This is a genomic window from Paraburkholderia sp. RL17-383-BIF-A, assembly GCF_046028015.1.
Taxonomy (GTDB): domain Bacteria; phylum Pseudomonadota; class Gammaproteobacteria; order Burkholderiales; family Burkholderiaceae; genus Paraburkholderia.
Map to the genome: position 1 here is coordinate 1 of NZ_JARESR010000020.1, position 57,671 is coordinate 57,671.

Annotated in this window: 50 protein-coding genes and 1 pseudogene (1 of these 51 running past the window's edge); 37 read left to right on the forward strand and 14 right to left on the reverse strand. The window is 62.5% G+C overall.

Features of this window, described 5'->3' with window-relative positions; translation table 11 throughout:
- Positions 1–123 precede the first annotated feature (123 nt).
- The 4 genes from P0D71_RS21945 to P0D71_RS21960 all read right to left on the reverse strand — a co-directional run bounded on the left by P0D71_RS21945 (position 124) and on the right by P0D71_RS21960 (position 5,355).
- On the reverse strand, positions 124–1,308 hold the full coding sequence (locus tag P0D71_RS21945) for a lipocalin-like domain-containing protein (protein ID WP_408482063.1): 1,185 nt from the start codon (positions 1,306–1,308) through the stop codon (positions 124–126).
- A gap of 137 nt (positions 1,309–1,445) precedes the next feature.
- Positions 1,446–4,022, reverse strand: a complete 2,577-nt coding sequence (locus tag P0D71_RS21950; RefSeq protein WP_408482200.1) for an FtsX-like permease family protein — start codon at positions 4,020–4,022, stop codon at positions 1,446–1,448.
- On the reverse strand, positions 4,012–4,749 hold the full coding sequence (locus P0D71_RS21955) for an ABC transporter ATP-binding protein (RefSeq protein WP_408482065.1): 738 nt from the start codon (positions 4,747–4,749) through the stop codon (positions 4,012–4,014). The genes P0D71_RS21950 and P0D71_RS21955 overlap by 11 nt, the downstream gene beginning before the upstream one ends.
- Positions 4,750–4,971: 222 nt before the next feature.
- The gene (locus tag P0D71_RS21960) at positions 4,972–5,355 is read right to left on the reverse strand and encodes a hypothetical protein (protein ID WP_408482067.1); all 384 of its coding nucleotides are present in this window, start codon (positions 5,353–5,355) and stop codon (positions 4,972–4,974) included.
- Between the two features lie 79 nt (positions 5,356–5,434).
- On the opposite strand from P0D71_RS21960, the gene P0D71_RS21965 reads away from it, so the two are divergent.
- The 6 genes and pseudogenes from P0D71_RS21965 to cysS all read left to right on the forward strand — a co-directional run bounded on the left by P0D71_RS21965 (position 5,435) and on the right by cysS (position 12,914).
- On the forward strand, positions 5,435–6,991 hold the full coding sequence (locus P0D71_RS21965) for an NADH-quinone oxidoreductase subunit M (RefSeq protein ID WP_408482068.1): 1,557 nt from the start codon (positions 5,435–5,437) through the stop codon (positions 6,989–6,991).
- Between the two features lie 379 nt (positions 6,992–7,370).
- A complete protein-coding gene (cyoA, locus tag P0D71_RS21970; protein WP_091808717.1) occupies positions 7,371–8,270 on the forward strand; it encodes a ubiquinol oxidase subunit II in 900 nt (299 codons plus the stop codon).
- Positions 8,271–8,273: 3 nt separating this feature from the next.
- Entirely contained in the window at positions 8,274–10,262 is a 1,989-nt protein-coding gene (gene cyoB, locus P0D71_RS21975; RefSeq protein WP_408482070.1) for a cytochrome o ubiquinol oxidase subunit I, read from the forward strand.
- On the forward strand, positions 10,262–10,867 hold the full coding sequence (cyoC, locus tag P0D71_RS21980; protein WP_408482072.1) for a cytochrome o ubiquinol oxidase subunit III: 606 nt from the start codon (positions 10,262–10,264) through the stop codon (positions 10,865–10,867). Before cyoB ends, cyoC begins: the two co-directional genes overlap by 1 nt.
- On the forward strand, positions 10,868–11,200 hold the full coding sequence (gene cyoD, locus P0D71_RS21985) for a cytochrome o ubiquinol oxidase subunit IV (protein ID WP_408482074.1): 333 nt from the start codon (positions 10,868–10,870) through the stop codon (positions 11,198–11,200).
- A 325-nt stretch (positions 11,201–11,525) separates the two neighbouring features.
- Positions 11,526–12,914, forward strand: a pseudogene (gene cysS / locus P0D71_RS21990) (cysteine--tRNA ligase).
- A gap of 96 nt (positions 12,915–13,010) precedes the next feature.
- Here the strand turns inward: cysS and P0D71_RS21995 are convergent.
- Entirely contained in the window at positions 13,011–13,259 is a 249-nt protein-coding gene (locus P0D71_RS21995; protein WP_091801618.1) for a hypothetical protein, read from the reverse strand.
- Positions 13,260–13,567: 308 nt separating this feature from the next.
- Here P0D71_RS21995 and P0D71_RS22000 point away from each other — a divergent pair, with 308 nt between their 5' ends.
- The gene (locus tag P0D71_RS22000) at positions 13,568–13,960 is read left to right on the forward strand and encodes a carboxymuconolactone decarboxylase family protein (protein WP_408482076.1); all 393 of its coding nucleotides are present in this window, start codon (positions 13,568–13,570) and stop codon (positions 13,958–13,960) included.
- 9 nt (positions 13,961–13,969) lie between these two features.
- On the opposite strand, the gene P0D71_RS22005 is transcribed toward P0D71_RS22000, so the two are convergent.
- Entirely contained in the window at positions 13,970–14,662 is a 693-nt protein-coding gene (locus P0D71_RS22005) for an HAD family hydrolase (RefSeq protein WP_091801612.1), read from the reverse strand.
- Between the two features lie 295 nt (positions 14,663–14,957).
- Here P0D71_RS22005 and P0D71_RS22010 point away from each other — a divergent pair, with 295 nt between their 5' ends.
- The 6 genes from P0D71_RS22010 to P0D71_RS22035 all read left to right on the forward strand — a co-directional run bounded on the left by P0D71_RS22010 (position 14,958) and on the right by P0D71_RS22035 (position 19,952).
- On the forward strand, positions 14,958–15,278 hold the full coding sequence (locus tag P0D71_RS22010) for a YXWGXW repeat-containing protein (protein WP_408482078.1): 321 nt from the start codon (positions 14,958–14,960) through the stop codon (positions 15,276–15,278).
- 354 nt (positions 15,279–15,632) lie between these two features.
- Positions 15,633–16,193: an RNA polymerase sigma factor gene (locus P0D71_RS22015; protein ID WP_408482080.1), complete on the forward strand. Its 561-nt coding sequence runs from the start codon at positions 15,633–15,635 to the stop codon at positions 16,191–16,193.
- Positions 16,190–16,615 (forward strand): hypothetical protein, encoded by a 426-nt coding sequence (locus P0D71_RS22020; RefSeq protein WP_408482082.1) that lies wholly within the window; start codon positions 16,190–16,192, stop codon positions 16,613–16,615. The genes P0D71_RS22015 and P0D71_RS22020 overlap by 4 nt, the downstream gene beginning before the upstream one ends.
- On the forward strand, positions 16,612–17,130 hold the full coding sequence (locus tag P0D71_RS22025) for a periplasmic heavy metal sensor (RefSeq protein ID WP_408482083.1): 519 nt from the start codon (positions 16,612–16,614) through the stop codon (positions 17,128–17,130). The genes P0D71_RS22020 and P0D71_RS22025 overlap by 4 nt, the downstream gene beginning before the upstream one ends.
- 96 nt (positions 17,131–17,226) lie before the next feature.
- On the forward strand, positions 17,227–18,798 hold the full coding sequence (locus P0D71_RS22030; protein ID WP_408482085.1) for a DUF1800 domain-containing protein: 1,572 nt from the start codon (positions 17,227–17,229) through the stop codon (positions 18,796–18,798).
- 5 nt (positions 18,799–18,803) lie between these two features.
- Positions 18,804–19,952, forward strand: coding sequence for a DUF1501 domain-containing protein (locus P0D71_RS22035; protein ID WP_408482087.1), 1,149 nt, complete (start codon positions 18,804–18,806; stop codon positions 19,950–19,952).
- 187 nt (positions 19,953–20,139) lie between these two features.
- Here P0D71_RS22035 and P0D71_RS22040 read toward each other — a convergent pair whose 3' ends face one another.
- A complete protein-coding gene (locus P0D71_RS22040) occupies positions 20,140–20,499 on the reverse strand; it encodes a BON domain-containing protein (protein WP_091801595.1) in 360 nt (119 codons plus the stop codon).
- Between the two features lie 286 nt (positions 20,500–20,785).
- Entirely contained in the window at positions 20,786–22,591 is a 1,806-nt protein-coding gene (locus tag P0D71_RS22045; protein WP_408298970.1) for an acyl-CoA dehydrogenase, read from the reverse strand.
- Between the two features lie 268 nt (positions 22,592–22,859).
- On the opposite strand from P0D71_RS22045, the gene P0D71_RS22050 reads away from it, so the two are divergent.
- The 3 genes from P0D71_RS22050 to P0D71_RS22060 all read left to right on the forward strand — a co-directional run bounded on the left by P0D71_RS22050 (position 22,860) and on the right by P0D71_RS22060 (position 25,912).
- Positions 22,860–23,633, forward strand: a complete 774-nt coding sequence (locus P0D71_RS22050) for an SDR family oxidoreductase (RefSeq protein WP_408298968.1) — start codon at positions 22,860–22,862, stop codon at positions 23,631–23,633.
- 105 nt (positions 23,634–23,738) lie between these two features.
- Complete coding sequence (locus P0D71_RS22055) at positions 23,739–25,421, forward strand: long-chain fatty acid--CoA ligase (RefSeq protein ID WP_408298966.1); 1,683 nt, start codon at positions 23,739–23,741, stop codon at positions 25,419–25,421.
- Positions 25,422–25,597: 176 nt separating this feature from the next.
- Positions 25,598–25,912 carry a hypothetical protein gene (locus tag P0D71_RS22060; RefSeq protein WP_408187271.1) on the forward strand — a complete coding sequence of 105 codons (315 nt, stop codon included), beginning with the start codon at positions 25,598–25,600 and terminating at the stop codon, positions 25,910–25,912.
- Positions 25,913–26,046: 134 nt separating this feature from the next.
- Here the strand turns inward: P0D71_RS22060 and P0D71_RS22065 are convergent, their stop codons facing one another.
- A complete protein-coding gene (locus P0D71_RS22065; RefSeq protein ID WP_408482088.1) occupies positions 26,047–26,958 on the reverse strand; it encodes a LysR family transcriptional regulator in 912 nt (303 codons plus the stop codon).
- A gap of 115 nt (positions 26,959–27,073) precedes the next feature.
- On the opposite strand from P0D71_RS22065, the gene P0D71_RS22070 reads away from it, so the two are divergent.
- The 11 genes from P0D71_RS22070 to P0D71_RS22120 all read left to right on the forward strand — a co-directional run bounded on the left by P0D71_RS22070 (position 27,074) and on the right by P0D71_RS22120 (position 38,645).
- Complete coding sequence (locus P0D71_RS22070; protein ID WP_091801578.1) at positions 27,074–28,180, forward strand: tartrate dehydrogenase; 1,107 nt, start codon at positions 27,074–27,076, stop codon at positions 28,178–28,180.
- Between the two features lie 95 nt (positions 28,181–28,275).
- Complete coding sequence (locus tag P0D71_RS22075) at positions 28,276–29,571, forward strand: MFS transporter (RefSeq protein ID WP_408482090.1); 1,296 nt, start codon at positions 28,276–28,278, stop codon at positions 29,569–29,571.
- Positions 29,572–29,699: 128 nt separating this feature from the next.
- Positions 29,700–30,830 carry a VIT1/CCC1 transporter family protein gene (locus tag P0D71_RS22080; RefSeq protein ID WP_408482091.1) on the forward strand — a complete coding sequence of 377 codons (1,131 nt, stop codon included), beginning with the start codon at positions 29,700–29,702 and terminating at the stop codon, positions 30,828–30,830.
- Positions 30,831–31,396: 566 nt separating this feature from the next.
- Complete coding sequence (locus tag P0D71_RS22085; RefSeq protein ID WP_091801558.1) at positions 31,397–32,575, forward strand: quaternary amine ABC transporter ATP-binding protein; 1,179 nt, start codon at positions 31,397–31,399, stop codon at positions 32,573–32,575.
- Positions 32,568–33,470 carry a choline ABC transporter permease subunit gene (choW, locus tag P0D71_RS22090; RefSeq protein WP_408179140.1) on the forward strand — a complete coding sequence of 301 codons (903 nt, stop codon included), beginning with the start codon at positions 32,568–32,570 and terminating at the stop codon, positions 33,468–33,470. The genes P0D71_RS22085 and choW overlap by 8 nt, the downstream gene beginning before the upstream one ends.
- Before the next feature lie 7 nt (positions 33,471–33,477).
- Positions 33,478–34,476, forward strand: coding sequence for a GlxA family transcriptional regulator (locus tag P0D71_RS22095; protein ID WP_408482093.1), 999 nt, complete (start codon positions 33,478–33,480; stop codon positions 34,474–34,476).
- A 106-nt stretch (positions 34,477–34,582) separates the two neighbouring features.
- Positions 34,583–35,518, forward strand: coding sequence for a choline ABC transporter substrate-binding protein (locus P0D71_RS22100; RefSeq protein ID WP_408482094.1), 936 nt, complete (start codon positions 34,583–34,585; stop codon positions 35,516–35,518).
- A 494-nt stretch (positions 35,519–36,012) separates the two neighbouring features.
- Positions 36,013–36,528 (forward strand): hypothetical protein, encoded by a 516-nt coding sequence (locus P0D71_RS22105; RefSeq protein WP_408482096.1) that lies wholly within the window; start codon positions 36,013–36,015, stop codon positions 36,526–36,528.
- A gap of 143 nt (positions 36,529–36,671) precedes the next feature.
- Positions 36,672–37,172, forward strand: coding sequence for a hypothetical protein (locus P0D71_RS22110; protein ID WP_408482098.1), 501 nt, complete (start codon positions 36,672–36,674; stop codon positions 37,170–37,172).
- A gap of 233 nt (positions 37,173–37,405) precedes the next feature.
- Complete coding sequence (locus P0D71_RS22115; protein WP_408482099.1) at positions 37,406–37,930, forward strand: hypothetical protein; 525 nt, start codon at positions 37,406–37,408, stop codon at positions 37,928–37,930.
- A 199-nt stretch (positions 37,931–38,129) separates the two neighbouring features.
- Entirely contained in the window at positions 38,130–38,645 is a 516-nt protein-coding gene (locus tag P0D71_RS22120) for a hypothetical protein (RefSeq protein WP_408482101.1), read from the forward strand.
- 140 nt (positions 38,646–38,785) lie between these two features.
- On the opposite strand, the gene P0D71_RS22125 is transcribed toward P0D71_RS22120, so the two are convergent.
- Positions 38,786–39,868: a GlxA family transcriptional regulator gene (locus P0D71_RS22125; RefSeq protein ID WP_408184958.1), complete on the reverse strand. Its 1,083-nt coding sequence runs from the start codon at positions 39,866–39,868 to the stop codon at positions 38,786–38,788.
- 248 nt (positions 39,869–40,116) lie between these two features.
- On the opposite strand from P0D71_RS22125, the gene P0D71_RS22130 reads away from it, so the two are divergent.
- The 7 genes from P0D71_RS22130 (at position 40,117) to P0D71_RS22160 (ending at position 48,696) form a co-directional block, all read left to right on the forward strand.
- Positions 40,117–41,511: an L-serine ammonia-lyase gene (locus tag P0D71_RS22130; protein WP_091801529.1), complete on the forward strand. Its 1,395-nt coding sequence runs from the start codon at positions 40,117–40,119 to the stop codon at positions 41,509–41,511.
- A gap of 44 nt (positions 41,512–41,555) precedes the next feature.
- Positions 41,556–42,800 carry a sarcosine oxidase subunit beta family protein gene (locus P0D71_RS22135; RefSeq protein WP_091801526.1) on the forward strand — a complete coding sequence of 415 codons (1,245 nt, stop codon included), beginning with the start codon at positions 41,556–41,558 and terminating at the stop codon, positions 42,798–42,800.
- Positions 42,801–42,829: 29 nt separating this feature from the next.
- Positions 42,830–43,168 (forward strand): sarcosine oxidase subunit delta, encoded by a 339-nt coding sequence (locus tag P0D71_RS22140; RefSeq protein ID WP_408482103.1) that lies wholly within the window; start codon positions 42,830–42,832, stop codon positions 43,166–43,168.
- Positions 43,165–46,167: a sarcosine oxidase subunit alpha family protein gene (locus tag P0D71_RS22145; RefSeq protein WP_408482105.1), complete on the forward strand. Its 3,003-nt coding sequence runs from the start codon at positions 43,165–43,167 to the stop codon at positions 46,165–46,167. The genes P0D71_RS22140 and P0D71_RS22145 overlap by 4 nt, the downstream gene beginning before the upstream one ends.
- Entirely contained in the window at positions 46,157–46,813 is a 657-nt protein-coding gene (locus tag P0D71_RS22150) for a sarcosine oxidase subunit gamma (protein ID WP_408298948.1), read from the forward strand. Before P0D71_RS22145 ends, P0D71_RS22150 begins: the two co-directional genes overlap by 11 nt.
- Before the next feature lie 58 nt (positions 46,814–46,871).
- Positions 46,872–47,135 carry a hypothetical protein gene (locus P0D71_RS22155; RefSeq protein WP_091801516.1) on the forward strand — a complete coding sequence of 88 codons (264 nt, stop codon included), beginning with the start codon at positions 46,872–46,874 and terminating at the stop codon, positions 47,133–47,135.
- A gap of 142 nt (positions 47,136–47,277) precedes the next feature.
- Positions 47,278–48,696 carry an MFS transporter gene (locus P0D71_RS22160; protein WP_408482107.1) on the forward strand — a complete coding sequence of 473 codons (1,419 nt, stop codon included), beginning with the start codon at positions 47,278–47,280 and terminating at the stop codon, positions 48,694–48,696.
- Between the two features lie 138 nt (positions 48,697–48,834).
- Here the strand turns inward: P0D71_RS22160 and ampC are convergent, their stop codons facing one another.
- The 4 genes from ampC to betI form a co-directional block, all read right to left on the reverse strand.
- Positions 48,835–50,004 (reverse strand): class C beta-lactamase, encoded by a 1,170-nt coding sequence (gene ampC / locus P0D71_RS22165; RefSeq protein WP_408482109.1) that lies wholly within the window; start codon positions 50,002–50,004, stop codon positions 48,835–48,837.
- Positions 50,005–50,126: 122 nt separating this feature from the next.
- The gene (gene betA / locus P0D71_RS22170) at positions 50,127–51,812 is read right to left on the reverse strand and encodes a choline dehydrogenase (RefSeq protein ID WP_408482111.1); all 1,686 of its coding nucleotides are present in this window, start codon (positions 51,810–51,812) and stop codon (positions 50,127–50,129) included.
- Between the two features lie 12 nt (positions 51,813–51,824).
- Positions 51,825–53,294, reverse strand: a complete 1,470-nt coding sequence (gene betB / locus P0D71_RS22175) for a betaine-aldehyde dehydrogenase (RefSeq protein ID WP_408482113.1) — start codon at positions 53,292–53,294, stop codon at positions 51,825–51,827.
- 42 nt (positions 53,295–53,336) lie between these two features.
- Positions 53,337–53,924 carry a transcriptional regulator BetI gene (gene betI, locus P0D71_RS22180; RefSeq protein ID WP_408298940.1) on the reverse strand — a complete coding sequence of 196 codons (588 nt, stop codon included), beginning with the start codon at positions 53,922–53,924 and terminating at the stop codon, positions 53,337–53,339.
- Positions 53,925–54,207: 283 nt separating this feature from the next.
- Here betI and fdhA point away from each other — a divergent pair, with 283 nt between their 5' ends.
- The 3 genes from fdhA to P0D71_RS22195 all read left to right on the forward strand — a co-directional run.
- Positions 54,208–55,407 carry a formaldehyde dehydrogenase, glutathione-independent gene (fdhA, locus tag P0D71_RS22185; RefSeq protein WP_095420742.1) on the forward strand — a complete coding sequence of 400 codons (1,200 nt, stop codon included), beginning with the start codon at positions 54,208–54,210 and terminating at the stop codon, positions 55,405–55,407.
- A 253-nt stretch (positions 55,408–55,660) separates the two neighbouring features.
- Positions 55,661–56,542, forward strand: coding sequence for a DUF5672 family protein (locus P0D71_RS22190; RefSeq protein ID WP_408482116.1), 882 nt, complete (start codon positions 55,661–55,663; stop codon positions 56,540–56,542).
- Positions 56,539–57,671: the 5' portion of a hypothetical protein gene (locus tag P0D71_RS22195; protein ID WP_408482117.1), read on the forward strand. Its footprint extends 283 nt past the window's final position; the window shows 1,133 of its 1,416 coding nt (coding positions 1–1,133); the start codon lies at positions 56,539–56,541; the stop codon falls past the right edge of the window. Before P0D71_RS22190 ends, P0D71_RS22195 begins: the two co-directional genes overlap by 4 nt.

Consider the following 57,671-nt stretch of genomic DNA (forward strand, 5'->3'; position numbering starts at 1 on the left):
TGGCAAACGGCAAACGGCAAACGCCAAACGCCCCGCAGGCGCGGACGAACACGAACAGACACAAACGAACACGTGGAAAACGGCCCGGAATACGCGCGAAACTATCCACGCGAACCCGCGCCTTCACTCCCTGCCCAGCCGCACCGCCTTCGCATAGCCCGTCAGTTCCAGATACGCCCGTCCCACCTCCACGCCTGCGCGACTCACCCGCACCGCACCTTCCCAGTACATCGTGCCCGTCGATTGTCTTGAATCGAGTTCCTGATCGTTCATCAGCGGATCAAGTCGCCACTTCAGCGCGCCGGTTTTGACGGTCATCGACACCGGATAGGATGTGTTCGTGCGCGGCGAGCGCCATGTGCGCAGCGGGGCAAAGTCCACCTCGCGGGCGCCGAACGTCGTCACCTCGCCGTCGGGTTTGCGCAATACGGCGTGCGTCCACACGGCGTGTCCATCGCGACCACGAACCTTGAATGCCATCAGCGCAGAGCCGTCGTCGAGGTTGGCGCCCAGCCAATCCCATCCCACTGCATCTGCGTCGAGCAGGGTGCTCGACCATTCGTGATCGAGCCACGCCATGCCCGTTACGGCAGTCTCTCCATGCGACACATTACCCGCCACAACCGGCCGAACCACGCTGCCAGTCACACGCAATTGCGGCTCACTGTAGTAATAGCTCGCCTGCTCAGGCCGCGGACCTTTGCGTGAATAGCCGCGTTCGCCCTGAATCAAAGGGGCTTGAGTCGGCGTCAACACGAGATGCAACGAGAAGCCGTTTGCATCGACACTGACGTCGTAATGACCGTCTGCGGCGCGAATCATTTTCCATGCGTCGAGTTTGACATCGGTATTGGCTGGCTTCGCGTAAGCGAGGCCGAAGCCCTGACGTGCAATGCGCTGATCATGGGCAAGATGGCCGAGCGCTGGATCGCTCACTGCGGCATGGGCGATGATCAATTGCGCCGGCGCGAAAGCGCTCGGGTCGGCGTCGTCATGGCCGGTTGCCGAGCGGAAGAAGGTGATCTGAAAACCCAGCGGCCGATTATCCGGCGTAGTGAGCCAACCCGTCGCGTACCACCACTCGGTGCGAAAACTCGCATGCGCGCCGCTGTCCTGTGGGAGGGCGATTGCATGGTCAGGTGTTACCGCGGCGAATTCAGGCACGGCGGCGAACGAGCTCGACACGGCCAGCGTCCCGACGGACAGCCATCCGAGAACCCACTTGCCTTTGCGCCGACGGGCCAGCCAGGAGGAGTCAAGGGACGGTTCGCATGACATCTCGCGTGCGATCACGCTGTTGTTGGACATGGCTTCACCGAAAGCTGGAAGTGCGACTCGCGTCGCACGCATCCGCAAGAGCAAGCAAGACCCTCCGCTAACGAGATCCAGGCGCGCTGCCGCCATAAGCCTGATCCGCCGCGCCAATTTGCGCGAGAGAACTTGCATCACCAATCCTCCTTCACGGCGCGCACGGCATCCACCGACACGGCGCCGCGTCCCGCTATCACCGCCGTCGAACACGACGAGGCCAGCATGACCAACGCGACGATCCCCAACACCGTCCACGGCACATGCAGCGACATGCTCCAATGAAACGACTGCGGATTGACGACGAACACCAGGATCAGACTGATCGCGAAGCCCAGAACGAAGCCCATAGCAATGCCGCACGCGGTGAGCATGCCGCCTTCGAGCGCAAGGATGCCGAGCACCTGCGTGCGCGTCACGCCGACATGCCGCAGCATGCCGAACTCGCGGGCCCGTGCGAGCGTTTGCGCGGAAAACGTCGCCGCCACGCCGAACAACCCGATCACGATAGCGACTGCTTCGAGAAGATAAGTGACCGCAAAGCTGCGGTCGAAGATCACCAGCGTGCGCGCACGAATCTCACCCGGCAGCGAGAGGTCCAGCGAAGCGCCGAAGGGCAGTGCGCGCAGCCCCGCGACAACCCGCTCGACGCTCGTCCCCGGTCGAACGGTGACGGCCACATCGGTTGCGTTCGTGTCGCCGGTCAAGCGCCGGTAATCGGCGAGACGTATCTGGATCGCGCCGGTCTGCCGCGCATAATCACGCCATACGCCGGCCACCACGAACACATGCCCACGCTCGCCAAGCGGCAATTGCACACGCTGGCCTGACTTATATCCATACAGATCGACTATTGCTTCGGATACCCAAACAGGTGTTTCTTCCGCGTGAAATTCGGAAGGTGGCAGCGCGGCGCCGGTCATCTGCAGATTCGCGCCGGGATCGGCGGCGTCGATCTCACGTGCGAGCAAGGCGACGTCGGGTCGCGCAGGGTCGAGCGCGAGATGCGAGATACGGGCAAAGGCGGCGGTCTTGATGCCGGGCACGGCTGCCAGCAGGGATTGTTCATCGGGCCGCAGACCGCCGGTATCGCCGTTTGGTGCTACGCGGACATAGAGATCGGCGGAGAGCAGATGGACCAGCCAGTCTTCGACGGAAACGCGGAAGCTGGCCACCATGATGGCCATCGCGACGATCAGTGCAAAGCTCGACAGCACGCCACCCATGGCGATCGAAGCGTGCCCCGGCGCATTCGCAAGACGCGCCAAAGCCAGCGTGCTGACCGCGCCAGTGCGGCGCCGCCTGGCAACGGTACGGCTCGCCGCGCCGAAGATGAGTGCGGTCACGCGCGGCATCAGCGCAATCCCGCCGACCAGCAGCAATGCGACGGCCACGTAGCCGCCAATCGGCGCATCGAACAACGGTGGCACCTGCGTGAGCACGGCGGCGGCCAGCAGGCACAGCAAGGCGGGCCACGGTGTGGCGAGCCGCGCCAGCGCGCCTTCTTCCGCGCCTGCCTTGAGGGCCGCGGCGGGCCGCGCACGCACTGCTTCCAGCGCGGGGGCAAGACTGCCCAATACCGACACGGCGAGTCCAAGGGCGAGAAACAATGCGCTCGCCAGCGGTTCGAAGCCGACTTGCGGCTGGACTCCGGGAAAGTAGCCTCCGCCCAGGTCACTGCCGAAAAAATGCAACGCGCCGCTCGCCATTGCATAGCCGAGCGCGAGTCCCGCGAGTGAACCGAGCAGGCCGAGGAGTGCGCCTTCCATCAGAATCTGGCGCAGCAGTTGACCGCGCGTCAGTCCGAGCACACGCAACATGGCGAACTGCGCGCGGCGTCGCACGACGCTCAGTGCCTGCGTCGAAAACACGAGAAACGCGCCGGTGAACAACGCCACCAGCGCGAGGACATTCATATTGATCCGATACGCGTGGGACAGGCGATCCGTGCGGCTTTCGGCGTCACGGGTTTCGGATACGACCCACTGGCTGCCAAGCCGCGCTTGCAGATCGCGCCTGAAGCGTTCCCTGTCGACGCCGCGTTCGAGCTGCACATCGACGCGCGACAGCTTGCCGATTCTGCCGAACTTCCACTGCGCGGCGGCGATATCCATGACCGCGAGCCGCTGACCGGGCCGTGTTCTGACAATGCCACCCGCCACGCGCAAACGCACGATCGCCGTGCCGCTTCGCAGCGCCACTGTGTCGCCGGTTTTCACGTTGAGCCATTGCTGGGCTGCCGACGAGAGAAACACGGTATCGGCCGCGAGCGTATCGAATGGCCGATCCGGCGACGGCACACCGGTCAGATCGGGCGCAATCCGGCTTGCCTTGAACACGTCGATGCCGAGCACCGGCAGTGCCGCGCTCCGCTCGGGCACGGTGACATCGAGCGCGAGCACGGGGCTGGCCAGCGCGACATCGGGCGCGTTGGCGAGTTGCGGATAGATGGCTTCGTCCACCAGAGGTTGTGCGCCACGCACCTGGAGATCGGCCTCGCCCGACAGGCTGCGGGCTGCTGCGGAGAATTCGTTGAAGGCCGCGCTGTTGATCAACTGCACGGCGTAACCGAGCGCGACGCCGAGCGCGATCGTTGCAATTGCAACCAGTGCGCGCCCGCGGTGACTGCGCCACTCGGCGCCCAGCAGCCAGCGCGCGAGCACACGGTGCCCTTGTCCGCGCAGCCGGGGACGCGGCGGTGAATCAGCGGACATCATCGGCGGAAGGCGCCGGGGAGCGGGAAGCGAAGGGCGCGGCCGGCCGGGACGAAGCGTGCAGGCCGCCGTCGCTCAGAATCAGAATGCGGTCCGCAACGGCCGCGGCGGCTTCCGAATGCGTCACCATGATCGTGGCCGCGCCGGTCGCCTTGCTCTGCGCGCGAAACAGGCCGAGCACGTCGTGCGCGGTGTCGGGGTCGAGGTTGCCCGTGGGCTCGTCGGCGAGAATCAGCTTCGGACGATGCACGAGCGCTCGCGCGATCGCGACACGCTGCAATTCGCCGCCCGAGAGTTGGCGCGGGAAGTCATCACCGCGTCCGGTCAGGCCGACAGCCGCGAGCATATCGCGTGCGGCGGCAGCGGGCAGATCGTTGAGCAGGAGGGGCAGCGCCACGTTTTGCGCGAGCGTGAGGTGCGGCAACACGTGAAACGCCTGGAAGACAAAGCCGAGTTTTTGCCGGCGCAGGCGCGTTGCCGCGTTGTCGTCCAGACGCGAAACAGCGCTGCCGTCGATGATCACATCGCCGCTATCCGCGCTGTCGAGACCTGCCACGAGATTGAGCAGCGTCGATTTGCCGACGCCGGAATCGCCCATGATCGCAACGAACTCACCGGGCGCGAGCGTGAAATCCAGATGCGCCAGCACAATGCGCCCGGCGCCATATGTCTTGCAGAGTCCGCGGCACTCGAGCGCGGGAACGACGCCTTCGTCACGAAGCAGCATGCGGTTTCCGAAAAGTGAGGCCGGCGAGGGCGGCTTCCAGACAGGCGGCCGACGCGCCGCACTCATGCACGATGATCGGCGCCTGAGCCGCCGAAGTATATTCGGCTTCTGTAAGCCACGCTGAAGCTTGCGGCTCGCGTCGCGACAGGCCCGGAAAGCAGGCAACCGGTCGGTGCGTCGATATTCTTCTGCGCGGCATGCCGGATTATTTAGAGTGACGGATCAAAAATTTTTTTGTCCACCGGTGGACAAAATTTTTTCCGGATGCTGGAAATTCACGTCCTCCGCACCCCGAGCGTAGGCATCTTCTATTCCACCCTCGAACACGTGCTGGAGCGCTGCCGCAAAATTCAATAACGGGTTCTTATTTGCGCTCTTTTTCGCGTAAATTCGCCGCCCGACAGGCGTGCAAAAGGGTTTGTGCGTCTGCACATTTTTATCCATTTCGCAAGGGCGTGCGGGGCAACAATGCATTGCCAGCGCCGTTTCAGCGTTGTTGCGCTGCAAAAGTATTCTTATCTTGGTAATCTCCCACCCTCGGTCATTCGACTGCGGGTAAACGTGTAGCGGAAACCACCGCTTCGACGTCAATTTCAGCGAAACCAAGCCTACATTTCCATTTCAATGTCTTGCATTTTGAAGGCGTTGATACGGCGTTTTGTACTTCAAGTTTTTGACAGAGCACATGCCATTGCCTCTTCTTAGCCTTCTTATCTGGATCCCTATTGTCGCTGGCCTGGTCGTTTTGCGCGCCGGATCCGACGCGGCACGTGGTCGCACCCGGTGGCTCGCGCTGACCGGCGCGGTTGCGGGTTTCCTGCCGGTGATTCCGCTGGTGTCGAATTTCCGCAACGACGTCACGTCGATGCAGTTCGTCGAGAACGTCAGGTGGTCGCCCACGTTCGATATCGCCTGGCACCTGGGCGTGGATGGGATTTCGCTGTGGCTCGTCGCGCTGACCGCGCTCACCACGATCATCATCGTGGTCGCCTCGTGGGAGTCGATCACCGAGCGGACTGCCCAGTACTTCGGGGCGTTCCTGATGCTGTCGGGTTTCATGCAAGGCGTTTTCGCGTCGCTCGACGGCATGCTGTTCTTCATCTCGTTCGAAGCCACGCTGATCCCGCTCTATCTGTTGATCGGCACCTGGGGACAATCGAACCGCTCGTATGCCGCGGTGAAATTCTTCTTCGTCTCGTTCCTCGGCTCGCTGATGATGCTGATGTCGATGCTGTATCTGTATAGCCAGACGCACAGCTTCGATCTCGCGCTGTGGCGTGAGACGCACCTGGGCACCTGGCCGCAGGTCCTGATCTTCCTCGGCTTTCTCGCCGCGTTCGGTGTGAAGGTGCCGATGTGGCCGCTGCACACGTGGCTGCCGGACGTCCACCTCGACGGTCCGACCGGCGCTGCCGTGATGATCGGCATGCTGAAGCTGGGCGGCTACGGTCTGCTGCGTTTCGCGCTGCCTATCGCACCGCAGGCCAGCCACTTCTTCGCACCGATGATGATCACGCTCTCGCTGGTCGCCGTGATCTACGCGAGCCTGCTGGCACTCGTGCAAACCGACATGCGCCGTCTGCTCGCGTATTCGACCGTTGCGCACATGGGTCTCGTCACGCTCGGCCTGTTCGTATTCAACCGTATCGGCCAGGCCGGCGCGATCGTGCAGATGCTGTCGTACGGCGTGGTGTCCGGCGCCATGCTGCTGTGCACGGGCATGCTCTACGACCGCACGAAGACCGCGTCGATCGCCGAGTACGGCGGCGTCGCCAACACCATGCCGCGCTTCGCTGCTTTCGTGATGCTGTTCTCCATGGCCAACATCGGCCTGCCCGGCACGTCGGGCTTTGTCGGCGAGTTCATGGTGCTGATGGGCGCGATTCGCTTCAATTTCTGGATCGGCGCAATGGCCGCTTCGACCTTGATTCTGAGCGCGGCCTACACGTTGTGGATGTATAAGCGCGTGATCTTCGGCGCGATCGCTAACGCGCGCGTAGCGAACCTCAAGGATCTCGGCACGCGCGAATTCGTGCTGCTCGGCGCGATGGCATTGCTGGTGCTCGCGATCGGTATCAATCCGAAGCCGTTCACCGACGCGATCGATCCGTCGGTCGGCACGCTGCTGGCTCAATCGGAGCGCTCGGTTCATCCGTCGGAGACTGCGCCTGCTGAAGGCGACGAGCATCTGCAGGCGGCGGCGCCGGCACTCGTGTCTTCGAAGACGCGCTCGCCGGGCTGATTGACGGGCGACTTCGCAGTTGCAGCATTCGCCCGGCGAATGTTTGCTTGGCCGTTGCGTGTTTGTTCTTTCTGCATCAAGTCTCTATGTGTATCATGCGCGGCGCGGCCATTCAGGCCGCGTCGCTTTTTGTTTGTTTTAGTGCTTGTTTAAAGGGGTGTTTTGATTCGCGGATTTCCCGATGCTCTGCAACGGAGCATCGCAACCGTTCAGCTGCGCAACAGGTGTGCGGCAACGTGTCGCACGGTATTGCGGCGCAATAGATCGTTGCAAAAATGAGGGTTTATCGCGGCAAATCGTCACTCTATTATGCGAGCGCTTACTATTGGGAGAGCGGTCGAATGACGTTCGTTGATGCCGTAAAGAAGAGGCCATGCTTATGAAAGGAAAGACTCTGCGAGGGTCGTTAAGTTTCCTTTCCGCCGGCCTCGTGTTGTTGCTCTCGGGTTGCAGCAACCTCGATATTCTGAATCCGAAGGGGAGTGTGGGTCTGGCGGAACGTGAGCTGATTGCCACGTCCACCTGGGCCATGCTGATCGTGGTCGTTCCGGTGATTGCGCTGACGCTGCTGTTCGCGTGGCGTTACCGCGCGTCGAACAAGAACGCGGAATACCGTCCGGGTTGGGTGCATTCCACGGGTATCGAAATCGCCATCTGGACGATTCCGACGCTGATCATTCTGTTCCTCGCCGTGTTGACGTGGAAAACCACGCACGAACTCGATCCGTATAAGCCGCTCGAGTCGAACGTGAAGCCGATCAACGTCGAAGTCGTCGCGCTCGACTGGAAGTGGCTGTTCATCTATCCGGACCTCGGTATCGCGTCGGTGAACCAGCTGGCGTTCCCGGTCGGCACGCCGGTGAACTTCGTGATCACGTCGGACACGGTGATGAACTCGTTCTTCATTCCGCAACTCGGCGGCCAGATCTACGCAATGGCGGGTATGCAAACGCGTCTGCATCTGATCGCGGACGAAGCCGGCGACTACGCGGGCACCGCGGCGAACTTCAGCGGCAAGGGTTTCTCGGACATGAAATTCCGTGCGCTCGCCACGACGCCTGAAGGATTCAACGCGTGGGTTGCGAAAGTGCGCGCTTCGTCGGACAACCTCAGCATGGACCGTTACCAGACGGTATCCGCGCCGACCGAGAAGGAGCCTGTGCGCTATTTCTCCACGGTCGATCCGAAGCTCTTTCACAACATCATTGCCCGATACAACAACGGTAACGTCCTCGACAACATGAAGGACGCCAACTGTGCGCCAAAGGGTAAGGGGTAACGCATGTTCGGCAAACTCTCACTAGACTCGATTCCGTACCACGAGCCGATCATCATGGTGACGGCCGTGATGATCGCCCTCGGCGGTGCGACGGTCCTGGGTCTGATCACCTATTTCGGCAAGTGGCGCTATCTGTGGACCGAGTGGCTCACGTCGGTGGACCACAAGAAGCTTGGCGTGATGTACATCGTGGTCGCGCTGATCATGCTGTTCCGCGGCTTTGCTGACGCGATCATGATGCGTCTGCAACAGGCGCTCGCTTATGCGAACCCGGGCTACCTGCCGCCGCATCACTACGACCAGGTGTTCACGGCGCACGGCGTCATCATGATTTTCTTCATGGCGATGGCCTTCATGATCGGCCTGATGAACATCATCGTGCCGTTGCAGATCGGCGCACGCGACGTCGCGTTCCCGTTCATCAACTCGCTCTCGTTCTGGATGACCGCGGTCAGCGCGATCCTGATCAACATCTCGCTCGTGATCGGTGAATTCGCGCAAACCGGCTGGCTGGCTTATCCGCCGCTCTCCGAATTGCAGTTCAGTCCGGGTGTCGGGGTCGACTATTACCTGTGGAGCTTGCAGCTCTCCGGTATCGGCACCTTGCTGACCGGCGTGAACTTCTTCGCGACTATCGTGAAGATGCGCGCACCGGGCATGACGTTCATGAAGATGCCGGTGTTCACGTGGACCGCGCTTTGCACCAACGTACTGATCATGGCGTCGTTCCCGATTCTGACCGTGACGCTCGCGTTGCTGGGTCTGGACCGCTACCTCGGCATGCACTTCTTCACGAACGACGGTGGCGGCAACGCCATGATGTACCTGAACCTGATCTGGGCGTGGGGTCACCCCGAGGTGTACATCCTGATCCTGCCGGCGTTCGGTATCTTCTCGGAAGTCGTGGCGACCTTCGCCAAGAAGCCGCTGTTCGGCTACAAGACGATGGTGTGGGCGACTTGCGCGATCATGGTGCTGTCGTTCCTCGTGTGGCTGCATCACTTCTTCACGATGGGTTCGGGCGCGGACGTCAACGCGTTCTTCGGTATCGCCACCATGGTGATTGCGATTCCGACCGGCGTGAAAGTGTTCAACTGGCTGTTTACGATCTACAAGGGCCGTCTGACATTTACGCCGCCGATCCTGTGGACCATCGGTTTCATGATTACCTTCACGATCGGCGGTATGACCGGCGTGATGATGGCAATCCCGGGCGCGGACTTCGTGCTGCACAACAGCCTGTTCCTGATTGCTCACTTCCACAACGTGATCATTGGTGGCGTGCTGTTCGGTTATCTGGCCGGTTTCAACTACTGGTTCCCGAAGGCGTTCGGTTTCAAGCTGAACGAAAAGCTGGGCAAGGCATCGTTCTGGTTCTGGCAGATCGGCTTCTGGGTGGCGTTCACGCCGCTGTACGTGCTCGGCTTCATGGGCATGACGCGCCGTATCAACCACTATGACAACCCGCTGTGGCACCCGTGGCTGATTCTGGCCGCTGGTGGTGCTGCGCTGATCGCTATCGGTATCGCGTTGCAGGTGTTGCAGATCGTCGTCAGCATTCGCGACCGCAATCTGCCGCAGAATCGCGACCTCACGGGCGATCCGTGGGACGGCCACACGCTGGAATGGGCAATGAGCTCGCCGCCGCCGGTCTATAACTTCGCGATCATTCCGACGGTACACAAGCTCGACGCGTTCACCGACATGAAGTCGCGCAAGGGTAAGGAAGCGAAGCCGGTGTACCGCGACATTCATATGCCGTCGAATACGTCGGCGGGTGTGATTGCCGGTCTGTTCTCGCTGGTGCTCGGTTTCGCCGCTGTCTGGCACATCTGGTGGCTCGCGATCGTCGGCCTGGTCGGCGCGGTCGGCACCGTGATCGTCTACAGCTTCCAGAAGAACGAAGGCTATTACATCCCGGCCGCTACGGTCGCGGAGATCGAAGAGAAACGCTCTGGCGCTGGTGCGCGGGTCGCGTTGGAGGTGGAGTGATGTTAACCAAGACTATTGATGCCGGCTCGCATCACGACGCGGACCACGTGCCGTCGCAATCGGTGTTCGGTTTCTGGCTGTATCTGATGACCGACTGCATCATCTTCGCGGCGCTGTTCGCCGTGTTCGCGGTGATGAGCCACCAGTTCGCGGGTGGCCCGAGCGGCAAGGATCTGTTCGAGATTCTGGGCGTAGCGCTCGAAACGACGATGCTGCTCCTGAGCAGCATTACGTACGGCTTCGCGATGCTCGGCGCGCACAAGAAGCGCAAGGGCGTGTTGCTGTTCTGGCTCGCCGTGACCTTCCTGCTCGGTCTCACGTTTCTCGTACTGGAACTGCGCGAGTTCTCGCACCTGATCGCCGAAGGCGCCGGCCCGAGCCGCAGCGCGTTCCTGTCGTCGTTCTTCACGCTGGTCGGCACGCACGGTTTGCACGTCACGTGCGGCCTGATCTGGATGGTGGTGCTCGCCATTCAGGTGATCAGCCATCGCGACCTGACTGAACGCGACATGATTCGCCTGACGTGCCTGAGCCTTTTCTGGCACTTTCTGGACGTCGTGTGGATCGGCGTCTTCACCTTTGTCTATCTTGCGAGCGTGATCTAAATGGACCATAGCCATAACGCACACGCAGGCGAAAGTCACGGCAGCATCGGCAGCTATACGACGGGTTTCATTCTCTCCGTCATTCTGACGGTCGCGGCTTTCGGCCTCGTCATGACGGGGACGTTGACGGGCGAGCATGCGTTGCTCGCGATTGCGGGCCTCGCGTTCGTGCAGATCGTCGTGCACCTGATTTTCTTCCTGCACATGAATACGTCGTCCGAGCAGCGCTGGAATGTGATGGCGTTTGCCTTCACGGTGCTCACCGCGATCATCGTGATCGGCGGCACGTTGTGGGTCATGCACAACGTCAGCATGCACATGATGTCCCGCTAGACCGATAGTTGGATCGATCGGAAAGAAACCCCGCAAGGCTAAAGTCTTGCGGGGTTTTTTGTCGTGGCGGGCGCATGCGCGTTATCCGTTCGGGCGACCCGGACGATTGACCGGACCCGTCAACCCGCGTTAGCATCGTTTCCATGAACGCTACTGTCCCCTCCCGTCCGCATTCTTTGCGCGCATGCTGTTACGGCCTGCCGAGGGGAGCTTGCGCCTAGCGAGTCGATCTGCACACGTCCGTATCCCTGAGGCCACCCGTCACACGACCGGTGGCCTTTTTGCTTTTGAACACGCTTGACCACCCAGTGCCGGGAGGAATCTCATGCCGCTTCGTCTGTACGACACCTGGTCGCGCGCCGTGCGCGAATTCACGCCGATTCATCCCGATCATGTCGGCTTGTATGGTTGCGGGCCGACCGTGTACGACCACGCGCATATCGGCAATCTCCGGACCTACGTGTTCGAAGACGTGCTACGGCGCGCGTTGATGCTCGACGGCTATACCGTGAGACATGTGGTCAACATCACCGACGTCGGCCATCTGGTTTCCGATGCGGATGAAGGCGAAGACAAGATGGAGAAGGGCAGCCGCCGCACCGGCGAGTCGGCCTGGGCGATCGCCGCGCGGTATACGGCGGCGTTCATGAACGACTGGCGCGCACTCAACCTTCTGGAGCCTGCCGTGTGGTGCCGTGCGACCGATCACATCGCCGAACAGATCGACTTTATCGCGGATCTCGAACGTAACGGGTACACGTATCGCACTGTCGACGGCATCTATTTCGACACGAGCCGGCAAGATGATTACGGCTATCTGGCGCGTCTGAACGTGGCGGGCTTGCAGGCGGGAAAACGTGTTGCCTCCGGCGAAAAACGGCACGCGACCGACTTCGCGCTATGGAAGTTCAGCCCGCCCGGCGCCGCCCGGCAAATGGAGTGGGAAAGCCCGTGGGGGCGCGGTTTTCCCGGCTGACATATCGAGTGCTCGGCGATGTCCGCGAAATATCTGGGGCCGTGGTTCGACATTCATTGCGGCGGCGAAGATCACATTCCCGTGCATCACAGCAACGAGATCGCGCAGACCCAGGCACGCCACGGCACGCGCCTTGCCAACTTCTGGATGCACGGCCATTTCCTTTTGCTGGACGCGGGCAGGATGTCGAAGTCGAGCGGCGATTTCGTGCGCTTGCAGACGTTGATCGAGCGCGGCAACGATCCGCTTGCGTACCGCTATCTATGCCTTGGTGCGCACTACCGAAGCAGCCTGCGTTTCAACGACGCCGCGCTGGACGCCGCACAAGCCGCGTTGGATCGTTTGCGCAGAACCTATGTGAAATGGCCGCAAGGCGGCACACCGGACGCGCAAAGCGTCGCGCGCTTCAAGACCGAGGTCGATTGCGACCTGAACCTGCCGCGCGCGCTCGCGGTGTTATGGGATGTGGTCAGAAGCGATCTGCCGGCGGCGACGCGAAGGGCGACAGTCGATCGCTTCGATGCCGTGCTCGGCTTGGGTCTCGCCGACTGGCGAGACGATGATGCGTTGGAGATTCCCGCGGATATGGCGGCCTTGGCGGACGAACGCGCAAAAGCACGCGCGGCGAAGCAATGGGCCGAAGCAGACCGTTTGCGTGAGGTGTTGATGGCCGGCGGCTGGCTGGTCGAAGACAGTGCAAGCGGCCAGACACTGAGGCAGCGAGACAGGAGCCGATAGCGCGTCAGGCGGCGTGACGGAGGCGCTCAGACTCGCGCACTCGCCACGCCACGGCGCAGGCTTTCCACGCCGCTTCCATCGGGCCGTGCCGGCGCATTACAGCGGCACGATGGTCGGTTCCGAATGCGACGGCAGCTTGCCAAACGGGAAGTAGACCGGTCCGCAGCCGGGATGAACCGGCGGACACGGATTCCAACCGCGTCGAACGAACACCGGCTGCAATTCGCCGGGGCACACGGACGGCGCTTCACGAGTCAGGCAAGCCATGCCGCCGCGAATGGATAGCGACGCCGCACGGTCGAGGTCTTCGGTACGGGCCAGGTCTTTGAGGACGAGCGTTTTCATGGTGGATCTCCAACGGAGTGAGTGGATCGAAGAGAACGGTGATTGCCGCACTCAAGCCGATCGATTGCACACACCGTGCCATCGGCGTCAAAGCGGCGTGCCGCGTGCGTCTGCGCGATCTTTCGAGGCATGTGTGATGGAAGCCGGCCAACTGGCTGCAGGCTGGTGTCGGCGGTTCGCCGACTTCTGTTGGCGAGGCGTACAGGCGTGAAGTCCGCGGAAAATCACGGCACAATAGACGGCCACCATGAACCGCGCGCATGGCGCGCGCAGTTCGCCGATTTTCGTCAGCAAGGTAGGGAGAACCCATGAGCCAGCTCAAAGCCGTCGAGTATTCCGCGGCGTCGCCGGAAGTCAAAGCCGTCTACGACGATATCAAACAGACCCGTCAGGTCGAAGACGTCAACAATTTCTGGAAGTACATCGCCCAACATCCGCCTACGCTCGCGCGCACGTGGGAGAGTCTGAAGGATGTGATGGCGCCCGGAGCACTCGATCCGCTGATCAAGGAACTGCTCTACGTCGCGGTGAGCGTGACGAACAACTGTGGCTACTGCGTGGCGAGCCATACGGCGGCCGCGCGCCGCGCCGGCATGACCGACGAGATGTTCGGCGAATTGCTCGCGGTAGTGGGCATGGCCAACGAAACAAACCGGCTCGCGGTAGGCTACCGCGTGCCGATCGATCCGGCGTTCGAGTAGCCGCGGCAGTTAGCGCGAGACGCTGCGCCATCCCGCGAGCAAGGCGGGAAGCTCGGCCATGTCCCTGAACACGTGCACGGCACCGGCGCCGTGCAACGCGGTCGCGCTGCTGTGGCCGAGTTCGACCGGGCAATAGCCGAACACCGTGGCGCCCGCTGCAACCCCCGCCGTCGCGCCCGTCACGGTATCTTCGACCACGGCACAGCGCGCCGGGTCCACGCCAAGACCGGCAGCCGCGGCGAGGTACACATCGGGATAGGGCTTGCTGCGGGGCATTTCGTGGCCGCTGAAAATGCGTCCTTCGAAGCAATCGAGTATCCCGGCCTTCACGAGTTGCAGTTCGACCTTGATCCGGTCCGCGCCGGATGCGACCGCGATGCGTCCATCGAGCGACGCATGCAACTCGCGCACAGCCAGAGGCGCGCCGGAAATCGCGCTCAGTTCGAGATCCAGCGCCGCATTGCGGCGCGCGCGAAACTGCATGAGCCAGTCAGTCGTGATCGCAAAGCCGGTGCGCGCTTCGATCAGCGCGGCTTCGTCCCTGACGGCTTTGCCGACGAAAATACGCATCGTCTCTTCGACGCTCAATGGCCAGCCGAGCTCGCCGAGCATTTCGGTGAGCACACGGTTGGTGATGGGTTCGGAATCGACGAGCACGCCGTCGCAGTCGAAGAGTACGGCGTCGAAAGGGAAATCGGCCATCGGGCAGGGGAGGTGCAGAGGTTGCGGAACCGGCAAGGATACCTCACCGGCTCGCGCGCCTTACCGAAGGCATCGTTTTTTATTCATTTGCATAACGCTTGCTGTCGTTCTGCTGACGCCACAAGCGATGCGCGAACGGCTGCGACTCTGCGTCTCGCGTCTCAGCGCGAGTTTTCACGCATCCTTCTTCCCTTTTGAATTTTTCAAACGACGCGCAGCGACGGGTTTTTCCCGCCGCTGCGTTCAAGAAGAAACGAAGCCGCTTGCGGCCTCGGCTTTCATGGGAGAAACCAGCATGACATCCACCAAACCCGTTCGTCTTTTCACCTCCGTGCTGACGGCCGCGCTGACCTGCGCCGCCTCGCTCACGGCCGCGCCGGCCTTCGCGCAGGCCGTGATCGTCGCGCCGATGGCGCCGCCGCCGCCTCGCGTGGAAGTGGTACCGGCACCGCGCGCCGGTTATGTATGGGATCAAGGCCGCTGGCGTTGGGATCAGGGGCGGTATGTCTGGGTGCCCGGCCACTGGCAGCGGGTGCGCGTCGGTTATCACTGGGTGCCTGGGCATTGGGTGCAGCGCGGGCCCAACTGGCGCTGGATCGAAGGCCACTGGGCATGACCGGAGGGCGCTTCTGCGCTCGACGTTCCGTGACGTGCTGCATTCTTCACTCAGGCGGATCGCTATGAAAACGCTTCTGATAATGCTGCTGGCGGCCACGCTCGCCGGCTGTGTGGTGTATCCCGCGCGGCCGGCCTACTATCGGCCGGCGGTCGTCGTATATTGACCATGGACGGGGACGGCAAGACGCCGTCTCCGCGATCCGCGCGCTGTTCGATCAGGTGCGCGCACAACGATCCGAATGAGGGGAAGCCCGCATGAGATGCCTCGAAAGGAGCGGCACCAGGTGACCGAGGTTCGTCTTGCGACGCGGTCCATGTGGTGCGATGAACTCGCGCCGCGGAGCGTCTTGCCTTGAGCGAACGCGATCCCGACGCGGAACTGCTCGAACAGATCGGCCGGCAAGATCCGGCCGCCGTCCGTTCGCTCGTCTCGCGCAAGCTGCCGCGTCTGCTGGCGCTCGCCACGCGCATGCTGGGCGATCGCATGGAAGCGGAAGACGTGGCGCAGGAGGTGTTCGTGCGGATCTGGAAACAGGCGTCGCGCTGGCGGGAAGGGGAGGCGAAATTCGACACGTGGATTCATCGCGTCGCGCTCAATCTCTGCTATGACCGGCTGCGCGGTCGGCGTGAAGATCCGCACGACGAGATGCCGGAAGAAATCGATCCCGCCGCGCTTCCCGAGGTAGGTCTCGAAGCACGTGCGCAGGAGCAGCGGGTTCGCGACGCACTCGCGGCGTTGCCGCCACGGCAGCGCGAGGCGCTCGTGCTCAACTACTACCAGGAAATGTCGAACATCGATGCCGCGGCCCTGATGGGCATCACCGTCGATGCGTTGGAAAGTCTGCTGGCCCGCGCGCGCCGCAATCTGCGTGCTCAACTGGCCGGCAGCGGCCTTAGCAAGGACAAGTCATGACGCCCGAAAGATTCCATCAGATCGTCGAGGCCTACGGTGCCGAGCCGCGCCGCTGGCCGCAACAGGACCGCGCGGCGGCACAGGCGTGGGCCGAAGCGCATCGCGAGCAAGCCGACGCGTTGCTCGCGCAGGCGGCCGGCGTCGATGCATGGCTCGCCGCCGACAAGGTCACCCCGCCCGGCGCGGCCCTGTTCGAGCGCGTGCTGGACGCTGCGCCGGGTCGCCGGACTGTGCCACGGCGGCGCTTGTGGTGGTCGGGCGCGGCGATAGCGGGCGTTGGACTGATGGGCGGCGTGGCCGGCGCGCTTGCGGTGTCGTTCTTCGTTCTGGCGGGCGCGGCGCAGCAGGTCTCGCCAGTCCATGAGTCATCCTATTTAACTTCGAGCTTTGGTGGTTCGTCCGCCGATTGGAGCGACGAATGAACGGCCGGACCTGGAAAATCGTGCTGGTCGCCTCGCTGGTGCTGAACGTGTTTCTGGTGGGCGCGATCGTCGGTGGTGCTTATCAATGGTTTGCCGCGCGCGGCGCGGTGGCGCCGGTGCTGGCGCAACAGCGCGCGCTGCGCTTCGCGGCGCAAACGCTGTCCGCCGACCGCCAGAAGGCTTTCGTCGACAGCCTGAGGGACGCCCGCCGCGAAGGCCGGCAATATGCTCGCGACGGTCGTGAAGGGCGTCGCGACGTGTTGCGTCTGCTGGCGGCCCCACAGTTCGATCGCGCGGCGCTCGATGCCGCGCTCGCCCGCACGCGCGACGCGGACAGCCGCCTGCGCGCGCAAGTGGAAGGCAGTGTGGCGGATTTCGCGGCGACGTTGTCGCCCGAGGAGCGTGTCCGGTTCGCCGACAGCCTGAAACTGCGCGGGCAGTGGCGCGAACCCCAGCCGGCGGCGAGTGCGAAGAAGCCGGCAAATCAGGCATCGAGCGAAGCTTCTGGCGATTAAGAAGCAACAGCAAAAAACAGCCACACAGCGCGGGCGTTCGCGACGGATTTGCCCGAGGCAGCCGTTTAAAGACTATCCAAAGCCGAAGAGGATGGTATGGCCAACTCACCGAACCTGAACGCGGCAGCGATCGCGCTGAATCGCTTCGGCCTGGGCGCGCGCGCCGACGATACGCCTCCCGCCGACCCGAAAGCGTGGCTACTCGCCCAGCTCGAACAGTACCAGGCGCGGCCGGCCGCGTGGGCGAGTCAGCCGGACTCGGTGGCGCTTTCAACCGAGTTGCTGCAGCAGCGCATGCAGTTCACCCAGCAGGCTCGCCAGAATGCGGGCGAGGGCGCGGCGAGCCAATCCGCGATCGGGCGCAATTCGGCGCAGCCTGAGGCGAGAACAAACGCTCAACGCGACGCGCAATCCAGCTCCCGAGCTAACGCGCAAGCCAACGCCCAAGCCGCGACCCAGGCAAACGCTCAAACTGCGAGACAAGCCGAACGAAAAGCCATGCGTGGTGAAATACTCGACCTGTACCGCTCATCCGTGAATGCCCGGGTGACGAGTGCATTGACCACGCCGACGCCGTTCGTCGAGCGGCTCGTGCATTTCTGGGCCAACCACTTCGCGATATCCACCGAGAAGCCGGGCGTCGCCGCACTGGCGGGCGCATTCGAGGCCGAAGCAATTCGTCCGCATGTGCTGGGTCGCTTTGAAGACATGCTGGTGGCCGTGGAACGTCATCCGGCCATGCAACTGTTTCTCGACCAGACGCGCTCGGTAGGGCCGGACAGCATGGCGGCCCTGCGTGCCGCACAGCGTAATCCGGATCGCAAACGCGGCCTGAACGAAAACCTGGCGCGCGAGATCATGGAACTGCACACGCTCGGCGTGCGCAGCGGCTACACCCAGGACGATGTCACCGAATTTGCCCGCGCGCTAACGGGCTGGAGTGTCGCGGGCAACCCGGCCAATGTCGGCAACGCGGGCCGGATAGCGATGCGGCAGAGCGCGGCGCCGGGCACCTTCGTGTTTCGCGCCGCACTGCATGAGCCTGGCTCGCGGACCCTCATGGGCCGCCGCTACGACCAGCCCGGAGAAGAGCAGGCGCTCGCCATCCTGCATGACCTCGCAAGTGCGCCTGCGACCGCGCGGCATATCGGCGGCAAACTGGCCCGTCATTTTGTCGCTGACAATCCTCCGCCCGGCGTGAGCGAGCGGCTCGCCAGTGCGTTCGAGCGCAGCGGCGGCGATCTGCCGGCCGTGTACCGGGCGTTGATCGAAATGCCGCAAGCGTGGTCGCCCACTGCCGTGAAGTTCAAGACGCCATGGGAATGGACCATTTCGTCGATGCGCGGACTCGGCTGGCGCGACCTCGGCAGCCAGCAGGCGGCCCCGATTCTTACCCAGCTCGGCCAGCCGGTGTGGCGGCCGGGGTCGCCGGCCGGCTACGACGACATCGCGGCAAGTTGGGCCGCGCCCGACGCGCTCGTGCGCCGGGTCGAAGTGGCGCAGCGTTTCGCCGCGCGTGTCGGCGACCGGCTCGACGCCCGCTCGCTCGGCCAGACCTGGTTCGCCGGTTCGCTCAGTGCGCCGACGGCGACTGCGGTGTCTCGCGCTGAAAGTGCGTCCACGGCGATCGCGCTGTTACTGGTCTCGCCGGATTTCCAACGGAGATGAATGCCATGCTGTCACGCCGCAAGTTTCTGAGCGTCGCCGCTGCCGGCGCGGGCGCGATGCTCGTGTCGCCGCGGATCGCGTTCGCAAGCGTCGCCACCGAGCGCCGCTTCGTGTTCGTGATCCAGCGCGGCGCCGCCGACGGTCTGAACATCGTCGTCCCCTACGCCGAACCCGCCTACGCCACACTGCGTGGCGCGCTCGCCATCGACACCTCGAACGCGCCGCGTCTGAACGGCACCTTCGCTTTGCATCCAGCGATGGCGCAGATCGGCGCGATGTATGCGGACCAGCAGGCGCTGTTCGTACACGCGGTGGCGTCGCCGTATCGGGACCGCTCGCACTTCGACGGACAGAACGTGCTCGAGACCGGCGGTACGTCGCCGTATCAGATGAAAGACGGCTGGCTGAACCGGCTCGTCACGCAGTTGCCCGCCACGCGCGAGAATGCGATTGCATTCGCGCCGACCGTGCCGATGGCGTTGCGCGGCGCGGCGGGTGTGACGTCGTATGCGCCCTCGGCGTTGCCGCAAGCGCCCGATGATCTGCTCGCGCGCGTTTCGCAACTCTACGACCAGGACGCGCAGTTGCGCCCGTTGTGGGAGTCGGCGATGACCGCGCGCGGCCTTGCCGGCGACGCCGGCGCGCGCCAGGATCCGGCGAGCCTCGGCAAGCTCGCTGCCGGCTTCCTGGCGCGCGAGAACGGCCCACGCATCGCGATGATCGAAACCGGCGGCTGGGACACACATAGCGCGCAGAACGCACGCCTCGCCAATCAGTTGAAGGCGCTCGATACGATGCTCGCCGCGTTGCGCGACGGCATGGGTCCATTGTGGAGCAAGACCACCGTGCTGGTCGCGACGGAGTTCGGCAGAACCGCCGCGGCCAACGGCACGGGCGGCACCGATCATGGCACGGGCTCGGTGGCGATGGTGCTGGGCGGCTCGGTGCGGGGCGGACGAGTGATCGCCGACTGGCCGGGTCTCGCGCCTCACAACCTTTACGAAGCGCGCGATCTCAAACCAACGACTTCGCTCGATGCGCTGATCGCCGGCACTGCGAGTGAAAGCCTCGGACTCGATCCACAGCGTACGGCGGCTGTGCTGTTTGGCCAGACGGCGGCGGGGCGGCCGTTGGCAGGCATCGTGCGAGCTTAGTGTGGCGAGCGGACCTCGGGCAGATACGCCGTGCGATCAGGTTGGCTGCAAGCTCGCGTGACGCAAGTCCCACTGCGACGCTGAGTTTCAAATACCAGGACGACAGGCGGCGCCTCACGCTCTCATTGAGCGACGAGCGGCGCCGCCTGTGGTCACCAGGCAACTCACCGGGTGACAGAAGAGGCGCTTAACCTCCGCCGCCCTGGGTGCCGATAGTCAGCTTGTTATTCACCGACTTCACACCCGCCACATTCTTTGCCACTTCCTCCGCCTGCGGAATCTGCGCGCCGTCGGGCACCGATCCCGTCAGCGTGACTACGCCACCGCGCGCCCGGACAAACACGTTCGACACGTCAAAACCCTGCGCTTTCGACAGAGCCTTGCGCACCTGCAGACCCAGCGAGCGGTCCGCCTTCTTGACCGTTTTGGCGCTGGGCGCCGACGCGTCGGCGGACGGCGCCGCATCGCTCGACTGGGCATAGGCGCTGGACGCAGTTGCCACACACAATGCGATGCCCAGCGCCTTCAAAAGATTGACTGTTTTCACGTTTTCTCCATCCTCGAAAAGTTGATGTCGCTTTGTTGCATGCAAAAAACCACGCGCTTGCGAGCACTTTGCCGCCCACGAGGAGCACTCTGTCTTGTAGAAGAGTCATGCCGCGTCGCTCCCGGCGCGCTTAAACAATACTCCAGCGCACGCGCTCATGCTGGAAAAACTGGCTGGAGCGCCGCATGGGGAGCGGTTCAGGCCAACATTGCGCTGGCTGTTGCTGATGGCATCGAGCAAGTCTGCTTACGCGATTCGGGCTGCAAATTCGCCGGCGCCGCAGCGCCTAAAACCAGTTCGGCGCCATGCTGAGCGTGGTGTCATCCAAAGCCCGCAGCGTCTTTAGCATCAACGCGACGCGCGGCAGTTCCCAGCGGAAGAACCACTGGCACGCATGCAGCTTGCCGCGATAGAAGTCCGCGTCTGCCTCGGTATGCGATGCGCTCAGTCCGGCGCTGGCGACGATCGCTTGCCGCAGCCACGTCCATGCGATCACGATATGGCCGAAGGCTTCGAGAAACGCATTCGCGTTGGCGAGTGCGCGTTCGCTGTCTTGAGCCAACGCGGGCAGCAGTGCTTCGATCGTGGCAGTCAGGTCGGTCCATGCTTCGCCCAACGCAGCGGCGTGCGCATGCAGTGGTGCATGCTCGCGCGCCGCATCGATCGTGCGTTGGATCTCACGTGCCAGGTGGCCGAGCGCGGCGCCCTGTTTCATCGTCACCTTGCGGCCGAGCAGATCGATGGCCTGGATGCCGTGGGTGCCTTCGTGAATCATGTTCAGGCGATTGTCGCGATAGAACTGCTCGACCGGGTATTCACGCGTATAGCCGTAGCCGCCGTGAATCTGGATCGCCAGGCTGTTCGCTTCCAGACACCATTGGGACGGCCAGGATTTCACCACCGGCGTCAGCAGGTCGAGCAGCAGGCCCGCTTCGGCGCGTGCCGTGTCGCTCTCGCCGGTGTTCTGTTCATCGACGAGACGCGCCGCGTACAGGCACAACGCATAAGCCCCTTCCACATAGGCTTTTTGTGCGAGTAGCATGCGGCGCACGTCGGCGTGTTCGATCAGCGGCACTTGTGGATCGAGTGGGTTCTTGTTGTCGGGACGACGCCCTTGCGGCCGTTCGCGTGCGTAATCGAGCGAGGCCAGATAGCCGCGGTAGCCGAGCATGACCGCGCCTAGACCGACGCCGATGCGCGCCTCGTTCATCATGTGGAACATGGCGGCGAGACCCTGGTGCGCTTCGCCCACCAGTTCGCCGATGCATTGACCGTGTTCGCCGAACGACAGCATGGTCGACGTCGTGCCGCGCCAGCCCATCTTGTGAATCAGTCCGGCGAGCGCGACGTCGTTACGCTCGCCGAGCGTGCCGTCTTCGTTGACGTGGAATTTGGGCACGGTGAAGAGCGAGATGCCTTTGACGCCCGGCGGCGCGCCGGGAATACGCGCCAGCACCAGATGCACGATGTTCTCGCTCAGTTCGTGGTCGCCGCCTGAAATGAAAATCTTGTTGCCGCGAATCGAATACGTGCCGTCCGCATTCGGCGTGGCGCTCGTGACGAGATCGGAGAGACTCGAGCCCGCCTGCGGTTCCGTCAACGCCATGGTGCCGAACGCGCGGCCTTCGAAGAGCGCTTGCAGATATTTTCGCTTCTGTGCCGCGCTGCCGAAACGTTCGATCACGTTCGCGTTCGCCGTGGTCAACATGGCATACGACGCAGTGGCAATGTTCGCACCCTTGAAGAGTGACAGGCACGCGAACGAAATCACCGAGGGCAGCTGCATGCCGCCCCATTCGTAGTCTTTACCCGCAGCGAGAAAACCGGTGGCGCGCAATGCGTCGAGGGCCTGCTTGACCTCGGCGGGCAGGGTAACGCGCTGACCGTCGAACTGCGGTTCGTGTTCATCGGAGAGACGGTTGTGCGTCGCGAATTTTTCCACGGCAACCGCATGCGCGGTTTCGAGTGCGGCGTTGAAGGTCTCGCGGCTGTGATCGGCATGGCGCGCGCGCTGCGTGAGCGTCTGCGCTTCGAGCACTTCGAACAACTGGAACTCGAGATCACGCGGGTTGATGATCAGCGCATCTTGCATGACAGAAGACCCGTAGAAAAAGTAAGCCGTTATGCGCAACAGGTGCGCAACGCATAAGGAAAAACACAACCGAATGCCTCAGCACGGCAGGGCTGAAAAGCGCGTTATCCGGGTAATTCCCAATGCTCCGTCTGGCGGCGTTGCATGTCAGTTTATAACGAAAGTGAATGAGCGTGCTTTTATTTACAGGCTGAATTCCGGCACGTATGATGGACGAACAATGTGGTCAACCACTCTGCACAGCAGAACAATCTGGAGGAGCGACGCAATGTCTGTGAAGGACCTGTTTCGACTGGACGGCAAGGTTGCACTGATCACCGGAGGCTCTCGCGGACTGGGTCTGCAAATGGCCGAGGCACTCGGCGAAATGGGGTGCCGCGTGGCCATTACCGCGCGTAAGGCCGACGAACTCGCTGAAGCAAAAACGCATCTGCAAGAGCGCGGTATCGAAGTGCACACGGTGGTCAACGACCTGCAGCGCTTCGAGGGCATTCCCGGCCTCGTGGATGAAGTGCTGGGCGTGCATGAGAGTATCGATATTCTGGTCAACAACGCCGGCGCGACATGGGGCGCACCCGCCGAAGACTATCCCGACGAAGCGTGGCACAAGGTGATGAACCTGAACGTCAATGCACCGTTTTTTCTCGCGCGAGAAGTCGGCAAGCGCAGCATGATTCCGCGGCGCGCGGGCAAGATCGTCAATATCGCATCGGTAGCGGGGCTGAAGGGATCGCCGCCGGGCATGAACACGATTGCGTACAACACGTCGAAGGCCGCCGCGATCAATTTCACGCGCGCGCTGGCTGCGGAATGGGGCAAGTACAACATCAATGTCAACGCGATCTGCCCGGGCTTTTTCCCTTCGAAAATGTCGGCGGGTCTGCTTGGCAAACTGGAAGACTCGATCGTTTCGCGCACGCCGTTGCAGCGCCTGGGTGGCGACGAAGATCTCAAAGGCCCGATCGTGTTTCTTGCGAGTGAAGCGTCGCGCCATATTACCGGTCAGGATTTCGCGGTGGACGGTGGCGCGATCATCGTCTAGGTGCGACGCGGGTCAGGCGTGACGATGTGAACGAAGCGCGCGGCTCGGGCAAACCGCGCGAACCGGGCGAACCGCGCGCGGACACTAAAAAATCAGGAGACGCTGATGAACGAACGCCATCATGCGCATTGGCCGCCGCAAGTGCCACTGCATTTGACGCTACCCGAGACCAGTCTTTTCTATAACGCTGAAGTCTCGGCGGCGCGCTTTCCCGACAAGCCGTTCGTCATCTTCTACGACACGGCGATCACGTTTGCAGAATTCAAGGACGAATCCGAGCGGGTTGCGGGCTTTCTGCAGCAGGAGTGCCAGGTCAAGGCGGGCGACCGTGTTCTGCTCTATATGCAGAACAGTCCGCAATGGATCGTTGCTTATTACGGCATTCTTCGGGCGAACGCCGTGGTGGTGCCGGTCAATCCGATGAACATGACCGCGGAGTTGGCGCATTACGTCGAAGACAGCGGTGCGACTACGATCATCGCGCCGCAATGTTTGTTCGCGAACGTCGAGCCGTTGATCGGCAGCGGGCCCGGCAAGGGCATCGAGCACGCGATCGTCGCGACGTATAGCGATTATCTGAAGCGGCCGTCGCCGATTCCCGTGCCTGAATTCGTCGCCGCGCCGCGTAAGACCTTCGACATTGCCGGCGTCACGCCGTGGCGAGACGTGATCGAGCGGCACATCTCGCCGGGGCCGCTCACCACCGGTCCGGACGATCTGTGCGTGATGCCTTATACGTCGGGGACCACCGGCAAGCCGAAGGGCTGCATGCACACGCACCGCAGCGTGATGAGCACGCTGCTCGGCGGCTGTGTGTGGTTCTCGGCGCCATCTGACGGTGTTTATCTATCGGTCTTGCCGCTCTTTCACGTGACGGGCATGCAAGGCGGCATGAACAGCGCGGTCTTCTCGGGCGCAACGATCGTCCTGTTGCCGCGCTGGGATCGCGAAGCGGCAGCGCTATGCATGCAGAAATATCGCGTCACCGCATGGCAATCCATCTCGACGATGATGGTCGACTTTCTGTCGAACCCCAAGCTTGGCGAATACGATCTGTCGAGCCTCACCGGCACGCGCGGCGGCGGCGCGGCGATGCCGGACGCGATTGCGAGAAAGCTCAAGGCGCTGACAGGACTCGATTATGTGGAAGGCTACGGTATGACGGAAACGATTGCCGGCACGCATATCAATCCGCCGCACCGGCCGAAGCCGCAATGCCTGGGCATTCCCGTGTTCGACGTGGACTCGCGCGTGATCGATCCGGTCTCGCTACAGGAATTGCCGCAAGGCGAAACGGGCGAGATCGTCACGAACGCGCCGCAGGTCATGCAGGGTTACTGGGGCAATCCGAAAGCGACGGCGGAGGCGTTCATCGAACTCGACGGCAAACGGTTTCTGCGGACTGGCGATCTGGGCCATATCGACGAAGACGGTTATTTCTTCATGACCGATCGCCTGAAACGCATGATCAACGCGTCCGGTTACAAGGTATGGCCGGCCGAAGTCGAGGCGCTGATGTACCGGCATCCGGCGATTCACGAGGTGTGCGTGATCGGCGTGAAGGACGAGAAACGCGGCGAGACCGTGAAAGCGCTGGTCGTGGCGGACGCGGCGCATGCAGGCACGATTACTGCGCAGGAGATCATCGACTGGGCGCATGAGCAGATGGCCTCGTATAAGGCACCGCGCATCGTCGAGTTCGTCGGGTCGCTGCCTAAATCGGGCAGCGGCAAGATTTTGTGGCGGAAATTGCAGGAAGAGGACGCGGCGCGCACGGCCGGCTCGTGAGGATCGTCTGCTTGACGAAAAACCCGCTCGCGGCGCTGAGAATACTCTTCGGATGGTTTGCCTGTAAGCTCTAATCGCGAGTCCGCAGTGGTTGCAGTGCGCGGCTCGTGGCGCTGGACAAAGGCGTGCAGACAAGCTTCGAAGCTATTGCCAACTTTCGAGAGGGGATATTGAAGATGAAGAGCTTTGCCGTTAAACAGATCATGCTCGGACTTGCCGTCACCGCCCTGGTGGCAGGCAGCATTCCGCTCGCCGCGGCTCAAGATGCCAGCGGCGCTGCTGCTACCGCGGCACCCGCCGCGGCAAGCAGTGCGAAACCCACCAAGGCCGAGCGCAAGGAGGCACGCAAGCAGGCGCGTGCCAAGAAGAATGCCGAGTTGAAGAAGCTCGAAGACGCAGGCTACCAGCCGGCCCAGAATGATCCGACCTATCCGGACAAGCTGCAGAAAGCCGAGAAGAAGGCCGGCGTCGGAGCAGGCGCGAGCCAGTAAGCGTGACTGCAGCCGCGCGACGTGATTGAATTTCGCGCGGCTGCCGCCGGGACGCGCCACCGTGTTGCACGCGTGCGCATGCGGGCGGGAGAGATGCGAGCCGACTCAACCCAACCCAACCCAACCCAACCCACTCAGCGCGCGCCGAGCGTCTCGATCAGCATGTCGACGAACGCCTTCACACGCGCCGTCATTTGTAACTGCTGTGGATACACAGCATAGATGTCGGCACCCGGCGTGCGGTAGTCGGGCATGACGTGGACGAGCCGGCCATCGGCGAGATACTCCGCGATATCCCACTCGGCGCGCATCAGAATGCCGTGGCCGTCCAGCGCCCATTTCACTGCGATTTCCCCGTCATTGGTGGTGAGGTTGCCACGCACGCGCACCGTTTCGGTCTGCTCCGCGGCGCCGCGTCCGCTGGTCAGACGCCAGAGCCCGTAGCCATCGCCGCCCTGGCGAATGCCGATGCAGTTGTGCTGGGCCAATTCCGCCGGGCTACGCGGCGCTCGCCGTTGCGCGAGATAGCGCGGCGCCGCGCACAGCAGGCGCCGGTTCGATGCCACCCGGCGCGCGATCACGCGCGCATCCGGTGGTTCGCCAAAGCGCACGCACACGTCGAAGGCGTCGTCGCTGAGCGGCGGCGGGTCGACCGACAACTGCAACTGCACGTCCACTTCGGGAAAGCGCCGGACGAACGCCGAGATCAACGGGGCGACGTGGCTGCGCCCGAAACCGAGTGTCGCGTTGACGCGCAGCAGACCTTTCGGCGCCGCCTGCGAGCCGCCGAGCAACTGGGCGAGGTCATCCATCTCGCTCAGAATGCGCCGTGCGCGCGTCAGATACAGCTCGCCTTCGGGCGTGAGGCTCATGCGCCGCGTGGTGCGGTTGACGAGCGAGACGCCCGCGCGCGATTCCATCTGCGCCAGATGCTTGCTCACGGCTGCCGTGCTCAGGCCGAGTTCGCGCGCCGCCGCCGTCAGGCTGCCGCTCGCGGCGAGCGTGGAGAAAAAGGCGAGGTCGTCAGGTTGGATGGGCGAGGTCATGGAACGGCCTATTGTTAACCTGAAGTTAAGGATGCTTTGAGTCTAGCAGCGTATTTACGGGCCGTGGCCGTTCTACGATGCGCTCCATGCTTTCACAACATCATGGAGACGCCCAATGAAGACCTATCGCATCGCAACCATTCCCGGCGACGGCATCGGCAAGGAAGTCGTGCCCGCGGGCCGGCGCGTACTCGAGGCCATCGCCGCGCGCAGCGACACCTTCGCCTTCGAGTTCGAAAATTTCGATTGGGGCGGCGACTACTACCGCGAGCATGGCGTGATGATGCCGGCCGACGGACTGGATGCGATTCGCCATCAGGACGCGATCCTGTTCGGCTCGGCGGGCGACCCGCATATTCCCGATCACGTGACGCTGTGGGGTTTGCGCCTGAAAATCTGCCAGGGCTTCGATCAATACGCGAACGTGCGTCCCACGCGCATCCTGCCCGGCATCGACGCGCCGTTGAAGCGTTGCGCGCCGCAGGATCTCGACTGGGTCATCGTGCGAGAGAACTCGGAGGGTGAATATGCCGGCGTGGGCGGCCGCGTTCATCAGGGCCATCCGATCGAAGTCGCCACCGACGTGTCGATGATGACCCGCGCGGGCGTCGAGCGCATTCTGCGTTTCGCGTTCCGGCTCGCGCAGTCGCGGCCGCGCAAACTGCTGACGGTGATCACCAAGAGCAACGCGCAACGTCACGCCATGGTCATGTGGGACGAGATTGCGCTGCAGGTGTCAAAGGAATTTCCAGACGTCCGCTGGGACAAGGAACTGGTCGACGCCGCCACCGCGCGCATGGTCAACCGGCCCGCCACGCTCGACACGATCGTCGCGACGAACCTGCACGCCGATATTCTCAGCGATCTGGCCGCGGCGCTGGCCGGCAGCCTCGGCATCGCGCCGACCGCGAATCTCGATCCCGAGCGTCGTTACCCGTCCATGTTCGAGCCGATTCACGGCTCCGCCTTCGACATCATGGGCAAAGGGCTGGCGAATCCGGTCGGCACCTTCTGGTCGGTGGTGATGATGCTCGAACACCTGGGCGAGCACGGCGCCGCGCGGCAATTGATGGCGGCCATCGAACGCGTCACGGCGGACCCGTCGCTGCATACGGGCGACTTGGGCGGCACGGCCACGACCGCGCAGGTGACCGATGCCGTTTGCGCGATCCTCGCCGCCGACTCGTCCACCAAAGCGGTGGCCGGCGTGAAGGCCGCCTGAGCCGACCCCGCGTACGTCATACAGAAACATAACGCCCGGACGAACACGTCACGGGCGATCTCACTGCACCGTGCAGAGATCGAGTGGAGACAGGTATGAACGATGAATTGCAGGCCCGTGTGGTTCGCAAGCTGACCTGGCGCATCTTGCCTTTTGTGATGCTGCTTTATTTCGTCAGCTTTCTCGACCGTGTGAACGTCGGCTTTGCGGCCATCACCATGAACAAGGACCTCGGCTTGACGCCGACCATGTTCGGGCTCGGCGGCGGCATTTTCTTCCTCGGCTATTTTCTGTTCGAGGTGCCGTCGAATCTGATCCTCAACAAGGTTGGCGCGCGCATCTGGATTGCGCGCGTCATGGTGACGTGGGGCCTCGTTTCGGCGGCATCCGCGTTCGTTGCGGGGCCGACTTCGTTCTATACGCTGCGCTTTCTGCTCGGCGTGGCCGAAGCCGGATTCTTTCCTGGCATCATTCTTTACCTGAGCCAGTGGTTTCCTGCCCGGCAGCGTGCCGTCGCGGCCGCTGCGTTCATGGCGGCCGCGCCTTTGTCGACCGCAATCGGCTCGCCCATTTCCGGCGCGATCATGCAGATGCCCGCGTTGTTCGGGTTGAAGGACTGGCAGTGGCTTTTCATCGTCGAAGCGATTCCCGCCGTCCTGCTCGGCTTTGCGGTACTGAAAGCGCTCACCGATTCCCCGGACAAAGCCAAATGGCTCGCCGCCGATGAAAAGGCCTGGCTCATCGCCACCTTGCGCGAAGAACGCATCGGTCGAGAAGCACACGCCGGACATGCCGCCGGCGCGCTCGCCGCGTTGCGCGACCCGCGTATCTGGATCATGTCGATGATTTATTTCGGCACGTCCGCGGGACTCTATACGCTTGGCTTGTGGGCGCCGCTCATCATCCGCCAATATGGTTTCAGCGCGCTCGGCACGGGCGCATTGAACGCGATTCCGAGCGTGCTGGCGGTGATCGGCATGGTGGTGTGGGCGCGTCATTCGGACCGGCGCGGCGAGCGCACCTGGCATGTGGTGATTCCGTGCGTGGCGGCGGCGCTCGGGCTCGCCTGGGCCGGCGTCGCGGACACGGCGGTCGGCGTGGTGCTGGCGCTGGTCGTGGTGAACGTCGGCATTAGCGCGGCCAAGGCGCCGTTGTGGGCGATGCCGAGCACGTTTCTCTCGGGTGCGGGCGCGGCTGCCGGCATCGCCATGATCAATTCGATCGGCAATCTGGGCGGTTTCGTCGGGCCGTTTGCGATCGGCTGGCTGAAAAGCGTGACGGGCGGATATGCTGCCGGGCTCTATGTGGTGGCGGCGAGCCTGGTGGTTTCCGCTTTGCTGGCGCTGGCCGTCGGCCGGCGAGGATATCGGACCGCGCCCGCGACGCAATGATCCGGCATGACCGGATCTCGACAAGATGCGTTGCCATTGCCGCTCTAGGCACGCGTCAAGGCATTGATGCTTTCCGTACCTGAATCGATTACGCTTTCGCCAGCGACTCAAAATTCAGGCACACCACCATGGCATCCCGGCAGGAAATCAAGCGATATAAAGCCAATCTTTCCGACGAACTGCACAGCGCCGCGCTGTACGAAACACTCGCCGAGGCCGAGAAAGACGACACGCGCAAACAGGTGTACGGCGACCTCGCAAAGTCGGAGCGCGATCATGCACGCGTGTGGGCCGACAAGTTGAGGGCCAACGGGTTCGAGCCGAAGGGCGCGGGCCACGCCATCAAAACGCGCCTGATGAAAGGCCTGGTTCGCCTCTTCGGCGCGGGTTTCGTGCTGCCCACGCTCGCGGCGGCGGAATATGCCGATCGCAATAAATACGAGGGGCAACCGGACGCGGGCCGCATGTCCGCGGACGAGCAGCATCACGCCGCCATCGTCCGCACGCTGGCGCATGGCGGTGGCGACGCGAATCTGTCGCCGGGCGCGCGGATCGCCGCCGCGGAGCAGTGGCACAAGGGCGCGGGGGCCGGCAACGATTTGCGCGCCGCCGTGCTCGGCGCCAACGACGGCCTCGTTTCGAACTTCTGCCTGATCATGGGCGTGGCGGGCGCGGGAACCGGCAACAAGGCGATTCTGTTGACGGGGCTGGCGGGGCTCATCGCCGGTGCATGCTCGATGGCGCTGGGCGAATGGCTTTCGGTCACCAACGCCCGCGAACTGGCCAGCACGCAGATCGCCAAAGAGGCGCAGGAAATCGAGGAGACGCCGGAAGCCGAAGAGCACGAACTCGCGCTGATCTATCGCGCCAAGGGGCTCGAAGCGGACGAGGCCAAACGGGTCGCCTCGCAAATGATGCGCGACAAGAGCAAGGCGCTCGATACCCTGACTCGCGAAGAGCTCGGACTCGATCCCGCGGAGTTGGGCGGCAATCCCTGGTCGGCCGCGGGTGTGTCGTTCTGCCTTTTCTCGCTGGGTGCGATCTTTCCGGTGATGCCGTTTCTGTGGACTCGCGACTACAACGCGATCGTGCAATGCGTGGTGCTGAGCATGCTGGCGCTTGCGTCGATCGGCGTGTTCACGTCGCTTTTCAACGGACGCAGTGCCGGATTTTCGGCGTTGCGGCAGATTGTGATCGGGCTGATCGCGGCTGCGTTCACGTTCGGGGTCGGGCGGCTTTTGGGTGTGTCGGTTTCGTGAAGGCGGACCGGCTCGCATCTGGCGAACGGCATGATGGATAGCTGCTTTCGGCTCTCGCCTGAAGCAGGTTCGAGTCGATCCGGGGTTGCGTGATGAAACAGCGCTTTTCGGGCCGAATTTCCGACCCCTTCGTCTGCTGCGCTGCCGCAACCTGACCGCCGGGCTGCGGGACAGCATTTTTTTTGCCCCGCGCCGCCTCCACTTGCTCAGGCGCGACACGCGTCGCCGCTCGGCCAAACACCCTCCAAACCCTTATCCAGCAAGGCTCCGGCAGCCGCCGTCCGGCGTGCGCCAGAGAGGGGTGTCGCATTTCCACATGTGCTTGTCGCAAATAGTCGGCTAGGCGCACTTTTTTCTGGCAACTATGTATGCACAGCGCGGACGGACGTCCGCCACTGCAGCAACTATCGGTGCATGGGACCGGAGGCAGTGCTAAAGCGCAAACTCCGGTCGAAGCGGTGCATGGGACCGGAGTAAGCGCTAAAGCGCTAACTCCGGTCGAAGCGGTGCATGGGACCGGAGTAAGCGCTAAAGCGCTAACTCCGGTCGACATAGGAGAGCATTCAATGAATTCCCCGAAGGTCGTGGTCGAAGGGCTGTGCAAGGTGTTCGGCACCAACCCGAAACAGGCGATCGGCATGCTGGCAGGCGGCGCAACGAAAGAAGAGGTTTTCGCGCGCACCGGTCAGATTGTCGGCGTTCACAACGTATCGTTCGAAGTCAAGGAAGGCGAGATCTTCGTGCTGATGGGCCTGTCCGGCTCCGGCAAGTCGACGCTGATCCGTCTGATCAACCGGCTGGTCGAGCCGAGCGCAGGCAAGGTGCTGATCGACGGCCGCGATGTGGCCAGCGTGCCGCGCTCCGAATTGACGGCGCTGCGCCGCAAGGACATGAGCATGGTGTTCCAGTCCTTCGCGCTGATGCCGCAGCGAACCGTGCTGTCCAATGCGGCGTTCGGCCTCGAAGTGGCAGGCGTGGGCCGCAAGGAACGCGAGAAGCGCGCGATGGCCGTGCTCGAACAGGTCGGCCTCGCGCCGTTCGCGGAAAAGCTGCCCGCGCAGCTCTCCGGCGGCATGCAGCAGCGCGTGGGTCTCGCGCGGGCGCTGGCGGTCAACCCGTCGCTGATGATCATGGACGAGGCGTTCTCCGCACTCGATCCGCTCAAGCGCAAGGAAATGCAGAACGTACTGCTCGATCTGCAACGCGAGCAGCAGCGCACCATCCTGTTCGTGTCGCACGATCTGGAAGAAGCGATGCGCATCGGCACCCGCATCGCGATCATGGAAGGCGGCCGGGTCGTGCAGGTCGGCACGCCGCAGCAGATCATCACCAATCCCGCCGACGATTACGTCCGCGCGTTCTTCGAAGGCATCGACACGAGCCGCTATCTGACCGCCGGCGATCTGATGCAGACCGACGCCGTGCCGCTCATGCAGCACTCGCCGCAGATCGATGCGTCGAGCGTGGCCGCCACGCTCAATGGCAGCGCCGACTACGCGTTCGTACTCGACAGCGAGCGCAAGATTCGCGGCTTCGTCTGCCGCGACGCGATGGGCAGCGCTTCGCCGCAGCTCAATCAGATCGAATGCATCCGCCGCACTACACCGCTCGATGACGTCGTCGAACGCGTGGTGGCGAGCCGCGCGCCGCTGCCGGTTGTCGAAGCCGACGGCTCCTACTGTGGTTCGGTCAACAAGACGAACGTGCTGAACGTTCTCACCCGCCATCGGAGTTCCCATGTCTGAAGTCATTCCACTTGGCGCCTGGGTCGATCACGGCGTTCACTATCTGCTCGACCACGACGCAAAAACTTTCGATTCCATCGGCAAGGTGATCGAGAGCTTTGCCGCGGTGATCGAACACGGCTTGCAAGCCGTGCCGATGTGGGCGCTGATGGCGTTCTTCGTCGGCATCGGGCTGTGGCGGGTGGGCTGGCGCTTCGCGCTGTTCACGCTGCTCGCCATGCTGTTGATCTACGGCACCGGATTCTGGGATCAGATGGTGATCACGCTCGGCCTGACCTTGTCGTCCACGCTGATCAGCTTGCTGCTCGGTGTGCCGCTCGGCATCTGGACTGCGAAGAGCCGCACCGTCGAGATGATCGTGCGCCCCGTGCTCGATCTGATGCAGACCATGCCGGCGTTCGTGTACCTGATTCCGGCCGCGATGCTATTCGGTCTGGGCCGTGTGCCGGGGATTCTCTCCACCGTGATTTTCGCCATGCCGCCGGCGGTGCGTCTCACTTCGCTCGGTATCAAGCACGTGAACCGGGAAATCGTCGAAGCAGGGCAGGCATTTGGCTGCACGCCGTGGCAATTGCTTTACAAGGTGCAGTTTCCGAACGCGCTGCCGTCCATCATGACCGGCGTGAACCAGACCATCATGATGGCGCTCTCCATGGTGATCATCGCGTCGATGGTGGGCGCGGGCGGTCTCGGCAACGACGTGCTGGCCAGTATTCAACGGCTCGATATCGGGCTCGGCTTTGAAAGCGGACTTTCGGTGGTGATGCTCGCGATCATTCTGGACCGCATCACGGAGAGCTTTGGCCGCTCGCCGGGCATGGCGCGCGCGCCGCTGCTGTCGGGCTTGCGCAGTGTCATGAAAGTGCGCCGCGAGCCGGCGGCGCAACACGGCTGAGCCGCCGATGAAGCGCGACGCGATCACGCCGGTCGAGCCCCAAGCCGATTCGCCGCTGTCCGGGCTCGCGCACGTCGGCTTTCTGACGCTGCCGAATTTTTCGATGATCGCGTTCACGAGCGCGGTCGAGGTACTGCGCATGGCCAACTACGTAGGCCGCGCGCAGCACTACAGATGGTCGGTGATCACGCCCGACGGCGAACCGGCGCGAGCGAGCAACGGCATCACGGTAAAACCCACCACCACGCTCGCCGAGGCCGGCATGCCGGACGTGCTGATCGTCTGCGCCGGCTGGCATGTGCGCGAATACGTGAACGACACGGTGATTGCGTTGCTACGCGACGTCGCCGCAAAAGGCATTCCGCTCGGCGGCATCTGCACGGGACCGTATGCGCTGCTGGCTGCCGGATTGCTCGACGGTTATCGCTGCACCGTGCATTGGGAAGACATGTCGCCGTTGCACAAGACCTACCCGGATGTGCGTTTCGCCGACGAGCTGTTCGTGATCGACCGCGATCGCATGACATGCACGGGCGGCACCGCGCCGCTCGATCTGATGCTGAACCTGGTCGGCATGCGGCTGGGGCATGCGCTCGCCGCGCAGGTGTCCGAACAATTCATCGTCGAACGGATTCGCGGTTCAACCGATTACCAGCACATTCCCGTCGATGCGCGGGTCGGTTTCTCGCGCGCGGAACTGATCGAGGTAGTGCGGCTGATGGAAGCGAATATCGAGGAGCCGTTATCGCTCGACGAACTCGCGCGGCTCGTGCATCTGTCGCAACGTCATTTGCAACGCATGTTCAAGATGTTCCTGAGCGTGTCGCCGACGCACTATTACCTGACGCTGCGTTTGCGTCGCGCGCGCGAGCTGCTGCGCAATACGGATGCGTCGATTGCGCGGGTGACGGCGGTGTGCGGTTTTCATTCGCCGTGCCATTTCAGCAAAGCCTATCGCGCGCAGTTCGGTCATGCGCCGAGCGTCGAGCGGCGGTTGTCTTCGTAATGAGCCGCACCATGAATTGCATGCAGCGCCGCCTGAACCTGGCGGCGTAAGAGATCCGCTTCGTCCGTCAAAACCAGTCAAGCATCAATCACCCTGAGGGAACGCCATGAAACGTTTGTGGGCTGCGTCGTTGTGCGCGCTGTCTGTGTCGTCTGTCTTCGCTGCGGAACCCGCCACCTGCCGCGATGTCCGGTTCGCCGACGTCGGCTGGACCGATATCGCGGCGACCACCGGGCTTGCGTCGACCGTGCTCGAGGGGCTCGGCTACAAGCCGACCAAGACGATCGCGTCGGTGCCGATCACCTTTGCCGGCGTGAAGAGCAAGCAGATCGACGTGTTCCTCGGCTACTGGTCGCCGACCATGGACCCGATGATCGACCCGTTCAAAAAGTCCGGGCAGCTCACCGTCTTGCCCACGCCGAATCTGATGGGCGCGAAATACACGCTGGCGGTGCCGGATTATGCGTATCAGTCCGGCATCAAGACGTTCTCCGATATCGCGAAGAACTACGACAAGCTCGACGGCAAGATCTACGGGATCGAGCCGGGCAATGACGGCAATGCGTTGATCAAGAAGATGATCGACAGCAATCAGTACGGGCTCGGCAAATTCAAACTGGTGGAGTCGAGCGAGGCGGGTATGCTGGTCGAGGTGAACCGTGCGATCCGTGCGAACAAACCGATCGTGTTTCTGGGCTGGGAACCGCATCCGATGAACGTGCAGATGAAGATCGATTATCTGTCTGGCGGTGACGATGTGTTCGGACCAAATTATGGCGAAGCGAAAGTGCTGACGGTCACGCCGAGCGATTATTCGGCGCGTTGCCCGAATGTGGCGAAGCTGGTGTCGAATCTGCAGTTCACGACTGATATCGAGAACCACGTCATGCTGCCGATCATGAACAAGACCGACCCGAACAAGGCCGCGCGCGAATGGCTGAAGGCGAATCCGGCGGTGCTCGACAAATGGCTCGCAGGAGTGAAGACGTATGACGGGAAGGATGGGTTGCCGGCTGTGAAGGCTTATGTAGCCGGGAAGTGAGGTTGGGTTGGAGAATGGGGCGGCGGATGGGGCAGTCTTTTAGGGGTGCCTCATACGTCGCTTTGTTTTTTTGTTTTCTGTTCGTTTAGCCCGCGGGCGGTGGTCTCGTGTGTTGCCGGCAGACGGCCGTTTCTGCATCGCGATTGGATCTTGTCTGATAGTTGCGCTTCAGAGTTCCTACGGCGTGTGTCGGTGTTTATCGACTCGCATTAGATTCCGTGTGTGGATACCTCAGTTTTAGGAGTTGTCGGATTTTTTGATTGTTGCAGTCCTTATAGGGTGCTTGGGCTAAATCCAAGTACAACCGATAAGGACGACGATGATAAGAAACAGAATTAAAGAGAGTCCGGGCGCAATGGTGACCCGCCTGTTGGCCGCATTCATGCTGCTCATGTTGGCGTTCGGTGCGAACGCGGCTGATTGCAATGCGGTGTGGGCAGCCACCGGTGCGAAGCAGGGCTCGCCCAGTTGGCACCGGTAAGCTGCCTTCCGTCATGACCAAGCCAGACTTCATTTCAGATTCGGCGACCTTTTATCCGCTGTGGGAGCGTGCGAGCAAGCGCGTGCAAGAGTTGGCGTCAGCCTCGCCGGCCGAGCTACTCTATTTTGACTCTGTTGATATATCCACACAGAAATTTTTTGAACTTGTACTAGCGTTGCTGGCCAACGAAGGTGGGCGCGATTTTGTCAGCTTGGTACTGAAGCCTGACCCCTTCAGTTATTTTAATTTTCACTTCCACAAATACCCCGGCTTCGTGCATCGCGCGGAGCAATCCGATGACGATTTTTTTGAATCCTGGCAACGGGATCCGGGCGACAGTCCGGCGGATTGTTTATGGGCCAATTCTGAGCGGTATGCGGTTCTGCCGGCACCTGGAACATGGTTCATGTACGCGGACAGAAAACGGGAAATGGGCGTACTGACAGGGCCGCCTAATATCCTTGCGTTTGCCCGAAGCTTTTATCCGTTTTTTCTCCAACCCGGTGAAGGGTTCAGCGTTGTTGAATAGCTTGCGTTAGATCGCAAGGTCAGGCAGGGCGGAAACGCCGTAACAATCCGCGTCGTTTCCGCATGCCACGTTTACCGCCTGAGGCTACGCAAGATTCCTGCGGGTTCGAAAAGCGCAACTGTCAAAATCCGCTTGAGCAGTTTATGAGCAACATTGATTACATCAATGACCTTGAGACATTCACGCCGCTTTGGCAACGTGCACGCGAATGTATGGAACGAGTGTCAGTGACCCCGGCCTCGAAGCTTTTGCGCTTCGACTCTTCTAACATTGCTACGGAGGTTTTTCTCGACCTTATCCGAAGCATTGCGGTGTTCCACGGAAGCGGTGAGTTCGCTGTGGTCGTTATTAACCCAGATCCGTTCAGCTACTTCCATATGCATTTTGGCAAGTATCCGGGATTCATAGTTGAAGCTCGTCATACGAACGAGGATTTTTTTGACATACTGATGATGGACCCTGGTGACAGTCCAGCTGACGCGATTGGATTTTATTCGGAGCAATACGTCGTCTTGCCACCATCGGGCGAATGGTTCTGTTATGCCGATCGAGGATGGGTTGGCGGAACTGGTGTTCTCAGCGGTCCCCCGGACGTCATGCAATTTGCTAAGCAGCGTTTCGCGTTTTACGAGAATCCAGCGTAAATCTTTATTGAATCGCCATCGTCGTCGTTACGTCCGATTACGGAAGTAGCGCGCGTGTCCCGGACAACAGGTCGGGACACACGCTTCCACTGGAGGCGGTCGCTCAACGCGTAAACACGTGGCTCCTTCGCGTCAGCGAAACCCAGCGAACGGAGGAATTCAAAGCGCGTTCGAGGCCCGATTTGGCTAATCGCAGGACGGTTGCGTCACGTACAGGATCAGGTTGAAGTGAAATGGAAAAGCGAATCTTCGTCGACAACCCAGCTGAGTTTCATGATCTCTGGGCACGCGCCACTGCGGGCGTGCGGCTACTCAAGCACGCGCCACAAGATAACGTCGTGTATTTGGCCTCGTCGATCGTTACGACACGCCACTTCTACCAGTTCGTTAGAGCCCTGCTTAGATTCACGAACCAAGACACGGACGATTTTGCTTTTGTAGGATTGCGCCCAGATCCGGTCGGATACTTCTTCAACCACTTTTCGAGGTATCCCGCGATCATCTTTCAGCCGACAGACATTGAAGCCGACTACTGTGCCATGTTGCAGGCCGACCCGGGCGGCAGTCCTGCGGACGCGCTAGCATTTAACACCTGGGCTTATGCGATCTTGCCTCGATCTGGGCAATGGCTAGCCTGCGGGGATGATTCGAAGGAGGCTGCGGCGTTCCTTGGAACAGCAGACGCCAATGAATTTGCCCGCACGACACTATCAGGTGACATTTTGCGACCTGGGGTCGATTTCAAAATCGTTGACTAGGAGGCTCTTGCCTGCTTGCCTGCTGAATGCTGCACTTCGCAGCGAAAGACCGTGCGGCATCTAATCGCGCGCCGACAATACGGGATTGATTCCCTGGCGGCTGTTCGAACAACGGCGCCTCAACCGCGGAATACTTTCCCTCCTCAGCCAAAGAGGGAACGCTCAATATCCAATCTGATAGGCATCGATGTGGTAACCAATGAGTAGATTAGATTACATCCATGATTTGACGGAGTTCACGCTTCTCTGGAAGCGCGCGAGGCAGGGTGTGCGCGCTCTCGTCGGCGTCCCGCGCGACGAGTTGCTGTACTTCGACCCGATCGATATCTCAACGCAAAAATTCTTTGAGCTTGTACAGGCGCCGCTTGCGTTCCGGAGTAGTACCGAATTTGTGACGCTGATTTTGAAGCCCGATCCGTTCGGTTATTTCCACCATCATTTTGGAAAGTATCCCGGCTTCATTCATCGTTGTGAGAACTCGGACGACGAGTTCTTTCACTTCATGATGGAAGATCCGGGCGGAAGTCCCGCGGATGCACTGGGTGTGAATCATCGGCACTATGCCATCATGCCGGTGGAAGGTGAGTGGATTGCCTTTGGCGATCGATCATGGGATGTCGGCGTCTTTTATGGCCCAGCCGATATCATGGAGTGTGCGAGGCACTTCTATCCATTTTTTCTACAACCGCCAGAGCGCTTCCGGATAGAACTGTAGTCGGTTGACTTGCGGGATGGCCCAGTGACCGCAACTTGTGCGGCAACATTCCGGCCCGCTGCTTTAGCCTTCAAACCTGCCGACTGGATGAATCCTGTCATTCGGCTGGCAAATTCTTGTCCGGCCCGCTCTCACCCCCCTCAAATCGCCCGCGCCCGCCCCGGAAACGTCTCCTCATAATCCCCACTATCCACCGCCTCCGCCGCGGTGCCGCGTTGCTCGCGATACATCATCGGCGGCAAGCCAAACTGCTTGCGAAACTCCCGCCCCAGATGCGACGCATCGGAAAACCCGCAACTCGACGCAATATCGGCCACCGTCTTGTCCGAACTCGTGAGCAGCCACGCGGCGGTGCGCAAACGCACCTGCTTCGCATAAGCCTGCGGCGCCTTACCCGTTTGCGCCTTGAAAAGCCGCTCCAACTGACGCGGCGACAGATCGAGCTTGCCCGCAAGTTCGTCGAGCGACAACGACCGGCCCACGTGCTGTTCCATCAGCAGAATCGCGCGCTTCACTTTCGGATGCGCGGCCGGCGCGAGTCCCGGTGGATGCGGCTGCGGCGCGTTACCTTTCTGCATGTCGTCCACAAGCAGAATACGCAGCGCCTTCTGCACCGTTGCGGTTTCGAAATGCCGCAGCAGAATCGCGGCGGCGACGTCGATCGACGCGCGTCCGCCTGAACACGTAATGCGCCGGCGGTCGATCACGAACAGCCGGTCGGCGACCAGCGCCTCCTCGTTGACCGACGGAAAACGTTCGATGAAATCCCAGTAGTGAAACCAGCTCACGCAGATGCGGTGTCCCTCCAGCACGCCCGCGCGCATCAACGAAAACACGCCCGTGCACATGCCAACGAGCGTCGCATTCGTGGCGGCGGCGCGGCGAATGAAGGCGAGGGTCGCTTCGTTCGTGGCAGGCCCGGAATGCAGCAGGCCGCCCACCACCACCACGTAATCGAACGGCTCGGCGGTGTCGAAGGTTTCCCACGGGGTGATCTGAATGCCACAACTCGCACGCACCGGAGCAAGGGTTTCCCCTATCACGCTCCACGAACAGCGCACGGGTTTGCTGAAATCGCCTTCATCCGCGGACAGGCGCAGCAGGTCGACGAAACCCGAAAACGCCGTCAGCGTGAAGTTCGGCAGCAGGATGATGCCGAAGCGGATGCGCTGCTTCGAGGTGCCGTCGATCGATTGAGGGGGAAGCGGTTCAGCGGAATTCATGCATGCAGCCAGCAAGGAAAAGGGTGGGAACAAGCATATCACCGGGGATGGCGGCGATCGCCAGCCGCAAGCGCGGCGCCCTTCGCAAATGCGTCAAAAGTCTTCGCAAATACGTCGCCGCCCTTTGCCGGCGGCCGGCTTGACGCCACTATCCCACTGTCATGCCGTTTTTATTCTATCGATTCAAATTGACGTGCGGTGCAATAGCAGCAAATCCACCCAAGGCATCGCAACGCACAAGGCACGCCATGAACGTCAGCGTCTTCGATCTGTTCAAGATCGGTATCGGTCCCTCAAGCTCGCACACGGTCGGGCCGATGATCGCTGCATGCCGCTTCGCCTCGCATATCGAAGACGCCAATCTGCTCGGCTTCGTGCGCGGCGTGAAGGTCGAACTGTTCGGCTCGCTCGGCGCGACCGGCAAAGGGCACGGCACGGACAAGGCAGTGCTGCTGGGGCTCGAAGGCAATCTGCCCGATTCCATCGACCCGGACGTGATCGAGCCGCGCCTGCAGGCCATTCGCGCGACGAAGCAGCTCGTGCTGCTCGGCAAGCATCCGGTGAAATTCGACGAACGCGAGCATCTCGGCTTTTTCCGCAAGCTGATGCCGGGCGCGCCGGGCTCGGGCATCGTGCATCCGAACGGCATGCGTTTTCAGGCTTTCGACGAAAACGGCCAGCTACTGGTGGAGAAGGAGTATTTCTCGATCGGCGGCGGCTTCGTGGTGAATCGCGAAGGCGATCGCGTGAACGGCGTGCGCGCCGGCGCCCAGGTGCCGTATCCGTTTCGGACCGGCGACGATCTGATGCGCGTCTGCCGCGAAACCGGTCTGTCGATCGCGCAGATCACGCTGCGCAACGAATGCGCGTCGCGTCCTGAACAGGAAGTGCGCGACGGCCTGCTGACCATCTGGCGCGCCATGGCGGCCTGCGTCGAACGCGGCTGCAAGGTGCGCGGCGAATTGCCCGGCCCGATGCATGTCAAGCGCCGCGCCGCCGATCTGTGCGCGCAACTGCGTTCGCGTTCGGAAGAGTCGTTGCGCGATCCGCTCTCCATGCTCGACTGGGTCAACCTGTACGCGATGGCCGTCAACGAAGAAAACGCGGCGGGCGGGCGTGTCGTCACGGCGCCGACCAATGGCGCAGCCGGCGTGATTCCCGCGGTGCTGCACTACTACGTGAAGTTCATGCATGCGTCGAACGACGAAGGCATTGTCAACTTCCTGCTGACGGCCGCGGCGATCGGCATCATCTACAAGGAAACCGCGTCGATCTCCGGCGCGGAAGTGGGCTGCCAGGGCGAAGTGGGCGTGGCCTGCTCGATGGCCGCCGCGGCGCTCGCCGCCGTGATGGGCGGCACGCCGACACAAGTCGAAAACGCCGCCGAAATCGGCATGGAACACAACCTGGGCATGACCTGCGATCCGGTCGGCGGACTCGTGCAGATTCCGTGCATCGAGCGCAATGCGATGGGCGCGATCAAGGCGTTGAACGCCGCGCGCATGGCGATGAAGGGCGACGGCCAGCATTACGTGTCGCTCGACAACGTGATCAAGACGATGCGCGAAACCGGCGCGGACATGAAGACGAAATACAAGGAGACGTCGCGCGGCGGGTTGGCCGTGAACGTCATCGAGTGTTGAACAGCAACGAAGCATAAAGCACGAGTACCCACCAAGGACAGACGATGAGCCGCTATTCGATATTCAGCCTGTTGCGCAACGGGATGTCGTATCACGAGAACTGGGAGCGACAGTGGAAGAGCCCAGAGCCCAAACGTGAATACGACGTCGTGATCGTCGGCGGCGGCGGGCATGGTCTCGCCACCGCGTATTACCTGGCGAAGGAACATGGCGTGCGCAACGTCGCCGTGCTGGAGAAGGGCTGGATCGGCGGCGGCAATACGGCGCGCAATACGACCATCGTGCGCTCGAACTACCTGTGGGACGAGTCGGCGGCGCTCTACGAGAAAGCCATGAAGCTGTGGGAAGGACTCTCGCAGGACCTGAACTACAACGTCATGTTCAGCCAGCGCGGCGTGATGAACCTCGCGCACACGTTGCAGGACGTGCGCGACACCGAGCGCCGCGTGAATGCGAACCGGCTGAACGGCGTGGACGCCGAATTCCTTACACCCGAACAGATCAAGGAAATCGAGCCGACCATCAATCTGAATAGCCGCTATCCGGTGCTCGGCGCTTCGATCCAGCGCCGCGGCGGCGTGGCGCGTCACGATGCGGTGGCCTGGGGTTTCGCGCGCGGCGCGGATCAGGCCGGTGTGGATATCGTGCAGAACTGCCAGGTCACGGGCATTCGCCGCAACGGCAGCCAGGTGGTGGGCGTGGACACCACGAAGGGCTTCATCAAGGCGAAGAAAGTCGCGGTGGTGGCGGCAGGCAATACCTCCACGCTCGCCGACATGGCCGGCGTGCGGCTGCCGCTGGAGAGCCACCCGTTGCAGGCGCTGGTGTCGGAGCCGATCAAGCCGGTGGTCAATACGGTCGTGATGTCGAACGCGGTGCACGCGTATATCAGCCAGTCGGACAAGGGCGATCTGGTGATCGGCGCGGGCGTGGACCAGTACACGGGTTTTGGTCAGCGCGGCAGTTTCCAGATTATCGAGGGCACGCTCGAAGCGATTGTCGAAATGTTCCCGGTGTTCTCGCGGGTGCGGATGAACCGGCAGTGGGGCGGCATTGTGGATGTCTCGCCGGACGCGTGCCCGATCATCAGCAAGACCGACGTGAAAGGGCTGTATTTCAATTGCGGCTGGGGCACGGGCGGCTTCAAGGCGACGCCGGGTTCGGGGTGGGCCTATGCGCACACCATCGCGAAGGATGAACCGCATCCGTTGAATGCGCCATTCTCGCTGGACCGTTTCTATACCGGCCACCTGATCGACGAGCACGGCGCCGCCGCCGTCGCCCACTAACGCCACGCACTGCGACGAGGAACCAAGAAATGCTATTGATCGAATGCCCGTGGTGCGGGCCACGCGCCGAAACCGAATTTTCCTGCGGCGGCGAAGCGGATATTGCCCGTCCGCTCGACACCGACAAACTCACCGACAAGGAATGGGGCGACTACCTGTTCATGCGCAAGAACCCGCGCGGCGTGCATCGCGAGCAATGGCTGCACACGCAAGGCTGCCGCCGCTGGTTCAAGGCGCAGCGCGATACGGTGAGCTACGAGATCCAGGGCTACGAGACGTTCGAGCGACCGCTGCTCGCCATGGACAGCAACGAGGCTAAAGCACAAGACAAGGCACCGAACCAGGCACAAGAGGGCAAGGCATCATGAGCCAGAAAGACCGACTCCCCAACGGCGGCCGCATCAATCGCGCCATGCCGCTGACGTTCACGTTCAACGGCCGCCAGTACCAGGGCTATCAAGGCGATACGCTGGCCTCGGCGCTGCTCGCGAACGGCGAGCATTTCGTCGCGCGTAGCTGGAAGTATCACCGGCCGCGCGGCATCGTCACGGCGGGTGTGGAAGAGCCGAACGCCGTGGTGCAACTGGAAACCGGCGCGTACACGGTGCCGAATGCCCGTGCGACCGAAGTCGAGTTGTACCAGGGACTCGTCGCCACTAGCGTGAACGCAAAGCCGAGCATCGAGAAAGACCGCATGGCGGTCAACCAGAAGATCGCGCGCTTCATTCCGGCGGGCTTCTATTACAAGACCTTCATGTGGCCGCGCAAATTCTGGCCGAAGTACGAAGAAGTGATCCGCGACGCGGCCGGTCTCGGCAAGGCGCCGGAACACACCGACGCGGACCGCTACGACAAGTGCTTTGCGCATTGCGACGTGCTGGTGGTGGGCGGTGGCCCGACCGGGCTCGCGGCGGCGCACGCCGCGGCATTGTCCGGCGCGCGCGTGACGCTGGTCGACGATCAGCCGGAACTCGGCGGCTCGCTGCTGTCGTGCCGTGCGGAGATCGACGGCAAGCCTGCGCTGCACTGGGTGCAGAAGATCGAAGACGAACTGCGTCAGATGCCCGACGTGAAAATCCTGTGCCGCAGCACGGCGTTCGGTTATCAGGACCACAATCTCGTGACGGTGACACAGCGGCTCACCGAGCATCTGCCGGTATCGCAGCGCAAAGGCACGCGCGAACTGATGTGGAAGATCCGCGCGAAACGCGTGATTCTCGCAACCGGCGCGCATGAACGGCCCATCGTGTTCGGCAACAACGATCTGCCGGGCGTGATGCTGGCGTCGGCCGTGTCGACCTACCTGCATCGCTATGCGGTGCTGCCGGGCCGCAACGCAGTGGTCTTCACGAACAACGACGACGGCTATCAATGCGCGCTCGATCTGAAAGCAGCCGGCGCCCAGGTAACGGTGGTCGATCCGCGCGCGAGCGAATCGAAGGGCACGCTGCCCGCGCTGGCACGGCGCTACGGCGTCAAGGTCATGAATGGCGTGGTGATCACGGCCGCGCACGGCAAACTGCGCGTGGCGTCGGTTGACCTGGCGTCGTATTCGAACGGACAGGTCGGTGCGAAGCAGGGCGAACTCTCGTGCGATCTGCTCGCCATGTCCGGCGGCTGGAGCCCGGTGCTGCATCTGTTCGCGCAATCGGGCGGCAAGGCGCATTGGCATGACGAGAAGGCCTGCTTCGTGCCGGGCAAGGCGATGCAGGCGGAAACGAGCGTCGGCGCGTGTGCGGGCGACTTCACGCTGGGCCAGGGCATCCGCTTTGCGGTGGATGCCGGTATCGAGGCGGCGCGCGCGGCGGGCTTTATTGTCGCGCGGCCGAATCCGGTGCAGGTGGCGGAGATCACGGAAGCGAAGATGCAGCCGCTGTGGCTGGTCGGCGGCCGCGAACTGGCCACGCGCGGGCCGAAGCAGTTCATCGACTTCCAGAACGACGTGTCGGCCGCGGATATTTTCCTCGCGGCGCGCGAAGGCTTCGAATCGGTCGAACACGTCAAACGCTATACCGCGATGGGATTCGGCACCGATCAGGGCAAGCTCGGCAACATCAACGGCATGGCGATTCTCGCGCAGGCGCTCGGCAAGACGATTCCCGAGACCGGCACGACCACGTTCCGGCCGAACTACACACCCGTCACGTTCGGCACGTTTGCCGGCCGCGAGCTGGGCGAGTTTCTCGATCCTGTGCGCAAGACGGCGGTACACGAATGGCACGTGGAAAACGGCGCGGCGTTCGAGGACGTGGGCAACTGGAAGCGTCCGTGGTATTACCCGAAGGCTGGCGAAGATCTGCACGCGGCAGTGGCGCGCGAGTCTCTCGCGGTGCGTACGAGCGTCGGCATTCTCGACGCCTCGACGCTCGGCAAGATCGACATTCAGGGCCCCGATTCGGCGAAGCTGCTGAACTGGGTCTATACGAATCCGTGGAGCAAGCTGGAAGTCGGCAAGTGCCGCTATGGCCTGATGCTCGACGAAAACGGCATGATCTTCGACGACGGCGTGACCGTGCGCCTCGCCGACCAGCACTACATGATGACGACCACCACCGGCGGCGCGGCACGTGTGCTGACATGGCTCGAACGCTGGCTGCAGACAGAATGGCCGGACATGCGCGTGCGGCTCGCGTCGGTGACGGACCATTGGGCGACCTTCGCCGTGGTCGGTCCGAACAGCCGCAAGGCGCTGCAGAAGGTTTGCCACGACATCGACTTCGCGAACGCGGCATTCCCGTTCATGAGCTATCGCGAAGGCACGGTGGCTGGCGCGGCCTCGCGCGTGATGCGCATCAGCTTCTCGGGCGAGCTCGCCTATGAAGTGAACGTGCCGGCCAACGTCGGGCGCGCGGTGTGGGAGGCGCTGATGGCGGCGGGCGCGGAATTCGACATTACGCCGTATGGCACCGAAACCATGCACGTGCTGCGCGCGGAGAAGGGCTACATCATCGTCGGCCAGGATACGGACGGTTCGATGACGCCGTATGACCTCGGCATGGGCGGACTCGTCGCGAAGTCGAAGGACTTTCTCGGCAAGCGTTCGCTGACCCGCTCGGATACGGCGAAGGCGGGGCGCAAGCAACTGGTCGGCTTGCTCTCGGACGACCCGTCGTTCGTGATACCCGAAGGTTCGCAGATCGTCGCCGGTCCGTTCCAGGGCGAGACGGCGGCGATGCTCGGCCACGTCACGTCGAGTTACTACAGCCCGATCCTGAAGCGCTCGATCGCGATGGCGGTGGTGAAGGGCGGTCTCGACAAGATCGGCGAGACGGTCACGATTCCGCTTTCCAGCGGCAAACAGATTGCAGCGAAGGTCACCAGTTCGGTGTTCTACGATAGCGAAGGAGCACGTCAACATGTGGAATGAAACGAGAGGGACGGCGTCGGTCGTGGATCGCGCTGTCGGCAAACAGACCGGTGTGTGGCAGGAGTCGCCGCTGGTGGGCGCGGATGCGCTGCTGAAGAAACATCAGGCGACGGCATCCGCGGCGTTCAGGTTGAACGAGCGGCCATTTCTGGAACTCGTGAATGTGCGCGGCGATACGCGTGACGCGGCGTTCGTGCGCGCTTTCGAAAGCGTGGTCGGCTGCCGTCCGCCTGAAAAGGCCAACACGGTGGTCCGCGGCAACGGCTACGACGTGATGTGGCTCGGCCCGGACGAGTGGCTGGTGCGCTCGGGCGCCGCCCACGACGCGACGCGTACCGCGCCGTTGCAGGCCAAGCTCGGTGCCGCGTTCGCAGGCGTGTTCGCGTCGGCGGTGGATATCGGCAGCGGCTATACGGTGCTCGAAATCAGCGGCACGCGCACGCGTGAAGTGCTGTCGCGCGGTTGTCCGCTCGATCTGCATCCCAAACTATTCGGCGAGGGACAGTGCGCGCAGAGTCACTTCTTCAAGGCATCGATGACATTGCTGCCCACCGGCGCGAGCAGTTTTGACCTGGTCGTGCGCCGCAGTTTTGCGGACTACTTCGTCAAGATCATGCTCGACGCGGCCGAGCCGCTGATGTCGTAAGGCGCGGCGAGCGGTCGATGCCGAACCGCTCGCGCCTTTTTCGCGCTGATTGACCGACATGACGTCGACACGTCTAGCCACCGCGCGCCTCACCGAGCGCGCGTGCCACGAGGGCGATGCGCACGCCGCGCTCGCGCTGCTCGATCAGAGCATCGTGCTGCGGCACCGGCGCATCGCGCTGATCCGTTATCTGCTTGCCCAGCAACTCGGCGCGCCGCTGCAGGCGCGTCATCACGAATACGTCGAAAAGATCGCCGCGCGGTTGAGTGCGGACACGCTTGCGCGCATTGCCGGTGCCGCGCGCTCGCGTTTGCGGACGTAGCGTTCGAGACGCACGTGGATGGAACGACGCCCCCGTTCCATCCCGATGACGTATTTCTTCTATGTGGCCGATTTATGTCGGCGTTTACTGAAATCTCCTCGCAGCACCCACGCGGCAGCCGCCGCATCAACCAGGGGATGACATGTCTACCGCTTATCAGCCGCGCGCGAGCGCAGCCGCCCGACTCGAACGACTGCCGTTCTCCGGTTATCACCGGACCATTTTCATCATCATCGCCATTGCGTTCTTTTTCGATTCCGTCGATCTCGGCACGATGACTTTCGTGCTCGGCTCGATCAGGACGGAATTCGGCTTATCGAGCGCGACGGCGGGGCTGGTGGCCAGCGCGAGCTTCTTCGGCATGGTGATCGGCGCGGCGATTGCGGGATTGCTGGCGGATCGCTTCGGACGCCGGCCGGTGTTTCAATGGAGCATGGTGCTATGGGGGCTCGCATCGTATCTGTGTTCCACGGCGCAAAGCGTCGAAGCCCTGATCTTTTATCGCGTGCTGCTCGGCTTCGGCATGGGGATGGAGTTTCCCATTGCGCAGACGTTGCTGTCGGAGTTCGTGCCGGCTGCGTCGCGCGGCCGCCTGATTGCGTTGATGGACGGGTTCTGGCCGCTCGGCTTCATTACCGCGGGCGTGGTGTCGTACTTCGTGCTGCCGACGTTCGGCTGGCGCACCGAGTTCGCGCTGCTCGCCATTCCTGCGGTATTCGTGTTGATCGTGCGCCGCGTGGTGCCGGAATCGCCGCGTTGGCTAGAGCATCGCGGCCGCCTCGGCGAAGCGGACAAGATACTTGCCGAAGTCGAAGTGAAGGTGATGAAAGCGGCCGGCCTGAGCCAGTTGCGCGCGCCGGCTATGCTCGCCGAGCCGCCTGCCGCGAAGAGCACGGGTGCGTTCCGTGAGATCTGGAGCATTGCATACCGGCGTCGCACGATCATGGTGTGGACGCTGTGGTTCTTCGCGCTGCTCGGTTTTTATGGGCTGACGTCGTGGCTCGGCGCGTTGATGCAGCAGGCCGGCTTCGCGGTGACGAAGTCGGTGCTGTACACGGTGCTGATTTCGCTCGGCGGCATTCCAGGCTTTATTTGCGCGGCGTGGCTGGTGGAACGCTGGGGGCGCAAACCGACCTGCATTGCATCGCTCGCGGGCAGCGCGGTGATGGCTTACGTATATGGGCAAACCGCGCTGCACGCGCAGACGCCGACCTTGCTGATCTGTGCGGGGCTGGCGATGCAGTTCTTCCTGTTCGCGATGTGGGCGGTGTTGTACACCTATACGCCCGAGCTTTACGGAACCGGTGCGCGTGCGACGGGTTCGGGCTTCGCGTCGGCGATCGGCCGTGTGGGTTCGTTGATCGGACCTTATGTGGTGGGCGTGGTGCTGCCGATATTCGGCCAGGGCGGTGTCTTCTCACTCGGCGCGATGTGCTTCGTGATCGCGGCGGCAGCGGTCTGGATTCTCGGCATCGAAACGCGTGGGCTGGCGCTGGAGACGCTGGTGTCGGAGGCGGTTGAGACGGATGCGCGTGGGGTGTTGAGTCCAGTGCGGGATTGAAGGTTCACTTCTTGCGGACGGCGCGCGCACCATGACGCCGTTCCATCCGAACGCGACACGGTCATGTAAAGAGGATGAGTGCCACGGCGGTGCTCATCCGCATTTTGTCCTCGTCGCCCGCCATGTCCACTTCTTTATTCAACGCGCCCCAGCAAGCGTCGTCAGAATCTTATAAGCCACGGCCACCCGGTCCTCCATCGGAAAGTTTTTGTTGGCGAGCATGACAATGCCTAACTGCTTCTCCGGAACGAAAGCCACATACGCGCCGAACCCATTGGTCGAACCGGTCTTGTTGATCCAGACATCCTGTCGCGGCGCGAGCGGCGGCTTGATTTCGATGGCGGGCGTCGCCTTTAAAGCCATTGTCGACGAATTGCCCGCCAGCAACGTCTTCAACGCGACCGGATACGCGTATTGCTCCCAGATCAGATCCTGAGTCATCACACCTGCCTTGAAGTAGCCGGTGTGCGTCTGCGTGATCGCGCGCTGCAACTTCGGATCGAGTTGGAGCTGATTCATGTTCGCTTGCAGAAAGCGCGTGATATCAGCGGCGCTGGATTTCACTCCGTACGCTTGCGCGGATAGCACGCCGGGCGCCATGCGGATAGGCGCGCCATCCTTCTTATAGCCCTGCGCGTAATCCGGCATTCGCGCTTGCGGAACTTCGATATAGCTGTTCTTCAACCCCAGTGCGGGAAACAGTCGCTGTTCCATCAGCGACGTGAAATCCTGGCCCATGCTCTTCGCCGTGATCAGGCCGAGCGTGCCGATGCCGGGATTGGTGTAAGTCCGGCATGTGCCCGGCACGCAGCTCGGCTGCCATGCCTTGAAATACTGCATGAGTTCATCGTCGTTATGGATCTCGTCCGGCACCTGCAACGGCAGACCGCCCGGCGTATGCGTGCCCAGATTGACAAGCTTCACGTTGCCGAACGGACTGCCCTGGAGAATGGGCAGATATTTGCTCGTCGCATCCGACAGCGAAAGATCGCCACTGACCTGCGCATACGAAGCCAGCGTCGCCGTGAAGGTCTTGCTGATCGAGCCGAGCTCGAACAGCGTGTCGCGCGTCACGGGCTTGCCGGTTTCCGTCGACGCCACGCCGTAGTTGTACACATAAGGCTTGCCCCCGACAACGATGCCGACCGCCATGCCATGAATGCCATCCTTCGCCATGAGCGGGCGGATCGCTGCGTCGACTGTCTGTTGAATGCTGTCTTGCGTATCGCCGGCTGCGCGACTCGCCGGAGCGGTCGCGCACAGGGTAAAGAAAAGGGCCGCCGTGAGGCTGAGGGCTTTGAACTTCATCGCTCGCGTTTCCTTGATTGTCTGTCTGCGGATGAAGCCGCACTATCCGGCTTTTGCGCCGCGCTGACAATCGAGTATAAGTTGCGCGAGGGTAAAGAAAATCTTGCAGGCGGGCTTCGGCGTCAAACCGTCGCGCTCTCCCGTTTGCGGGACGCTACGCCGTTTGCCACGAAATAGGGCGTATCCACCCGCGCCAACGCCTCGCGTTTGCGAATCCGGTCGGCGATCTTTTCCGCCAGCATGATGGTCGGCGCATTCAGATTGCCGGTGGTGATGCGCGGCATGATCGACGCATCCACCACGCGCAATCCCTGGATGCCGTGCACGCGGCCCTCGTTGTCGACCACGGCCATGTCGTCGTAGCCCATCTTGCATGAACACGACGGATGAAACGCCGTCTCGGCCCGCATCCGCACGAAAGTGTCGAGCTGTTCGTCGGTAGTCAGCTCGGCACCGGGATTCAGTTCGCGGCCCCGATAACGATCGAGAGCCGGTTGCCGCATGATCTCGCGCGTGATGCGAATGCCGTCGCGGAATTCGCGCCAGTCGAGCGGATCGGCCATGTAGTTGAACAGGATGCTCGGATGCGCGTTCGGATCACGCGACGTGAGCTTCACGCGGCCACGGCTTGGCGAACGCATCGAACCGACGTGCGCCTGGAAGCCGTGCATCTTGATCGCGTTCGAGCCGTTGTAGTTGATCGCAACGGGTAGAAAGTGATACTGGATGTTCGGCCACAGATCGTCGTCGCGCGTGCGGATGAAACCGCCTGCTTCGAACTGGTTGCTCGCGCCGATACCCGTGCCGTTCAGCATCCATTCAAGTCCGATAGCCGGTTGATTCCACCACTGCAAAGCCGGGTACAGCGAGACCGGCTTCTTGCACTCGTACTGGATATACATCTCCAGATGATCCTGCAGGTTCTCGCCCACACCCGGCAGATCGTGAACGAGCGGCACATCGAGTTCGCGCAGCCACGTGGAGCGGCCCACGCCCGAGCGCTGCAGCAATTGCGGCGAAGCAATCGCGCCGCTGCATACCAGCACCTCGCGGCGCGCGTGCGCATTCACCGCGTTGCCATGCTGCAGATACGCGACGCCGAGCGCGCGCTTGCCGGCGAACAGCACGCGATCCGTCACGGCATGCGTAACGATGGTCAGATTCGGCCGCTCCTTCGCGCGATCCAGATAGCCGCGCGCCGTGCTGGCGCGCCGGCCATTCGCCGTGACCGTGCGATCCATCGGGCCGAAGCCTTCCTGCTGATAGCCGTTCAGATCGTCGGTGCGCGGAAAGCCTGCCTGCACACCGGCTTCGACCATCGCGGCGAAGAGCGGGTTGTTGTCGGGCTTGCTCGTGGTCACATGCACCGGGCCGTCGCCGCCGTGGTACGCGTTGGCGCCCACATCGCGCGTCTCGGCCTTGCGGAAATACGGCAGGCAATCCAGATAGGTCCAGTTTTCCAGGCCGGCCTGCGCAGCCCAGCCGTCGTAATCGAGCGCGTTGCCGCGGATATAGCACATGCCGTTGATCAGCGACGATCCACCGAGCCCCTTGCCGCGCCCGCATTCCATGCGGCGGTTGTTCATATGCGGCTCGGGGTCGGTTTCGTACGCCCAGTTGTAGCGGCGCCCTTGCAGCGGATAGGCGAGCGCGGCCGGCATCTGCGTGCGGAAGTCGAAGCGGTAGTCAGGGCCGCCCGCTTCGAGCAGGAGCACGGTCACGTCCGCGTCTTCGGTGAGGCGCGAGGCGAGCACGTTGCCCGCCGAACCCGCGCCCACGATGATGTAGTCGTATTCGTTCGCAGCCATCGCCATGCCTCCTTAGAACACCGGTTGATACGGGCCGAGTTCGACCTGCACGGACTTGATGCGCGTGTAGTGCTCGAGCGTGGTGATGCCGTTTTCGCGGCCCACACCCGATTGCTTGTAGCCGCCCACCGGCATTTCCGCAGGCGACTCGCCCCAGGTGTTGATCCAGCAGATCCCCGCTTCCAGACGATGAATCACGCGATGCGCGCGCGCCAGGTTCTCGGTCACGACGCCCGCGGCGAGGCCATACGCGGTGTGGTTCGCGCGCGCGATCGCCTCGTCTTCGTCGTCGAAAACGAGAATGCTCATGACTGGGCCGAAGATTTCCTCGCGCACGATGCGCATGTCGTCATGGCAGCCGGTGAATACGGTCGGTTCGACATACTGGCCATTGCCGAAATGCCCTTCGGTGAGGCGCTTGCCGCCCGCCACGAGCCGCGCGCCTTCCTGCTTGCCGCTTTCGATATAGTCCAGCACTTTCTGCAATTGCGCGGCGCTCACGAGCGGGCCGAAGTTGGTGTCGGCGTCGGTGGGCGCGCCCACGCGAATGCGTTCGACGCGTTCCAGAACCAGCTTCTCGAACCGTTCCAGCACGCCACGTTGCACGAACACGCGTGTGCCGTTGGTGCAGACCTGGCCGGAGCTGAAGAAGTTGGCGCTCATCGCGATGTCGGCGGCGCGTTCAAGGTTGGCGTCGTCGAATACGAGCAGCGGAGATTTGCCGCCGAGTTCCATTGTCACTTCTTTCAGCGACGAGGCGCCGGCGAGCGACATCACCTTCTTGCCCGTTTCAACGCCGCCGGTGAACGAAATTTTCTCGATGTCCGGATGCGCGGCGAGCATCGCGCCGACCCGTCCGTCGCCTTGCACGACGTTGAACACGCCCGCGGGCACGCCGGCTTCGGTATAGATCTCGGCGAGCTTTAGCGCCGACAACGGTGTGATCTCGCTCGGCTTGAAGATCATCGCATTGCCGGCCGCGAGCGCGGGCGCCGACTTCCAGCAGGCGATCTGGATCGGGTAGTTCCATGCGCCGATGCCGGCGCAAACGCCAAGCGGCTCGCGCCGCGTATAAACAAACGACGTGGGCCGTAGCGGAATCTGCTGACCCTCTATGGCAGTGGCGAGCCCCGCGTAATACTCGATCACGTCCGCGCCGGTGACGATATCCACCGCGCGGGTTTCGGCAATCGGCTTGCCCGTATCGCGCGTTTCGAGCGCGGCGAGTTCGTCGTTGCGCTCGCGCAGAATCTCGACCGCGCGGCGCAGAATGCGCGAACGCTGCATGGCCGTGAGCGCGGCCCATTCGCGTTGGCCGTCCCGCGCGGATTGCACCGCGCGATCGACGTCGGCCGCGGAGGCCTGCTGCACGCTCGCGAGTGTCTCGCCGGTGGCGGGATCGAGCGTCTCGAAGGTTTCGCCGCTGGTTGCGTCGACGTAAGCGCCGCCGATATAGAGGCGTTGCGTTGCGAATACCGCCATGACTTGCTCCTTTCTGAAGGTGTCGCCGATCTGCCTGCGTCCTTACTCGCGCGATGCGAGGACCAGATCGATATAGTCGTTGGCCACGCGCAGCGCCGCGCGAGTGTCGAACGGCTCGCCCGAGAGCGCGCCGCGCAGCCACAGTCCGTCGATCAGGGCGGCGAGACCGCTCGCCGCGCGCCGCGCCGCCGCGCGCGGCATGGCCTTGGAAAAATCCGCGCACAGGTTCGAATTCAGGCGGCGCGTGTTCACGTATTGCAGCCGGCGCAATTGCGGCTTGTGCATGCTCTCGGTCCAGAACGCCAGCCAGGTTTTCATGACCGGGCCGCTGGTCTGCTCGGCGTCGAAATTCGCGGCGACCACGGCGCGTAATTTAGAACGCGGATCCGCCTTGGCCGCCCGGCGCCGGCGCGAGGTGGCTTGCCACAAATCGCGCAGCACGTGCCGCATGGTGGCTTCGAGCAAACCGTCCTTGTCGCCGAAATAGTGGCTGACGATGCCGGTGGAAATGCTCGCGCGCTGCGCCACCGAAGCCAGCGTGGTTCCCGCGAGACCGGTCTGGTCGATGGTGAGGAGCGTGGCGTCGATCAGTTGCGCGCGGCGGATTTCGCGCATTCCAAGTTTGGGCATGGTGCGGGCGCTATTGCTGGCATGAGTTTCGGGAGGACTGCGCAAAACGAAAACACCGTCCGCCTGAGTGGATTCGAGTGGCCATGGTAGGTTTTTTATATTGAACGGTCAATCAATAAAAAACGGGTTGCATCAACATGGATACGGGTTCCGCTGGTCGTGTCGGTTCCGGCCAAACCCATGTCGCGTTCGGCACATGCGCTTCGTTCAGCGGGCGCTACGCTCGTTGAACGGCGTGCTGCACTGAACCGGGCACGCCGCTCACAAGACATGGAGACAGACAATGAGCAGCAATCGTGGCGTCGTGTATCTAGGGCAGGGCAAGGTGGAAGTGCAGTCGATCGACTATCCGAAGATGGTCGATCCGCGTGGCCGTTCGATCGGCCACGGCGTGATCCTGAAGGTAGTGAGCACCAATATTTGCGGCTCCGATCAGCATATGGTGCGCGGCCGCACGACCGCCGAGGTCGGCCTCGTGCTCGGCCACGAGATTACCGGCGAGGTGATCGAGATTGGCCGCGACGTGGAAACGCTGAAAATCGGCGATCTCGTTTCGGTGCCGTTCAACGTGGCCTGCGGACGCTGCCCGACCTGCAAGGCGCAACATACCGGTGTGTGCCTGAATGTGAATCCTTCGCGTGCGGGCGGTGCTTATGGTTATGTCGACATGGGCGGCTGGATCGGCGGCCAGGCCGAATACGTGATGGTGCCGTACGCCGACTTCAATCTGCTGAAATTCCCCGATCGCGCGCAGGCGCTGTCGAAAATCCGCGATCTCACGTGCCTCTCCGACATTCTGCCGACCGGCTATCACGGCGCGGTGATGGCCGGCGTGAAGCCCGGCGCGACCGTCTATATCGCGGGCGCGGGGCCGGTGGGGATGGCGGCGGCCGCTTCGGCGCGCTTGCTGGGCGCGGCCTGCACGATCGTCGGCGATATGAACGAGGAGCGTCTCGCGCATGCGCGCAAGATGGGTTTCCAGACCGTGGATCTGTCGAAGGACGCCACGCTGGGCGAGCAGATCGAACAGATTCTTGGCCGGCCCGAAGTGGATTGCGCGGTGGACTGCGTCGGCTTCGAAGCACACGGCCACGGCAGCAGCGGCTCGCATGAGGAAGCGCCGGCCACCGTGCTCAATTCGCTGATGGAAATCACGCGGGCTGCGGGCGCGATCGGCATTCCGGGCCTTTACGTGACCGACGACCCCGGCGCCGCCGATGCCGCCGCGCGCAAAGGCAGCCTGAGCATCCGTTTCGGTCTGGGCTGGGCCAAGTCGCACTCGTTCCATACCGGACAGACGCCCGTGATGAAGTACAACCAGAACCTGATGCAGGCGATCTTGTGGGACCGCTTGCCGATTGCGGATATCGTCAACGTGACGGTGGTGTCGCTCGACCAGGCGCCCGATGGTTATCGCCAATTCGATGGCGGTGCACCGAAGAAGTTCGTGATCGACCCGCATGGGTTGTTGAAGGCGGCGTAGGCGAGCCTTCGTCAGCGACATCGTGTCATCCTTCGGTTTGCGTGAACTTTGTATAGGATCACGCTATTCGCGACGAGGCGTGCTCGGTCGTCGGGCAACTGCGAGCAACGGTCGCAGTTGAAAGCTTTGGTACGAAGCGGCCCGATGACTGGCGCGAGTCGTAGCGTGAGGGTTGCGCCCATTCAGCTTTGCTGAGGGAAACCCTTTGCGCATTGCGCAGACCGATAAAGCACCGATTGGCCGAATAGTCCTGATGAGCAGTAACGCTTCCCCCCTGAATCTGCGCAATGTGACGCTCTGTGCGGCGGATTCGATCAATCCCGTATTCGCCGCGCGCGCGCTCGAGATATCAGCGGCCCGGTGCAACTTTGCCGACGCGATCCTCTTCACTCACGAGACCGTACCCACCTCTGTACGTACCGTGCTGATTCCGCGCCTGCAGTCCAAAGAAGACTATTCGGCTTTCATGGTCAAGCATCTGCTCGGCCATGTGACCACACCGTGGGTACTCGTCGTTCAATGGGACGGTTATGTGCTGGACCCCGCGGCGTGGAGTGATACGTTTTTCGACTACGACTACATCGGTGCGAAATGGCCGTTCCACCGCGATGGCATGAACGTGGGCAACGGCGGGTTCTCGCTGCGTTCGACAAAGCTGTTGCGGGCGCTGGCGGACGAACGGTTCGAATTCCTTCCCGGCGTCAATGAGGACGACCTGATCTGCCGCGTATATCGGCCCTTGCTCGAAAGCGGATACGGCATCCGGTTTGCGCCCGAGGAAGTCGCGATCCGCTTTGCTTATGAGCATGTGCTGCCGGACAGGCCGACCTTCGGTTTTCACGCCGTGTTCAACAAGTGGCGGCACGTCGGCGACGAGATGCTGATGGATATGGTGCGTAAGCTGGACATCGGGACTTACAGCTCCAACGAGGTCCTGATGCTATTGAAGATCTATTGCGATCAGCGCAAATTCGACTGCGTAAAGGTGATGTACGAGCGTTACCGGCGCCTATGGAGCACCCAGGAGTTCGTGCGGAACATGATGGTGATAGGGCTGACCGCGGAGGCCGCGCTGCAATACGTCGGCCTGTGCGAAAGCGTGGTGAAGAATGCTTGCGATGGATTGTGCGAGTGACGCCGACCAACGATCTGGAGCGGCAACTGCGAAACGCATGCGTGCGTCATGAGCACGAGCCTCACAACCTGGCGATTCTGCGCGAGATATGCGATGTGCTGATCACGCTAGAGCGCGAGGACGAACTCATTGACTGGGCTGACCGCGCACTGGCACTCGGTACTCAGGATCACCATTTTTTTGCCGTGCGCGCGTTCGCGCTCGATCTGCTGGGACGGCATGCCGAGGCGGTGGAGACTAGAACGCGTGCCCCGTCGATGGCGGATAATCCCGCGCTCGCCCAACTGCGTCTCGGCTACAGCCTGATGATGGCAGGCCATTTCGCTCACGCGATCCAGTTGCTGGATGAGGCGCGACAGCCGGTGGCAACGAGCACGCCCAATGTCCTGGCAACCGCGGAACAGCTTCTCGGCGAGGCGATGCTCAAAGCAGGCGACCCGCGTGGCTTTAAGCACTGGACCCGGCGCAACGATTCTGGCGATGCCGGCAGTTATCGTCCGGCCGGCATACCGGCGTGGGACGGCGAATCCGATCCGCGCGGCCGGCGGGTGCTCGTCGTGCACCAACTCGGTTTCGGCGACAACTTTCTGCTGGGCGCCTGCGTGGCGGACTGGCGCGCTGCCGGTGCGCAGGTGATGATTACCTGTGACCCGCAGATCCATGCGCTCATGCAGGCGTCCTTGCCCGACTGCGAAGTCGTCAGCGCGGCGCGTCCGTTGCAGACCCATGGCCCACTGCCCGACGCGGTGCGCGCGCGAGTGGAAGCATTCGCGCCGCACTTATACGCGACGCTATTGCATTTGCCGGTGTTGCGCGCCGCGCAGACGACATGTCCATACCGGTTTGAGGCGTATCTACGGGCTCCGCCGGCGAAGCGGCAGATTGCGGCAGCGTGGGCGCGACAGTTGCGCGCGCAACATCGCGGAAAGAAGCTCGTCGGGTTGTTCTGGGACTGTGGCCAGCGCCACCTGTCCAATGTCGGCAGCTCAATGCGGTGCTGGGCCGCGCGACGCAGCCTGCCGCTCGATGCGCTCAATCGGCTCGTGACGGATCCCGCGCTGACCGGGCGAATCTGTTTCGTGAATCTGCATCATCCGCTTGCCGAGGCGGCAGCAGGCATGCCGCCCGC

Coding starts and splice junctions, on each gene's coding strand:
- P0D71_RS21945 (WP_408482063.1), bottom strand. CDS start 1,308: ATGTCCAACAACAGCGTGATCGCACGCGAGATGTCATGCGAACCGTCC.
- P0D71_RS21950 (WP_408482200.1), bottom strand. CDS start 4,022: ATGTCCGCTGATTCACCGCCGCGTCCCCGGCTGCGCGGACAAGGGCAC.
- P0D71_RS21955 (WP_408482065.1), bottom strand. CDS start 4,749: ATGCTGCTTCGTGACGAAGGCGTCGTTCCCGCGCTCGAGTGCCGCGGA.
- P0D71_RS21965 (WP_408482068.1), top strand. CDS start 5,435: ATGCCATTGCCTCTTCTTAGCCTTCTTATCTGGATCCCTATTGTCGCT.
- cyoA (WP_091808717.1), top strand. CDS start 7,371: ATGAAAGGAAAGACTCTGCGAGGGTCGTTAAGTTTCCTTTCCGCCGGC.
- cyoB (WP_408482070.1), top strand. CDS start 8,274: ATGTTCGGCAAACTCTCACTAGACTCGATTCCGTACCACGAGCCGATC.
- cyoC (WP_408482072.1), top strand. CDS start 10,262: ATGTTAACCAAGACTATTGATGCCGGCTCGCATCACGACGCGGACCAC.
- cyoD (WP_408482074.1), top strand. CDS start 10,868: ATGGACCATAGCCATAACGCACACGCAGGCGAAAGTCACGGCAGCATC.
- P0D71_RS21995 (WP_091801618.1), bottom strand. CDS start 13,259: ATGAAAACGCTCGTCCTCAAAGACCTGGCCCGTACCGAAGACCTCGAC.
- P0D71_RS22000 (WP_408482076.1), top strand. CDS start 13,568: ATGAGCCAGCTCAAAGCCGTCGAGTATTCCGCGGCGTCGCCGGAAGTC.
- P0D71_RS22005 (WP_091801612.1), bottom strand. CDS start 14,662: ATGGCCGATTTCCCTTTCGACGCCGTACTCTTCGACTGCGACGGCGTG.
- P0D71_RS22010 (WP_408482078.1), top strand. CDS start 14,958: ATGACATCCACCAAACCCGTTCGTCTTTTCACCTCCGTGCTGACGGCC.
- P0D71_RS22020 (WP_408482082.1), top strand. CDS start 16,190: ATGACGCCCGAAAGATTCCATCAGATCGTCGAGGCCTACGGTGCCGAG.
- P0D71_RS22025 (WP_408482083.1), top strand. CDS start 16,612: ATGAACGGCCGGACCTGGAAAATCGTGCTGGTCGCCTCGCTGGTGCTG.
- P0D71_RS22030 (WP_408482085.1), top strand. CDS start 17,227: ATGGCCAACTCACCGAACCTGAACGCGGCAGCGATCGCGCTGAATCGC.
- P0D71_RS22035 (WP_408482087.1), top strand. CDS start 18,804: ATGCTGTCACGCCGCAAGTTTCTGAGCGTCGCCGCTGCCGGCGCGGGC.
- P0D71_RS22045 (WP_408298970.1), bottom strand. CDS start 22,591: ATGCAAGATGCGCTGATCATCAACCCGCGTGATCTCGAGTTCCAGTTG.
- P0D71_RS22050 (WP_408298968.1), top strand. CDS start 22,860: ATGTCTGTGAAGGACCTGTTTCGACTGGACGGCAAGGTTGCACTGATC.
- P0D71_RS22055 (WP_408298966.1), top strand. CDS start 23,739: ATGAACGAACGCCATCATGCGCATTGGCCGCCGCAAGTGCCACTGCAT.
- P0D71_RS22060 (WP_408187271.1), top strand. CDS start 25,598: ATGAAGAGCTTTGCCGTTAAACAGATCATGCTCGGACTTGCCGTCACC.
- P0D71_RS22065 (WP_408482088.1), bottom strand. CDS start 26,958: ATGACCTCGCCCATCCAACCTGACGACCTCGCCTTTTTCTCCACGCTC.
- P0D71_RS22070 (WP_091801578.1), top strand. CDS start 27,074: ATGAAGACCTATCGCATCGCAACCATTCCCGGCGACGGCATCGGCAAG.
- P0D71_RS22075 (WP_408482090.1), top strand. CDS start 28,276: ATGAACGATGAATTGCAGGCCCGTGTGGTTCGCAAGCTGACCTGGCGC.
- P0D71_RS22080 (WP_408482091.1), top strand. CDS start 29,700: ATGGCATCCCGGCAGGAAATCAAGCGATATAAAGCCAATCTTTCCGAC.
- P0D71_RS22085 (WP_091801558.1), top strand. CDS start 31,397: ATGAATTCCCCGAAGGTCGTGGTCGAAGGGCTGTGCAAGGTGTTCGGC.
- choW (WP_408179140.1), top strand. CDS start 32,568: ATGTCTGAAGTCATTCCACTTGGCGCCTGGGTCGATCACGGCGTTCAC.
- P0D71_RS22095 (WP_408482093.1), top strand. CDS start 33,478: ATGAAGCGCGACGCGATCACGCCGGTCGAGCCCCAAGCCGATTCGCCG.
- P0D71_RS22100 (WP_408482094.1), top strand. CDS start 34,583: ATGAAACGTTTGTGGGCTGCGTCGTTGTGCGCGCTGTCTGTGTCGTCT.
- P0D71_RS22105 (WP_408482096.1), top strand. CDS start 36,013: ATGACCAAGCCAGACTTCATTTCAGATTCGGCGACCTTTTATCCGCTG.
- P0D71_RS22110 (WP_408482098.1), top strand. CDS start 36,672: ATGAGCAACATTGATTACATCAATGACCTTGAGACATTCACGCCGCTT.
- P0D71_RS22115 (WP_408482099.1), top strand. CDS start 37,406: ATGGAAAAGCGAATCTTCGTCGACAACCCAGCTGAGTTTCATGATCTC.
- P0D71_RS22120 (WP_408482101.1), top strand. CDS start 38,130: ATGAGTAGATTAGATTACATCCATGATTTGACGGAGTTCACGCTTCTC.
- P0D71_RS22125 (WP_408184958.1), bottom strand. CDS start 39,868: ATGAATTCCGCTGAACCGCTTCCCCCTCAATCGATCGACGGCACCTCG.
- P0D71_RS22130 (WP_091801529.1), top strand. CDS start 40,117: ATGAACGTCAGCGTCTTCGATCTGTTCAAGATCGGTATCGGTCCCTCA.
- P0D71_RS22135 (WP_091801526.1), top strand. CDS start 41,556: ATGAGCCGCTATTCGATATTCAGCCTGTTGCGCAACGGGATGTCGTAT.
- P0D71_RS22140 (WP_408482103.1), top strand. CDS start 42,830: ATGCTATTGATCGAATGCCCGTGGTGCGGGCCACGCGCCGAAACCGAA.
- P0D71_RS22145 (WP_408482105.1), top strand. CDS start 43,165: ATGAGCCAGAAAGACCGACTCCCCAACGGCGGCCGCATCAATCGCGCC.
- P0D71_RS22150 (WP_408298948.1), top strand. CDS start 46,157: ATGTGGAATGAAACGAGAGGGACGGCGTCGGTCGTGGATCGCGCTGTC.
- P0D71_RS22155 (WP_091801516.1), top strand. CDS start 46,872: ATGACGTCGACACGTCTAGCCACCGCGCGCCTCACCGAGCGCGCGTGC.
- P0D71_RS22160 (WP_408482107.1), top strand. CDS start 47,278: ATGTCTACCGCTTATCAGCCGCGCGCGAGCGCAGCCGCCCGACTCGAA.
- ampC (WP_408482109.1), bottom strand. CDS start 50,004: ATGAAGTTCAAAGCCCTCAGCCTCACGGCGGCCCTTTTCTTTACCCTG.
- betA (WP_408482111.1), bottom strand. CDS start 51,812: ATGGCTGCGAACGAATACGACTACATCATCGTGGGCGCGGGTTCGGCG.
- betB (WP_408482113.1), bottom strand. CDS start 53,294: ATGGCGGTATTCGCAACGCAACGCCTCTATATCGGCGGCGCTTACGTC.
- betI (WP_408298940.1), bottom strand. CDS start 53,924: ATGCCCAAACTTGGAATGCGCGAAATCCGCCGCGCGCAACTGATCGAC.
- fdhA (WP_095420742.1), top strand. CDS start 54,208: ATGAGCAGCAATCGTGGCGTCGTGTATCTAGGGCAGGGCAAGGTGGAA.
- P0D71_RS22190 (WP_408482116.1), top strand. CDS start 55,661: ATGAGCAGTAACGCTTCCCCCCTGAATCTGCGCAATGTGACGCTCTGT.